Origin of the sequence: Micromonospora endolithica, from assembly GCF_003626595.1 — a bacterium.
Classification (GTDB): domain Bacteria; phylum Actinomycetota; class Actinomycetes; order Mycobacteriales; family Micromonosporaceae; genus Micromonospora; species Micromonospora endolithica.
Window position 1 is genome coordinate 170349 of record NZ_RBAK01000010.1, and the last position, 56903, is coordinate 227251.

Annotated in this window: 53 protein-coding genes, 1 tRNA gene and 1 pseudogene (2 of these 55 cut by a window edge); 37 read left to right on the forward strand and 18 right to left on the reverse strand. The window is 72.9% G+C overall.

The genetic code is table 11. The annotated features are described in order from the left end of the window. On the forward strand, positions 1-443 hold the 3' end of the coding sequence (murC, locus tag D7223_RS23390; protein WP_120730580.1) for a UDP-N-acetylmuramate--L-alanine ligase. Its footprint begins 1003 nt before the window's first position; 443 of the gene's 1446 nt are visible here — the last part of the coding sequence; its start codon lies beyond the left edge, outside the window; the stop codon is at positions 441-443. Positions 444-446: 3 nt separating this feature from the next. On the opposite strand, the gene D7223_RS23395 is transcribed toward murC, so the two are convergent. Next, entirely contained in the window at positions 447-1844 is a 1398-nt protein-coding gene (locus tag D7223_RS23395) for a UDP-N-acetylmuramoyl-tripeptide--D-alanyl-D-alanine ligase (RefSeq protein ID WP_120730581.1), read from the reverse strand. Between the two features lie 307 nt (positions 1845-2151). Between D7223_RS23395 and D7223_RS32860 the strand changes: the two genes are divergently transcribed. Further along, positions 2152-2733, forward strand: a complete 582-nt coding sequence (locus tag D7223_RS32860; RefSeq protein WP_120730582.1) for a hypothetical protein — start codon at positions 2152-2154, stop codon at positions 2731-2733. 55 nt (positions 2734-2788) lie between these two features. Here the strand turns inward: D7223_RS32860 and D7223_RS23405 are convergent, their stop codons facing one another. Next, positions 2789-3844 (reverse strand): hypothetical protein, encoded by a 1056-nt coding sequence (locus D7223_RS23405; RefSeq protein ID WP_147252697.1) that lies wholly within the window; start codon positions 3842-3844, stop codon positions 2789-2791. A gap of 1420 nt (positions 3845-5264) precedes the next feature. Between D7223_RS23405 and D7223_RS23410 the strand changes: the two genes are divergently transcribed. The 4 genes from D7223_RS23410 to D7223_RS23425 all read left to right on the forward strand — a co-directional run bounded on the left by D7223_RS23410 (position 5265) and on the right by D7223_RS23425 (position 9007). Beyond that, entirely contained in the window at positions 5265-5720 is a 456-nt protein-coding gene (locus D7223_RS23410) for a hypothetical protein (RefSeq protein WP_186832355.1), read from the forward strand. Between the two features lie 62 nt (positions 5721-5782). Further along, a complete protein-coding gene (locus tag D7223_RS23415) occupies positions 5783-7219 on the forward strand; it encodes an FtsK/SpoIIIE domain-containing protein (protein WP_120730584.1) in 1437 nt (478 codons plus the stop codon). 148 nt (positions 7220-7367) lie between these two features. Further along, positions 7368-8786 carry a replication initiator gene (locus D7223_RS23420; protein WP_186832356.1) on the forward strand — a complete coding sequence of 473 codons (1419 nt, stop codon included), beginning with the start codon at positions 7368-7370 and terminating at the stop codon, positions 8784-8786. Beyond that, positions 8783-9007, forward strand: a complete 225-nt coding sequence (locus D7223_RS23425) for a helix-turn-helix transcriptional regulator (protein ID WP_073836639.1) — start codon at positions 8783-8785, stop codon at positions 9005-9007. Before D7223_RS23420 ends, D7223_RS23425 begins: the two co-directional genes overlap by 4 nt. Here the strand turns inward: D7223_RS23425 and D7223_RS33090 are convergent. Further along, positions 8981-9217: a hypothetical protein gene (locus D7223_RS33090; protein WP_192902350.1), complete on the reverse strand. Its 237-nt coding sequence runs from the start codon at positions 9215-9217 to the stop codon at positions 8981-8983. The genes D7223_RS23425 and D7223_RS33090 overlap by 27 nt on opposite strands. 74 nt (positions 9218-9291) lie before the next feature. On the opposite strand from D7223_RS33090, the gene D7223_RS23435 reads away from it, so the two are divergent. Continuing rightward, on the forward strand, positions 9292-10884 hold the full coding sequence (locus D7223_RS23435; protein WP_120730586.1) for a tyrosine-type recombinase/integrase: 1593 nt from the start codon (positions 9292-9294) through the stop codon (positions 10882-10884). A 3-nt stretch (positions 10885-10887) separates the two neighbouring features. Here the strand turns inward: D7223_RS23435 and D7223_RS23440 are convergent. After that, a tRNA-Arg gene (locus D7223_RS23440) sits at positions 10888-10960 on the reverse strand. A 149-nt stretch (positions 10961-11109) separates the two neighbouring features. On the opposite strand from D7223_RS23440, the gene D7223_RS23445 reads away from it, so the two are divergent. Beyond that, complete coding sequence (locus D7223_RS23445; protein WP_120730587.1) at positions 11110-11778, forward strand: hypothetical protein; 669 nt, start codon at positions 11110-11112, stop codon at positions 11776-11778. Positions 11779-11794: 16 nt separating this feature from the next. Here D7223_RS23445 and D7223_RS23450 read toward each other — a convergent pair whose 3' ends face one another. Then, complete coding sequence (locus tag D7223_RS23450; RefSeq protein ID WP_120730588.1) at positions 11795-12799, reverse strand: alpha/beta hydrolase; 1005 nt, start codon at positions 12797-12799, stop codon at positions 11795-11797. Positions 12800-12959: 160 nt separating this feature from the next. Next, the gene (locus tag D7223_RS23455) at positions 12960-13376 is read right to left on the reverse strand and encodes an HPF/RaiA family ribosome-associated protein (RefSeq protein ID WP_120730589.1); all 417 of its coding nucleotides are present in this window, start codon (positions 13374-13376) and stop codon (positions 12960-12962) included. A 304-nt stretch (positions 13377-13680) separates the two neighbouring features. Between D7223_RS23455 and ssb the strand changes: the two genes are divergently transcribed. The 4 genes from ssb to D7223_RS23475 all read left to right on the forward strand — a co-directional run bounded on the left by ssb (position 13681) and on the right by D7223_RS23475 (position 18339). After that, a complete protein-coding gene (gene ssb, locus D7223_RS23460; protein ID WP_120730590.1) occupies positions 13681-14559 on the forward strand; it encodes a single-stranded DNA-binding protein in 879 nt (292 codons plus the stop codon). A 496-nt stretch (positions 14560-15055) separates the two neighbouring features. Further along, positions 15056-16084, forward strand: coding sequence for a cobalamin biosynthesis protein (locus D7223_RS23465; protein ID WP_120730591.1), 1029 nt, complete (start codon positions 15056-15058; stop codon positions 16082-16084). Continuing rightward, a complete protein-coding gene (locus D7223_RS23470) occupies positions 16081-17628 on the forward strand; it encodes a cobyric acid synthase (RefSeq protein WP_120730592.1) in 1548 nt (515 codons plus the stop codon). The genes D7223_RS23465 and D7223_RS23470 overlap by 4 nt, the downstream gene beginning before the upstream one ends. 111 nt (positions 17629-17739) lie before the next feature. Then, the gene (locus D7223_RS23475) at positions 17740-18339 is read left to right on the forward strand and encodes a hypothetical protein (RefSeq protein WP_147252426.1); all 600 of its coding nucleotides are present in this window, start codon (positions 17740-17742) and stop codon (positions 18337-18339) included. 8 nt (positions 18340-18347) lie between these two features. On the opposite strand, the gene D7223_RS23480 is transcribed toward D7223_RS23475, so the two are convergent. After that, a complete protein-coding gene (locus D7223_RS23480) occupies positions 18348-18749 on the reverse strand; it encodes a rhodanese-like domain-containing protein (RefSeq protein ID WP_120730657.1) in 402 nt (133 codons plus the stop codon). Between the two features lie 24 nt (positions 18750-18773). Here D7223_RS23480 and D7223_RS23485 point away from each other — a divergent pair. The 4 genes and pseudogenes from D7223_RS23485 to D7223_RS23500 all read left to right on the forward strand — a co-directional run. Beyond that, positions 18774-19573, forward strand: a pseudogene (locus D7223_RS23485) (uridine kinase family protein); the annotation flags it as partial. Next, positions 19566-20918 carry a dipeptidase gene (locus D7223_RS23490; RefSeq protein WP_186832357.1) on the forward strand — a complete coding sequence of 451 codons (1353 nt, stop codon included), beginning with the start codon at positions 19566-19568 and terminating at the stop codon, positions 20916-20918. The pseudogene D7223_RS23485 and the gene D7223_RS23490, both read left to right, overlap by 8 nt. Positions 20919-20995: 77 nt before the next feature. Then, complete coding sequence (locus D7223_RS23495) at positions 20996-21202, forward strand: hypothetical protein (RefSeq protein ID WP_120730594.1); 207 nt, start codon at positions 20996-20998, stop codon at positions 21200-21202. Between the two features lie 277 nt (positions 21203-21479). Beyond that, positions 21480-23063, forward strand: coding sequence for an ATP-dependent DNA ligase (locus tag D7223_RS23500; RefSeq protein WP_120730595.1), 1584 nt, complete (start codon positions 21480-21482; stop codon positions 23061-23063). A 13-nt stretch (positions 23064-23076) separates the two neighbouring features. Here D7223_RS23500 and D7223_RS23505 read toward each other — a convergent pair whose 3' ends face one another. Beyond that, the gene (locus tag D7223_RS23505; RefSeq protein ID WP_238162180.1) at positions 23077-23898 is read right to left on the reverse strand and encodes an SURF1 family cytochrome oxidase biogenesis protein; all 822 of its coding nucleotides are present in this window, start codon (positions 23896-23898) and stop codon (positions 23077-23079) included. Between the two features lie 200 nt (positions 23899-24098). Here D7223_RS23505 and D7223_RS23510 point away from each other — a divergent pair, with 200 nt between their 5' ends. Both D7223_RS23510 and D7223_RS23515 read left to right on the forward strand, forming a co-directional pair. Further along, on the forward strand, positions 24099-25508 hold the full coding sequence (locus D7223_RS23510) for a cobyrinic acid a,c-diamide synthase CobB (RefSeq protein WP_120730596.1): 1410 nt from the start codon (positions 24099-24101) through the stop codon (positions 25506-25508). After that, entirely contained in the window at positions 25505-26074 is a 570-nt protein-coding gene (locus D7223_RS23515; RefSeq protein ID WP_120730597.1) for a GNAT family N-acetyltransferase, read from the forward strand. The genes D7223_RS23510 and D7223_RS23515 overlap by 4 nt, the downstream gene beginning before the upstream one ends. Before the next feature lie 6 nt (positions 26075-26080). Here the strand turns inward: D7223_RS23515 and D7223_RS23520 are convergent, their stop codons facing one another. Continuing rightward, positions 26081-28216, reverse strand: a complete 2136-nt coding sequence (locus D7223_RS23520; RefSeq protein ID WP_120730598.1) for a transglycosylase domain-containing protein — start codon at positions 28214-28216, stop codon at positions 26081-26083. A gap of 122 nt (positions 28217-28338) precedes the next feature. On the opposite strand from D7223_RS23520, the gene cobC reads away from it, so the two are divergent. From cobC to cobA, 3 genes are read left to right on the forward strand one after another with little or no spacing between them, the layout of a single operon-like run. Beyond that, positions 28339-29406: an Rv2231c family histidinol phosphate aminotransferase CobC gene (cobC, locus tag D7223_RS23525; protein WP_120730599.1), complete on the forward strand. Its 1068-nt coding sequence runs from the start codon at positions 28339-28341 to the stop codon at positions 29404-29406. Then, positions 29406-30488: a nicotinate-nucleotide--dimethylbenzimidazole phosphoribosyltransferase gene (gene cobT / locus D7223_RS23530; RefSeq protein WP_120730600.1), complete on the forward strand. Its 1083-nt coding sequence runs from the start codon at positions 29406-29408 to the stop codon at positions 30486-30488. Before cobC ends, cobT begins: the two co-directional genes overlap by 1 nt. Beyond that, the gene (gene cobA, locus D7223_RS23535) at positions 30485-31723 is read left to right on the forward strand and encodes a uroporphyrinogen-III C-methyltransferase (RefSeq protein WP_120730601.1); all 1239 of its coding nucleotides are present in this window, start codon (positions 30485-30487) and stop codon (positions 31721-31723) included. The genes cobT and cobA overlap by 4 nt, the downstream gene beginning before the upstream one ends. Positions 31724-31813: 90 nt before the next feature. On the opposite strand, the gene otsB is transcribed toward cobA, so the two are convergent. Both otsB and D7223_RS23545 read right to left on the reverse strand, forming a co-directional pair. Beyond that, positions 31814-34375, reverse strand: a complete 2562-nt coding sequence (gene otsB / locus D7223_RS23540) for a trehalose-phosphatase (protein WP_420330343.1) — start codon at positions 34373-34375, stop codon at positions 31814-31816. Positions 34376-34413: 38 nt separating this feature from the next. Continuing rightward, complete coding sequence (locus D7223_RS23545) at positions 34414-35814, reverse strand: alpha,alpha-trehalose-phosphate synthase (UDP-forming) (RefSeq protein ID WP_120730603.1); 1401 nt, start codon at positions 35812-35814, stop codon at positions 34414-34416. A 317-nt stretch (positions 35815-36131) separates the two neighbouring features. On the opposite strand from D7223_RS23545, the gene ettA reads away from it, so the two are divergent. From ettA to D7223_RS23565, 4 genes are all read left to right on the forward strand, one after another. Further along, positions 36132-37808 carry an energy-dependent translational throttle protein EttA gene (gene ettA / locus D7223_RS23550; RefSeq protein WP_120730604.1) on the forward strand — a complete coding sequence of 559 codons (1677 nt, stop codon included), beginning with the start codon at positions 36132-36134 and terminating at the stop codon, positions 37806-37808. A 13-nt stretch (positions 37809-37821) separates the two neighbouring features. Further along, complete coding sequence (locus D7223_RS23555; RefSeq protein ID WP_120730605.1) at positions 37822-38268, forward strand: acyl-CoA thioesterase; 447 nt, start codon at positions 37822-37824, stop codon at positions 38266-38268. Then, positions 38265-38948 (forward strand): DUF8185 domain-containing protein, encoded by a 684-nt coding sequence (locus tag D7223_RS23560; RefSeq protein WP_120730606.1) that lies wholly within the window; start codon positions 38265-38267, stop codon positions 38946-38948. Before D7223_RS23555 ends, D7223_RS23560 begins: the two co-directional genes overlap by 4 nt. Positions 38949-39079: 131 nt before the next feature. After that, entirely contained in the window at positions 39080-39667 is a 588-nt protein-coding gene (locus tag D7223_RS23565; RefSeq protein WP_120730607.1) for a type III secretion system chaperone family protein, read from the forward strand. A 75-nt stretch (positions 39668-39742) separates the two neighbouring features. Here D7223_RS23565 and D7223_RS23570 read toward each other — a convergent pair whose 3' ends face one another. From D7223_RS23570 to D7223_RS23580, 3 genes are all read right to left on the reverse strand, one after another. Continuing rightward, entirely contained in the window at positions 39743-40171 is a 429-nt protein-coding gene (locus D7223_RS23570; protein WP_120730608.1) for a globin, read from the reverse strand. A gap of 51 nt (positions 40172-40222) precedes the next feature. Beyond that, complete coding sequence (locus tag D7223_RS23575) at positions 40223-41644, reverse strand: MFS transporter (protein WP_120730609.1); 1422 nt, start codon at positions 41642-41644, stop codon at positions 40223-40225. A gap of 219 nt (positions 41645-41863) precedes the next feature. After that, positions 41864-42958, reverse strand: coding sequence for a mechanosensitive ion channel family protein (locus D7223_RS23580; protein ID WP_120730659.1), 1095 nt, complete (start codon positions 42956-42958; stop codon positions 41864-41866). Positions 42959-43241: 283 nt separating this feature from the next. Between D7223_RS23580 and D7223_RS23585 the strand changes: the two genes are divergently transcribed. Further along, complete coding sequence (locus D7223_RS23585) at positions 43242-43775, forward strand: HNH endonuclease (protein WP_120730610.1); 534 nt, start codon at positions 43242-43244, stop codon at positions 43773-43775. Between the two features lie 18 nt (positions 43776-43793). Here the strand turns inward: D7223_RS23585 and D7223_RS23590 are convergent, their stop codons facing one another. From D7223_RS23590 to D7223_RS23600, 3 genes are all read right to left on the reverse strand, one after another. Then, positions 43794-44633, reverse strand: a complete 840-nt coding sequence (locus D7223_RS23590) for a class F sortase (RefSeq protein ID WP_120730611.1) — start codon at positions 44631-44633, stop codon at positions 43794-43796. Positions 44634-44645: 12 nt separating this feature from the next. After that, complete coding sequence (locus D7223_RS23595; protein ID WP_238162181.1) at positions 44646-45230, reverse strand: hypothetical protein; 585 nt, start codon at positions 45228-45230, stop codon at positions 44646-44648. Positions 45231-45324: 94 nt separating this feature from the next. After that, positions 45325-45810 (reverse strand): Lrp/AsnC family transcriptional regulator, encoded by a 486-nt coding sequence (locus D7223_RS23600; protein WP_120730612.1) that lies wholly within the window; start codon positions 45808-45810, stop codon positions 45325-45327. 167 nt (positions 45811-45977) lie between these two features. On the opposite strand from D7223_RS23600, the gene D7223_RS23605 reads away from it, so the two are divergent. The 11 genes from D7223_RS23605 to D7223_RS23655 are packed head-to-tail and all read left to right on the forward strand — an operon-like array spanning position 45978 to position 56608. Further along, positions 45978-46877 carry a tryptophan 2,3-dioxygenase gene (locus D7223_RS23605; protein ID WP_120730661.1) on the forward strand — a complete coding sequence of 300 codons (900 nt, stop codon included), beginning with the start codon at positions 45978-45980 and terminating at the stop codon, positions 46875-46877. 14 nt (positions 46878-46891) lie between these two features. Then, a complete protein-coding gene (kynU, locus tag D7223_RS23610; protein ID WP_120730662.1) occupies positions 46892-48172 on the forward strand; it encodes a kynureninase in 1281 nt (426 codons plus the stop codon). Beyond that, positions 48169-49527 (forward strand): FAD-dependent oxidoreductase, encoded by a 1359-nt coding sequence (locus D7223_RS23615; protein ID WP_120730613.1) that lies wholly within the window; start codon positions 48169-48171, stop codon positions 49525-49527. The genes kynU and D7223_RS23615 overlap by 4 nt, the downstream gene beginning before the upstream one ends. Before the next feature lie 20 nt (positions 49528-49547). Then, the gene (locus D7223_RS23620) at positions 49548-51029 is read left to right on the forward strand and encodes a 2-hydroxymuconic semialdehyde dehydrogenase (protein ID WP_120730663.1); all 1482 of its coding nucleotides are present in this window, start codon (positions 49548-49550) and stop codon (positions 51027-51029) included. Continuing rightward, positions 51026-51820: a 2-keto-4-pentenoate hydratase gene (locus tag D7223_RS23625; RefSeq protein WP_120730614.1), complete on the forward strand. Its 795-nt coding sequence runs from the start codon at positions 51026-51028 to the stop codon at positions 51818-51820. Before D7223_RS23620 ends, D7223_RS23625 begins: the two co-directional genes overlap by 4 nt. After that, positions 51817-52749 (forward strand): acetaldehyde dehydrogenase (acetylating), encoded by a 933-nt coding sequence (locus D7223_RS23630; protein ID WP_120730615.1) that lies wholly within the window; start codon positions 51817-51819, stop codon positions 52747-52749. Before D7223_RS23625 ends, D7223_RS23630 begins: the two co-directional genes overlap by 4 nt. Continuing rightward, a complete protein-coding gene (gene dmpG / locus D7223_RS23635; RefSeq protein ID WP_120730616.1) occupies positions 52746-53807 on the forward strand; it encodes a 4-hydroxy-2-oxovalerate aldolase in 1062 nt (353 codons plus the stop codon). The genes D7223_RS23630 and dmpG overlap by 4 nt, the downstream gene beginning before the upstream one ends. After that, complete coding sequence (locus D7223_RS23640) at positions 53804-54577, forward strand: 2-keto-4-pentenoate hydratase (protein WP_120730617.1); 774 nt, start codon at positions 53804-53806, stop codon at positions 54575-54577. Before dmpG ends, D7223_RS23640 begins: the two co-directional genes overlap by 4 nt. After that, positions 54574-55005: a RidA family protein gene (locus tag D7223_RS23645; RefSeq protein WP_120730618.1), complete on the forward strand. Its 432-nt coding sequence runs from the start codon at positions 54574-54576 to the stop codon at positions 55003-55005. Before D7223_RS23640 ends, D7223_RS23645 begins: the two co-directional genes overlap by 4 nt. After that, positions 55002-55526 carry a 3-hydroxyanthranilate 3,4-dioxygenase gene (locus D7223_RS23650; protein ID WP_120730619.1) on the forward strand — a complete coding sequence of 175 codons (525 nt, stop codon included), beginning with the start codon at positions 55002-55004 and terminating at the stop codon, positions 55524-55526. The genes D7223_RS23645 and D7223_RS23650 overlap by 4 nt, the downstream gene beginning before the upstream one ends. Then, complete coding sequence (locus tag D7223_RS23655; protein WP_120730620.1) at positions 55526-56608, forward strand: amidohydrolase family protein; 1083 nt, start codon at positions 55526-55528, stop codon at positions 56606-56608. Before D7223_RS23650 ends, D7223_RS23655 begins: the two co-directional genes overlap by 1 nt. A gap of 80 nt (positions 56609-56688) precedes the next feature. On the opposite strand, the gene bdeA is transcribed toward D7223_RS23655, so the two are convergent. Next, a protein-coding gene (gene bdeA / locus D7223_RS23660) for a bis(hydroxyethyl) terephthalate hydrolase (protein WP_120730621.1) crosses the window boundary here: on the reverse strand, positions 56689-56903 show its end. 709 nt of this gene lie beyond the right edge of the window; 215 of the gene's 924 nt are visible here — the last part of the coding sequence; the start codon falls outside the window, past its right edge; it ends in the stop codon at positions 56689-56691.

The following is a 56903-nucleotide window of genomic DNA, read 5'->3' on the forward strand; positions in this document are numbered from 1 at the left end:
TCGACACCCGAGCCGGGGTGACGGTGATCGACTCTTACGCCGACCACCCGAACGAGATCGCCGCCGACCTGGACGCCGCGCGCACCGTGGCGCGGGGGCGGGTGTTCGTGGTGTTCCAGCCGTCTGGACACGCCCGTGTCCTGGCCTTCGGCGGACGAATCGGTGGGGTCTTGGCGGACAAGGCCGATCACGTCCTGCTCCTGGACGTGCACGGCACGGTGCCGGCCGGTCGGCCCCATGCGGACGCCACCGCGATCATGACCCGGCTGCGCGACGGTGACTACTGCCTGCCGCTCGGACCCGACCACGCCGCGCGGGTCATCGCGCGGATGGCCGGCCGTGGTGACGTGGTGGTGACGATGGGCACCGGTGATGTCGCTGGCTACGGTGCGGCGATCCTGGACGCCCTGAGCAGCCGAAGCGAGGTCGCGCTGTCCGCGTGACCCTTACGCCTGGGCGGTGACAGCGCCGGGTTCCTCGATCAGCTTGTCCGCGAGCGCGAGGAGCCCGGCGCTGTTGGCCGCCTTGACCAACACCACGTCGCCCGGCCGCAACCCGTCGCGCAGCAACTCCCACGCCTCGGCCACGTTGCTTGCCCGGTCCACCGTCGTGCCGGTGCCGGCGGCCCCGGTGGCGTACTGCTCGGCGTCGGCTCCGCCGATCGCCACCAACCACCCGGCCCCGATCTCGGCCACCTGCTGCCCGATCTCCCGGTGCACCTGTGCGGCGTGCTCGCCCAGCTCGGCCATCTCCCCGAGCACCGCGACCGCCCGCCGCCCGCCGCCCGCCATCGCGTGCAAGGCGCGCAGCGCGGCCCGCATCGCGTCGGGCGCAGCGTTGTACGCGTCGTTGATGACGGTCACCCCGTCGGCGCGGGTGCTGACCTGCATCCGGCCCGGCGACACCGCCTCGGCTTGCGACACCGCCTCGGCTACCGCCTCGATCGGGTGCCCCAGACCGAGGGCGACCGTGGCGGCGGCCAGCGCGTTGGACGCCTGGTGCAGCCCGTAGAGACGCAACCGCACCTCGGCGGCCTGGCCGTCGTGCACGAGCCGGAATCCGGCGCGGCCCAGCTCGTCCACGGTCACGCTCTCGGCGCGCACGTCGGCCAAGTTGTCGATGCCGTAAGTCAACACTCGGGCACCGGTCCGGCTCGCCATAGCGGCCACCAACGCATCGTCGCCGTTGAGCACGGCCAACCCGCCGTCGCCCGCGTCTGGCAGGGCTTCCACGATCTCACCCTTGGCCTGGGCGATGTTCTCCACCGACCCGAACTCGCCAAGGTGCGCGTGCCCGACGCGGGTCACGACGCTGACGGTGGGCGGGGCGATCCGGGTCAGGTAGGCCACGTGCCCGATGCCGCGCGCGCCCATCTCCAACACGAGATAGCGCGTGTCGACGGTGGCGCGGGTGACCGTGTACGGCAACCCAAGCTCGTTGTTGTTCGACGCTCTGTTAGCCACCGTCGCACCCCACGCGGGCAGCACCTGGGCGAGGATGTCCTTGGTTGACGTCTTGCCCACCGAGCCGGTTATCCCGATCACTGTGGTCTGCGGCAGCCGGTCCACCACGGCACGGGCGAGCTGGCCGTAGGCGGCGGGTACGTCGTCGACGACCACCGCCGGCACCCCGACCGGCCGTGACGCCAGGACCGCCGCTGCGCCGGCCTCGATCGCCTGGGCGGCGTAGTCGTGCCCGTCGACGCGCTCACCGGGCAGCGCCACGTACATCCCGCCGGCCTCGACTCGCCGGCTGTCGAACACCACCGGGGCGGTCACGGTGACGTCCTGGGCAGCGTCGTGCACGGCTCCGCCGACAACGGCCGTGATCTCTTGCAAGGTCATCGGAAGCACGTGATGAACCTACCGTGTGCGGTGGGCGGGGCGGGCGGCTCACTGAGGGCTGTAGCCGGATCGTGGGTGCTTGCGCGCTGGTAGCTACTGGCAAAAGCCCAACTGGCACGAGGCCAACTGTCGCTAGCGCTACTGACACTATGCCAAGCTGTATTTTATGTACCGCAATTCGCCTGTCCGCCGCCGGACCGTGTGGGCTCGGCTGGCAGCGCATCGGCGTATGCGTTCGGTGCGGTGGGCGCTGCCAAAGCCACGTACACGGGCGGCGTGGGCGACGTGGGCTGATGATCTGTACAACATGCAGGCGGATGCCATCTATGAGCAGGTGTGGCACGCACAGGCGGCCGGTGAGGACACGTCGATGGTGATGCTGCCGGTGGATGACCCGAGGATCCCGGCGGCGGTGCCGATGCTGGAGCCGCAGGAGTTGTCGGAGGCGGCGCACGAGCGGCGAGCGTTGGCGGATCGGCTGTTTGACGGCCTGGTGAACCCGGAGCCGGGTGTGTGGTACGGCAACGAGAACGTGGTGTTGTCGGCGGCGTGGCCGTCGAGCGTGGATGAGGCACCAGGGGCGCGGGAGGCGTTCACCGAGGCGGCCGGGGTGGTGCAGCGCGACGGGCGGGCGGCGCTGCGGGTGGGTTCCGGCCGCGGAGGTGTGGTGCTGCGGGTGCATGGCCCGGCCTGGTCGCTGGTGTTCCGGGTGTCTCCGGTGGTGCGGCCGATCCTCGTTTGCGTGGACGGGCTCGCGGATCACTGCTTCTGGATTCAGGAGACGGTGCAGGAACGTGACCTGGTGCGCGGGTCGGTGGCGCAAGTCGTGGAGGAAGCGTCCCGCTACGGCTGGGGCGGCGACAAGCACGTAGAGCCGGCGTCAATGTAGTCGTCTGGCCGCCCGTGGCGCGGTTCGTTCCACGGGCGGCCAGGCTCCGGGGCGCTCAGGTGTCGCGGCGGGACTGCTGGGTTAGCGTGAGGCGGGTGCGCCCGCGTAGCAGTCGGGTGATCTGCCGGACGGCGGTGCTGCGCCGTTGGGAGGCGTTGTGCGGGGACATGTCGAGGTCGGCGGCGACGTCCTTGAGTCGCTCCCGGCGGATGTAGGTGCGGCGGACGAGTTCGGCATTGGTGGGGTCGATGCGTCCGCTGGCGGGTCCGTCGGCGGAGCGTCGCACGAGAGCGGTCAACACTGCCTCGGCGGCCTGGACGTGATCGGCGTCGGGCTGGCGGGGTTGCGGGCCGGCCGTGCCGTGCTGATCGGCGGCCACCGCCGTCATCGTCTGCTCGTCTCCGATGAGGACGAGTTGGGCTAGCCGCTTGTCGTCTTCCTCGTCCAGCCGGGCGAGGCGGGCTTGGTACTCGGTCAGGGTTTCGTCGTCGCGGCGGCGGCGTTGGCGTCTGCGCCGTTCGGTGCGTCCGCTCACACGGTCGTAGGCGGTGCCGGTGAGGCGGTGGTAGATGTTGGGCCGGCTGGCGTCGAAGCGCCACGACAGGATGCCGTCGCGGGCGTGCGTCTCCCGCATTCGTGTCAGGAATTCGATCATGAGGTCGATCTGCACACCGTCGCGCCGCCATTTGCGGCTGCCTTTCGGGGTGAGGCGGCGGGCGCGGTCGTAGAGGCCACCGAAACCGACGCCGAGGGCGTAGAGGCTCCACTGTTTGCGCATCGGGCCGGCGTGGTCGCGGTAGGAGGCCACGATGTACCGCCACACCTGATCCTTGGTCTGAACGGGGACGGTGGTGAGGGCGATGCGGTGCATCACGTAGCGGGGGGTTGCCGGTCGGGGGTCGTTGGTGCCGTCGACCCAACCGCGCGGCACGCCGATGGTGCATTTGGCGGCGGCGTAGCTGACCAAGCCGAGGGGCATCTTGGCTAGCGGGATCAAGTCGAGTTCGTGCGGGGTGTCGCGGGCGGGGCGCGGGTCCTCTGGTAACCACCGGTCGGGTTCGTCGAAGACCAGCGGGCCGGCGAGGATGCCGCGCGTGTGCCTTGTGGGCACCTGTTCATCGGGCACGGGTTCGTGTCCTCCCCACGTCGCTCGGGCTGGGTGGGACACGCCGGGCCGCCTGTCGGCGGTGATGAGCCGGGATCGACGGTGACCCCTTGTGTAGCCCCCGGCGTGCTGCGGACACCGCCGGGAGTCGCACAAGGGTACGAGAGATCGCGTGGGGATGCCACGGTGTTGTGCGGCCCCCGCTGCGAGCGCTCGTTGTCGCTCGGCTCCACAACCGACAGCCGGACCGGATGCCCCCGCTGCCGGCCTGGCCTTGATCCCCAGCGTAACCGCGTGGCGAAAGAATCTTCGCACCAAGTTGTGGATCTTGTGAGGTTCCGGCGGGCGCGTTCCCTTCTCTGTAGGTAGAGGCACTATCGCCCGGCGGCATCCCTACGGCCCGACCATCACGGAAGGAAGTTCGGCTCGGGGTGGCACGGCCCGCCACGTATCCGGCTTCCCGCCTGCTCGCTCCTGCGAGTGTTCGCGCTGCTCAGCCTCGGTATTCGAGGGCAAGCCGGCTTGCCGGCGCGGCAGCACCTCAAAGCGCGGCCGTGGATCGACCGGCGGGTGTCGTCGGCGCTTTCGGTGCTGTGGCCTGCGGTTTCGGCCGGTGTTGGCCGCATCGGTGAGGATGGGTCACGGTTCGGGCGTGTCGGCTGGCGTCCTGGCGGCGATCGTGGTCCGGGTCTGCGGCCAGCTCGCCGCCGGAGTGCGGTCGCGGTCTGCTCGTGCCGTCGTGGACTGCGGTCGGTGTCGGGGTGGCGTGCCCGTGGCCGGGGTCCGGCGTGAGGGTCTGACGCCTGGTTGTTGGCTGCTGGTCGTCCCCGGTGTCGCGTGCGCTCTGTTTCTCTCTGGGGCGGGGCGGGGGACCGGCCGCCAGGCCGCAGCCCCCGACCCCGCCCACCGCTCCTCTCCCCTCTCCCTCCTCGTCTGTCGCGGGATCGGCCATGCCCGATCCCGCTTCTTGACCAAGTAGGGAAACTCGTACGCACCCCCGCCCCTCCGGGGTGTTGACCGCGCTCGCCTCACCCTCTGGCGTCCTGGCCGTGATCGCCGGTCGCCCGGTGCGCGGGGGTCTGCGCCGGTCCTCGTGCTGCCGTACGTTCGTGGCCGTCCGGCTGCGAGTCGTTGCGGCGTCCGCTCGCCCGGAGCGCGTCGCGCTGGGTCTGTCTGCCCGGCCTCCGGCTCACCGAACCTGGTTCGGCCCGGCCCGGCCCGGCCCGGTCCCGTCCTGCTCGTCGTCCTGATTCTGGGCGGCGCTGTCGCCGTCGTCTGTCCTATATGGAGGCTTGTCTTGCCCTGTAGCACCTGCCGCCCCGTCGTGAAGCCCATCCGGTCGTACCTCGTGCCGGTGGTACGGAGTCGCGGTCCGCCTCTGGCTGCCCGGCTGCGTGCTGTCCCTGTCCCGACTACCGCACCAACTGTGAGCACCACTTGTACGGCACCACCTGTAGAGCACTACCTCATCCAACCTTTGGAGTTTGTTGTGAACAGCATTCCTGTTGATCTTTCTCGTCTGTCCGGCCTGCTGTGTGTAGCTGCGCCGGAGCCCAAGACCGATCTCGACGGCGAGCAGCGCAAGGACCGTGACGGTAACCACCTGTGGGTGACCGGAATCGCGGTGCGGCGCGCGGGCACGCGGAAGGCGTCGGTGATCGACGTGCAGACCTCCGCCGAACCGGAAGGCGTGACGGAGGGCGGTCCGGTCGGTGTGACCGAGCTGGACGTGTCGCTGTGGGAGATCGAGGGCCGGCACGGCCTGTCCTACAAGGCGGCGTCGATCTACCCGAAGCGGCCCGCCAACGGCGGCGGGTCCTCCTCGGCCCCGGTGCCCGGTCCCGCCGGTCGGGAGCGCGGCGGTAAGGCCACCGGCTCATGATCGCCACTGTAGTGATGCCGCCGGCATCGGCCCCACCGCCGACGCCTACGCCGTCACCGTCGATGACCCCCGGGTTCCCCGGCTTCGCGCCGGAGTTCCCGGGGGTCACCCTCGACCGGCTACAGGCGTGGCTACCCACCATCGGCCGCGCTGCCGTAGTCCTGGTGGCCGTCGTCGTGGCCCTGGTCGCGGTGTCGCGGTTGCTGCGCTGGAAGGCACCGCGCGTGCACTGGTATGTGTTCGGGTTCCCGCTGCTGCGCCTGCGGATGCGCCGCTCCTGGCGGCACTTGTGTCTCAACGCGCAGTTGACCGGCACCGACCGGCCGACCACGGGGCAGCTCGGGCCGCTGCTGGTGAAGGGTCAGCCGATCATGCCGGTCCTGCCGCTGCTGCGGCGTATCCGCCCCCGCTCCTTCGGGGCAACGGCGGTGATCCTGCTGCACCCCGGGCAGGTACCGGAGCCGTTCGTCAACGCGGCGGAGGCGATGGCGCACGCCTGGGGTGTACACGCGGTGCGGGTCGACGCGCGGCTACGCGGCCGGGTCCGGTTGACCATCCTCACCGCCGATCCTCTGATCAGCGAGGAGACGGAACCGGCGACCTGGCAGACCGGGCCATCGCCGGAACCGGCTGCGGTGACCTCGCATCCCTTGGACGCCATCGAAGCCACAACCCCATCGGCGGTGCCGATGGATCTCGCGGCCAAGGTGGGGCAGCGCGAGGACGGGCAGCGGTGGGTGATCGACCTGGTGACCTTCCCGCACTGGCTGATCGCCGGGGCCACGCAGTCGGGCAAGTCCACGCTCATCAACGCCGCAGTCGCCCAGTGGGCCACGCGGCCGGTCGCCCTGGTCGGGATCGACTGCAAGGGCGGCATGGAGCTGGCCCCGCACGCGCCCCGGCTGTCCGCTCTGGCCACCGACCGGGCGGAGGCGGCGGACATCCTGGCCGCGCTCGTCGCGGAGACGCAGCGGCGGATGGGGCTGTGCCGCCAGCACGGAGCGCGCAACATCTGGCAGCTCCCGCCCCTGGTGCGGCCGGTGCCGGTGGTCGTGATCGTCGATGAGTTGGCCGAGTTGTACTTGGTCGCCTCGCGTGCCGATAAGGACGAAGCGCTCCGGGCCACGACGAACCTGTTGCGGCTGGCGCAGCTCGGCGCGGCCCTGGGTGTGCACGTGATCGTGGCCGGGCAACGGGTCGGCTCGGACTTCGGCCCCGGCGTGACCGCGCTGCGTGCCCAGCTCGCCGGGCGGATCTGCCTGCGGGTCAACGACGAGGAAACCGTGAAGATGACCCTCGGTGACCTCTACCCGGATGCGGTGGACGCCGCCCAGCAGATCGACCCGGCGGTGAAGGGCATCGCGGTCACCACCGCCGACGAAGCGGGCTGGATCCGCGCCCGTTCGGTCTACCTGTCGCCGGAGGAGTCGGCGGCCGTCATCGCGGCCACGGCACACCTGGCGCCGGTCCTGCCCGGCCTCACCCCACCCACCGCCTGATCCCTGCGGCCACCCCTCGACACGAACCGAGGCAACCGATGCGACCACGACCAACCCGCTCCGCCGTCGCAGCGACCGGTGACGGCGGACCACCACCGGACCGGCACACCAGCGCCGGGCACCCCTACGCGAGGAGCAGAGGACCACCATGCCCACCCCCGCCCCTGGCGGGCCTGACGAGGGCCTGTCGTTCACCGACCGCGAGATCCTGACCACCGCCACCCATCCCGACTTCCGGGCGTGGTTGGCACGTGTGCGGCACATCGGCGGCTGCCAACACCCCGTGCACCTGATCGGCCACACCCTGACCGTGGACGCCGCCACCGGCCGCCTGGTGCACGCCTTCACCTCGGCGGAGCAGCCGCACGGGCGGCTCACCATCGCCTGCGGCAACCGCCGCCAGTCCCGGTGTGAGCCGTGCGCTCGGCTGCACCAGGGCGACACCTATCAACTCGTCGTGTCCGGGCTCGCCGGCGGCAAGGGCGTCCCCGACACCGTGCGAGCCCATCCGCGTGTCTTCGTGACGTTCACCGCGCCGAGCTTCGGCCCGGTTCACCGGCACACCACCGACGAGCCCTGCCGCCCGTCACGCGGTCGTCGAGGCCTCGTCTGCGGCCACGGCCGGCCCCTGTGGTGCCTCGACCGCCACCCGCCCGGCGACCCGCTCACCGGCTCTCCGCTGTGCCCGGAGTGCTACGACTACCCGGCCGCGGTGCTGTGGAACGCCCACACCCGCGACCTGTGGCAACGGCTGCACCGCAACCTGTATGAAGCCATCGCCACCGCCCGGGGCATCTCCCGCACCGCCGCCCGCCAATCGGTCCGCGTGGCGTACGCGAAGGTGGCGGAGTACCAGCGGCGCGGGTCGGTGCACTTCCACGCCGTCATGCGCTTCGACGGCCCCACCTCCGACACCCCACCCCCGGCCTGGGCGACCCTGCCGCTCCTGGTGCAGACGATCCGCACCGCCGCCCGCCGGGTGCACCTGGCCGTGCCCGGCCTCGACACCATCTTGCGGTTCGGGGCGCAGCTCGATATCCGGCCCATCCTGCCCGGCCACGGCGACGACGACCTCACCGAGCGGGCCGTCGCCTCCTACATCGCCAAGTACGTCACGAAACCTGATGTCGCCGGCATCACCGTCGACCGGCCCATCCGCGACGCCATCACCATCTCGGTCCTTCCCGTCACCGACCACGCCCGCACCCTCATCCGTACCTGCTGGACCCTCGGCAGCCGATCCGAGTACAAGGCGCTGAACCTGCGCCGGTGGGCACACCAACTCGGCTACCGAGGCCACATCGCCAGCAAGAGCCGCGCCTACTCCACCACCTACAGCGCACTACGCGCCGCCCGCGAACAACACCGACGCGACCACAACCCGGAGGACACCCACGACGACACCGCCTACGCCCTCACCGACAAGCACTGGGCCTACGCCGGAACCGGCCACACCGCCGGACAAGCCATGTTCGCCGACGCCATCGCAGACGACCTCCAAACCGCCCGCGACGCCGCCCACGACGCTCGGTCGAGCGTTGATACCCCTGAGGGAGACATGCAATGAGCACCACGACTGACAACCCTTGGACCATCGATGCCGTTCGCGCTCTTGGCGTGACAACGGATGTAGAGACTGCCGGAGCGATTCTCGGCATCGGCCGGAGCAAGGCGTACGCCCTCGCCAAGCGTGGGCAATTCCCCGTGCGGGTGCTCCGTGTCGGGCGAAGCTACGTCGTGCCGGTGCCGGAGATCCTGGAGCTACTCGGCGTTCGAGCCGTCACATGACCCTACGGTCCATTCAGGGACCGTCCGACCGGACAGCACGTCATCGACAAGGAGCGCGACGATGCCGGCGGCGGTGAGGTCCGGTCGGAGACCCACCAGCTTTTCTACCTCGCTGGCAGTGAGCCGGATCTTGACCTGTTGGTCGCGCTTCTCCTCGCCGGGTAGCGCCGGCAAACCCTGAGCGGCCTCGACCACCCGGCGTCGTCGCATAACTCACCTTCCATTAATCGATCGGGGAAGTGGTACCATTATAGGTACCACTTCCCCTCTCCCAAGGAGGAATCTTGAGAGGATCAGTGTTCCGTCGCTGCGCTTGCCGCGATCCCGAGACTGGCAAGCAGTACGGGCAATCCTGCCCGAGGCTCAACCAGCGCCGTCACGGCACCTGGGGCGTCCGTCAGGAGCTTCCGCCGGATGCCGGGGGCGAACGTCGCACCTTCCGCCGGTCGGGCTACACGTCGGCCACCGAAGCTCAAGCCGACCTGGATGCGGTTCGGGCGCTCTTGGCCCTGCCCGAGGTTGACGACGAAGACGGCCGGCAACGCATGGGCGATCTCCTGGAGCGCGTGGCGGCCAACCGAGAGCCGCTGCCCGACCTGGAGGAGACGCGGCGGAAGTTTCGTAGCGGTCAGTCCTTGACGGCGCGGATCACGGTCGGGGAATTCCTCGACACCTGGCTCGCTGGTCGGAAGATCCGCGCGAGCACGATCAACCGCTACGGGCGAGACATCCGCCTTCACCTCAAGCCGCGTATCGGGGAAGTCCGCCTGGACCGGCTTCGCGTGTCACACCTGTCGGAGATGTTCAACGCGATCGTTGAACGGAACATCGAGATTGAGGAAGCCAACGCGCTCCGGCATGCCACGGTCGAAGAACTCAAGACGCTTCGGGGTCGTGAGCGTCGCCGCGCCGCGCGTGCCGCGCTCGCTGGAATGCCGCCCTTCCGTCGCCCGGTTGGACCGACGACGCGGCGGCACATCAGAGCGACGCTCCGCGCTGCTCTGAACGATGCGATCACGCAAGAGCTGATCACCTTCAATCCGGCGGCCCACGTCGAACTTGACCCGGTGAATCGGCCCAAGGGGCTCGTGTGGACTGACGAACGAGTCGCGCAATGGCGGGCTACGGGCGAAAGGCCGTCGCCGGTCATGGTGTGGACGACCGAACAGACGGCCGCCTTCCTCGACGGCATCGCGGATGACGAGCTGTACGCGCTCTTTCACCTCGTTGCCCTTCGGGGCCTGCGGCGGGGCGAGGCGTGCGGACTGCGGCCGGCGGACGTGGACCTCAAAGGCCAAGCGTTGACCGTCGCCACGCAGCTCGTGGACATCAATGGCGAGATCGAGGAGAATGCGCCCAAGAGCGATGCGGGTAACCGGATGGTGGCGCTCGACCGAGGCACCGTGAAGGTGATCAAGCGCCACGACAAGCGGCAGCGCACGGTGCGCGAAGAAGCCGGGGCGGCCTGGGTGGAGAGCGGCCGTCTCTTCACTCGGTCCAATGGCGAGTGGATAGAGCCGACGTGGCTGTCGGACTACTTCGACCGCCTCGTGAAGCGCTCGGACCTTCCGCCGATCCGCCTGCACGACCTCCGCCACGGCGCGGCCACGATAGCGCTCAAGGCCGGAGCCGAGATGAAGGTCGTACAGGAGATGCTCGGACACTCCTCGTACGCGCTCACGGCGGACACGTACACGGCTGTCCTGCCCGAGCTGGCCATGGAGGCAGCCGAAGCTACTGCCCGCCTGATCTCTGGTCGGGGCACCAAGCGCACTACCGGGCTCACCTCGGGCTCACACGGGGGCAAGGCATCGAAGGGTGCCGCTAAGAAAGATCGCAAGAATGGCAAGAAACAGCAGGCCAAGCCTGCTGCGTGAGAGTGCGCCCGGCAGGATTCGAACCTGCGGCCTTGGGATTAGAAGTCCCCTGCTCTATCCGCTGAGCTACGGGCGCGTGCCGTGGTTGTCGCGCCACGAGGGTACCGCCGCCCGCCGGCCCGGCGGACGAACGGGTCGCCGCGTCCACGTCGTCGATCAGGGTCGCACGGAAGGGCGGCGGCGGTCACCCCGGTTCGGCGGGCCGCACGTCGTACCCTCGGCGTCGTGCTGCTTGATCCGGAGACCGAGAGCGACGTCGCGTACGAGCTGTGTCAGCTTCTCGGGCGTGCCATCCTGCCGATCGGCGCGGGGGAGGGCGACGTCGGTACGGCGTTCTTCCTCGGCGGGCCGGGAGGCGACGGGTACCTGCTCACCGCCGCCGCGCTCACCCACTCGCCCACGGCGGCGCTCGGGCTGCGGCCCAGCGTGACCGAGCCGGCCGGCGTCGCGGGTGACTCCTTCGACCTGACGGGCGCGGCGTGGGTACGCCCGGTGGATCTCGGGGTGGCGTTCCTGCCGACCGGCGGCCTGCACGACCGGGCGGCGGGGCAGGGCTGGCGCTGGCGTACGCAACAGGTGCCGGACGCGGTCGCGGCCGACGCGGACGCGATCGCCGGGATCGGCGCGGAGCCCGGGTCGGCGATCGTCCTCGCCCTCGGAGTCGGCGCGGACGGCACCCGGCCGCTGGAGGTGGCGATCGAGCGCGTCGTCCGGGACGGCGACGGGGTCCGGGTCATCGCGGAGCTGCCGGCGGGGTACGTCGGCGCGCCGGTCTTCGGCGTGCGGGACGACGGCGGCGAGGTCGGCCTGTCCTGCCTCGGCCTGGTGCTGCCCGGACGCGACGGCGGGCACCCGGTGGCGACCTTCGACCGCATCCGCGCCGCCCTCGGCTGAGTGGCCGGCGGGCGGGTCAGGACTGCGGGGTGGGCTGCCTGGCCGCCGGCGGGCCGCCGGCCCGGACCGTGGGCCCGGCGCCGAGGAACGCGTCGGCCCAGCGTCCGACCTCCGTGAAGACCTTCTCGCGTACGGCGGGACCGGAGAGCGTGAGATCGTGCAGGCCCCCGTCGAAGCGGGCCAGGGTGACGTGCCGGCCGAGCCGGGGCGCCCAGCGGACCATGTGCTCGACGTCCAGTACGGCGTCGGCGAGGGCGGCGGAATCGTGCCACTGGTTGCCCTTGAAGCTCCGGGTCGAGCAGGCCAGCAGGACCGGCACCTGGATGTCCAGGCCGCCCCGGAGCTGCTGCTGCCCCTGCCGGATCGCGGCCAGCCAGCCGGCCCGCACCGGGAACCCGGCCAGCGGCTTCCAGGCCAGGTCGAACGCCCACTCGCCACGGTGCTCGGCGTGGATGCTCTGCCCGTACACCGAGCCGAGGCCGGGACGGATCACCCGCTTGGGCGCGCTGCGGGCCAGGCGCGCGACGGCGGCCGCGCCGGGCCGGCGCAGCACCCAGGGAAGGTTGAGGTCGAAGAACGGGCTGTTGAGGAACAGCCCGTCGACGACGGCGGTCTCGCGGCGGGCGTGCGCCCACAGCGAGACGATCAGGCCGCCGGTGGAGTGGCCCATGCCGAGCAGGATGTCGTGGCCGTCGTCCTCCCGGATGATCTTCGCGGCGGCGTCCAGCTCCGGGAAGTACTCGGCGAGGTCGGTGCAGAAGTTCGGCGTCTGGTGCGGCCGCAGGCTGCGGCCGTACTTGCGCAGGTCCAGCGCGTAGAAGTCCCAGCCCCGCTCGGCGAAGAAGTCGGCCAGGTGGGTCTGGAAGAAGTAGTCCACGAAGCCGTGCACGTAGAGCACGGCACGCCCGGTCGGGCGGTCGGCCCGACGGCGGACCAGGGTGGCGACCACCGGTCCCTCGTCGTCGGTGCCCAGGTCGATCGTCTGCCGCTCGTAGGGCGGGCCCAGCACGTCCGGTTCCACGAACGCGACGGTACGCCCGGAAGCTACCGAGCGGTAGCCCCGGCGTCCGCCGGTGCTACCGCTTCCTGCGTCCGCAGTTCCTGGTGCTCGGCGTGCCGCGCCCCCGTCCGGCCGCACCGACGGACGGGGGCGTGCGGCGTACGCCTCGGTGGTCCGCGTCTCAGGCGGTCTCGGCGTCCGCGCGGGCCGGGTCGGTGTCATCCTCGGCCGCGACGACCGGCGGCGGGACCTCCCGCAGGTGCTTGTTGTTCCGCGGCTCCTGCCGGGTCTTCGCGTCGTTGAGCCGCCGCCGCAGGTCGTCGCGCACGTCGTTCAGTGCGGCGTGCAGGTCCTCCTCGGCGGAGGTGGTGACGATCTTCTGCCGGCCGGCGACCCAGCACTCCAGGGTGACCTTCTGCCCCTTGGCCTCGCGGTCCTTGACCGACACCTCCAGCTCGGTGGCGTCGGCGTGGAAGCCGGCGAGCCGGGAGTCCAGCGTGGCGAACTGCTCGGCGATCCAGTTCCGGTCACCCTGCGAGAACCCCGCGCCGACCCGCAGGCACTCCGCCACGGTGGCCGGGTTGGTCACGGCGCTCATCGCTGCACCCGACCGGTGCCGGTGATGGTCATAGTCATGATCGCTGACCCTTCGTTCGTGGTGCTGTCGCGGTTCGGTTGATCAAAGACATACCCAGCCCGGTCCGATCCGGAACGTGACGATCGCGCGACCGTTCGGGCATCCCCCGGCCTGTAGCACACCAGCGCCTTGATCAGGGCTTTGTCCACAGGCGGTCTGGTTGTCCACAGATCGATCACCGGGGCTCGCGTCGGCCCCGCCGGGTGTTCAGGCTCGGTGGCGAGTCGACTCGCGATGGCAGGCCCGATCTCCCCCTGGAGGGACGATGTTCGACACGTACGTCACGATCGTGGGCAACGTGCTCACCGCGCCCGAGTGGCGCCGCACCACCCAGAGCAACACCCTGGTGGCCAACTTCAAGGTCGCCTCCACCGCCCGCCGGCTCGACCGCGACAGCGGTCGCTGGGTCGACGGCAACAGCCTGCGCGTGCGGGTCAACTGCTGGCGGAAGCTCGCCGAGGGGGTGGCCGCCTCGGTGATGGTCGGCGACCCGGTGGTGGTGTGCGGCCGCCTCTACACCCGCGACTGGACCGATGACGCGGGCAACCACCGCACCCTCTACGAGCTGGAAGCGGTCGCGGTGGGCCACGACCTGTCCCGCGGGCGGGGTCGCTTCCTGCGTAACCGGCCGACCATGTCGACCAGCACCGTGCAGGACGCCGAGGCCGAGCAGCGGGTGCACGGTGAGCCGACCGAGTCGGTACCGCAGGGCGAGGCTCCGGCCGTGCTCGACGACCGGCCGCTCGACGACGACTTCGAGCTGTCCGGGCTCGGCTTCGGCGGGTCCCGCTTTCCCGGGGTCGGCGAGCCGTTCGGCGACGAGGCGGACGACCTGGACGACGAGGAGTCGGGCGAGTTGGACGGCCCCCGCGAGGACGTCCTGACCGATCTCGCGGAGAGTGTCCTGGCCGTCCCGGTCGGCCCGGGCTCGCTGTCCGGCCCGGGCTCGCTGTCCGGCACCGGCTCGTTGTCCGGCACCGGCTCGTTGTCCGGCGCGGGCTCCTCGTCCGGCCCGTCGGGCGCTGACTCGGCGGACCCGACGGGTGCTGACGGGGAACTGGAGCCGGTGCCGGACAGTGGGCCCGCCGGTCCGCCGACCGGACGGGGCCGGCGGAGCCGGGGACGGGCGCCGCAGCCGGCGTGACCGGAGGGTCCGGGTGCGGCTGCCGGCGTGACCGGAGGGTCCGCTGGCCGGCCGTCGGACCAGATCTCGCGTGCAGGTGGTGGAACGGGGGCGGGGTGGCGGCGGCAGTGTCGCCGCCACCCCGGCGTTCGCCGCACCTTCACCCGGTCGCGCCCCATACCCCTCGACCCGGAAGGACGGGGAGGGGCGGACGGCCAAGATCGACACGAGTTCACTGGAACCGTGGTGTTCCAGGCGGTCGGATGCCGCGACATCGGGGAAGTTGAGGGAAGGAGCACCTCTGCTGGCGGGATGTGGACGGATGCTCCCGGCAGGTGGACCCACGGGTTGGCCTTCGGAGCGGGGACGCGCGGTCGGGTGGGGGAGCGGGGACGCGCGGTCGGGTGGGGGAGCGGGGGCGGGCCGCGGTGGGGAGCGCGTGCCGCTGGTCGGACCGGGCCGGCCGGGCGGCTCGGATAGGCTGGCCGGCCGGAGGTGATGGCCGGTGCGGCAGGGGATGCCAATGGCGACGACGGTGGGGCTGCTCGCCGGTTACGCGCTGGACGCGCTGCTCGGCGACCCGCGTCGCGGGCACCCGGTGGCCGGTTTCGGCCGGGCCGCCTCCGCCCTGGAACGGCGGGTCTACCGGCCGGACCGGGTTGCTGGCGCGGCCTACACCGGATTGGCCGTCGGCGGCCCGGTGCTGCTCGGCGTGGCCGCCACGATCGCCACCCGCAACCGACCGGTGGTCCGGGCGGCGCTGGTCGCCACCGCCACGTGGACCGTGCTCGGCGGTCGTACGCTGCGGCGCGAGGCCACCGTGATGGGCCGCAAGCTGCGCAAGGGCGACCTGCCCGCCGCGCGGCAGCGGCTCGGCAACCTCTGCGGCCGGGACCCGTCGGCGCTGGACGAGGCCGAACTGGCCCGCGCCACCGTCGAGTCGGTCGCCGAGAACACCTCCGACGCGGTCGTCGCCCCGCTGTTCTGGGGTGCGGTCGCCGGTCTGCCGGGTCTGCTGGGATATCGGGCGGCGAACACGCTCGACGCGATGGTGGGGCACCGGTCACCGCGCTACGCGCGGTTCGGCACCCCGGCGGCGCGCCTCGACGACCTGCTCAACCTGCTGCCCGCCCGGCTCACCGGTCTGCTCACGATCGCGGTCGCACCGGTCGCCGACGGGGACCGTGAGCGCGCCTGGCAGGTGTGGCGGCGGGACCGGGACGACCATCCCAGCCCGAACGCCGGCCAGTGCGAGGCGGCGATGGCCGGGGCGCTGGGCGTGCGGCTCGGCGGGCGCAACGTCTACTTCGGTCGGTCCGAGGTGCGCCCGTACCTCGGTGACGGCCCCCGCCCCGAGGCCCGGCACCTCCGTCGGGCGGCCCGGATCTCCGGGGCGGTCGGGCTGGCCGCGCTGGCGGTGGCCGCGACGTATCCACTGACGGTCGGCCGGCTGCTCGACGCCGCCGGCCGCCACGCCCGGGCCGCCGTGGTCCGGCGTATCGCGGGGGCAGCGGGCCCGACGCCCGACCGGGTGGGCGCACGGTGAGCGGCGGGCTACTCGTCGCCGGCACCACCTCCGACGCCGGCAAGAGCGTGCTGACCGCCGGGATCTGCCGGTGGCTGCACCGGCGGGGCGTGAAGGTGGCGCCGTTCAAGGCGCAGAACATGTCCAACAACTCGGCCGTCGTGGTCGGGCCGGACGGGCGCGGCGGGGAGATCGGCCGGGCCCAGGCGATGCAGGCGGCGGCGTGCGGGCTCGCGCCGGACCTGCGGTTCAACCCGGTGCTGCTCAAGCCGGGCAGTGACCTGTCCAGCCAGGTGGTGCTGCTCGGCGAGGCCGTCGACACGATCACCGCGGACAGCTTCCGCACGCTGCGGCCCCGGCTGGCGGAGACCGCGTACGCGGCCCTGGCCGAACTGCGGGCCGCGTACGACGTGGTGGTCTGCGAGGGGGCGGGCAGCCCGGCGGAGATCAACCTGCGGGCCGGCGACTACGTGAACATGGGACTGGCCCGGCACGCCGGCCTGCCCACCATCGTGGTCGGCGACATCGACCGGGGCGGCGTGTTCGCCTCGATGTTCGGCACCCTGGCGCTGCTGGACCCGGCCGACCAGGCGCTCGTCGCCGGCTTCGTGATCAACAAGTTCCGGGGCGACCTCGGGCTGCTCCAGCCGGGCCTGGACATGCTGGGGCAGATCACCGGCCGCCCCACGTACGGGGTGCTGCCCTGGTCGCTCGACCTGTGGCTGGACGCGGAGGACTCGCTGGCGTACGGGCGGGTGCTGGGCCGGCCGGCGGCACCACGCGGCACCGACTGGCTGGACGTGGCGGTGGTCCGGCTGCCCCGGATCAGCAACGCCACCGACGTGGAGGCGCTCGCCACCGAACCCGGCGTACGGGTCCGGCTCACCGTCGAGCCGGCCGAACTCGCCGCCGCCGACCTGGTGGTGCTGCCCGGCTCGAAGTCGACGGTGGCGGACCTGGCCTGGCTGCGGGAGAGCGGGCTGGCCGACGCCGTGCTGGCGCACGCCGCCGCCGGCAAGCCGCTGCTCGGCATCTGCGGCGGGTTCCAGATGCTGGGACGGGCGATCCACGACCCGGTGGAGAGCCGGCGGGGGAGCGTGCCGGGGCTGGGCCTGCTGCCCGTCGAGATCACCTTCGATCCGCGCAAGACGGTCCGCCAGTCGGCCGGCACGGCGGCCGGTGACGTGCCGGTACGCGGCTACGAGATCCGCCACGGGTACGTCTCGTCCGCCGCGGAGGACCTCACCCCGTTGCTGACCCGGGCCGACGGCACCGGCGAGGGCGCGGTGGTCGGGGCGGTACACGGCACCCACTGGCACGGCGCCTTCGAGTCCGACGAGTTCCGCCGGAGGTTCCTCACCGAGGCGGCCCGGCTGGCCGGGCGTACCGGGTTCCGGGTGGCCCCGGACACCGAGTTCGCCGCCGCCCGGGAGCGGTCCCTGGACCTGCTCGGCGACCTCGTCGAGGAACACCTGGACACCGACGCGCTGTGGCGTCTGGTCGAGTCCGGTCCGCCCGCCGGCCTGCCGTTCGTCCCGCCCGGCGCGCCGAGTCCGACCGGCTAGGCCCGGTCCATCCGGCCGGCCGGAGAAACGGGCCGGCCCCACGGCCAGGGAGAAGCCCGGCCGGGACAAACGGGTCGGTGCGGGGCGCCGGGGCTGTGCGACCATTCGCCGGTGATCAATCCCGCTGCCCGACGTCGGGCCGCCGTGCTTCTGCTCTCCTTCACCCTGGTCGGCTGCGCCGACCGGGCCGCGCCCGCGCAGCCGGACCCCCCGTCGGTCGCCTACCGCCAGGTGGACGATCTCTGCGCGAAGCTTGACCACGGTTGGTTGACCGAGCGCGTCGGGCAGCCGGTCCGGATCAGGTACTTCCCGGAGTACCAGCGGAACGGCACGAACCGGAAGTGCGTCGTCGCCGCGGGCGTGCCGGACAACATCCGGCTCTACTCGGTGGACGTCCACACGTCGGTGGACCGGCCCACCGACCAGCCGTCGGAGCCCGCTCCCACCGGGAGCGCGGCGCGCCGCTGGCGCGACGTGCCGGAGTTGGGAGAGGGTGCGAGCATCCTGCTCGGCTCCCCGTTTCGCCGGGACGGCGCACCGGACGAGGGATTACCGGCCGAGTCCCGACTCGACACGCTCACGGTCGACCGGGGCACCGCCACCGTCGGCCTCATGCTCAAGTCCTTCGACGAGTCGGTGCCGGACGACGAGGCGGTCCGGTCGGTCCTGGTGGCGTACGCGACCGAGGTCCTGCAGCTGATGCAGGGCTGACCCGGGCCTCAGGGGCGGACGTCGGCGGGGCGGTCGGACATCGGTAGGCCGGCCGCCCGCCACGCCTCCACGCCGCCGATGACGTCGGTGGCCCGGTGCAGGCCCAGCGCGCGGAGACTGGCCACCGCCAGGCTGGAGCTGTAGCCCTGGCGGCACACCACGACGACCTCCATGTCGTACCCGGTCGCCTCCGGGATCCGCCACGCGCTCGCCGGGTCCAGCCGCCACTCCAGGACCGTCCGGTCCACGACGATCGCGCCGGGCAGGTCGCCCTGCTCGCGACGCTGCGCGTCGGTGCGGGTGTCGATCAGCAACGCACCGGCACGGACCGCCTCGACGGTCTGCTCCGGAGTCAGCCGGCGAACCCCGGCTCGGGCCTGCTCCAACAGGGCGTCGACGCCCGGACTCATCACGCTGTGGGACACGCTTGAGATCCTGCCCGGCCCGGCACTCGCCGCGCGACGGGAACGCCCGCTCCCGCCCGAACGGGCGACGCCGCGCCGTCGAGGGACGGGCCCGCCGGTTACCGTCGGCGGCGTGACGGTCGCGGTCCTCCAGGCGTACGCCCAGCTCGCGCGCCGGGTGTGCGCCCGGCCCGCGCGGTTGGGGCGGACCCGGCTGGTGGCGGTGGACGGGCCGAGCGGCGCGGGCAAGAGCGTGTTCGCGGCGCGGCTCGCGGACGCCGTCGCGGCGCTGCCCAACGGTGCGCCACCGGCGGTGGTGCACACCGACGACCTGCTCGACGGGTGGGACGACCAGCTCACCTTCTGGGCGCGACTGGAGGAGCAGGTGCTCGGACCGCTGCGGGCCGGGCGGCCGGGGTCCTACCACCGGTACAGCTGGGTGCGGCACCACTTCCTGCCCCGACCGGTCCCGGTGCCGGTGACGCCGGTGCTGATCGTGGAGGGGGTGAGCGCGGCACGGGCGGCGGCGGGCCCGGACCTGAGCCTGGCGGTCTTCGTCACCGCGCCGGCCGCGCTGCGACTCGACCGGGCGGTCCGGCGGGACGGCCCCGGGATCCTGCCGGACCTGCGGCGCTGGCACGACGGCGAGCGGGCCCACTTCGCGGCGGACGGCACCGAGGCGCGGGCGGACCTGGTGGTGGACGGGGCGCCGACGCTGCCGCACGACGCCGCCCGCTACCACGTGTGCCTGCGGGGGACAGCACAGCGAGCGGACGGTGCCGGTAAGGCCGTCATACGATGCCGGTCATGACCACACCGATCATGTCCGAGTCCGACCTGCGGGCCGCCGTCGAGCGGGAGATGCCCGGCGTCCGTGCCGACCTGGAACGCCTCGTCCGCATCCCCGGCATCGCGTTCGACGGCTTCGACCACTCGCACGTGGAGCGCTCCGCCGAGGCGGTCGCCGAGTTGCTGCGCGGCTGCGGCCTCGACGTCGAGATCGTGCGCTCCGGCGGCCAGCCGGCGGTGATCGGGAAGAAGGCCGCGCCGGCGGGCGCGCCGACCGTGCTGCTCTACGCCCACCACGACGTCCAGCCGGTCGGCGACCGGGCGCTGTGGGAGTCGGACCCGTTCGAACCGGTCGAGCGGGACGGCCGGCTCTACGCCCGGGGTGCCGCCGACGACAAGGCCGGCATCATGGCGCACGTGGCCGCGCTGCGGGCGTTCGGTGACGCGCTCCCGGTCGGCGTGGTGCTGTTCATCGAGGGGGAGGAGGAGTTCGGCTCCGACTCCCTGGAGCGGCTTCTCGACGAGCACCGGGACGAGATCGCCTCGGACGTCATCGTGATCGCCGACTCCGGCAACTGGGACATCGGCGTACCGGCGCTGACCACCTCGCTGCGCGGCATCGTCAACTGCTTCGTCGAGATCCGTACCCTCGACCACGCCGTGCACAGCGGCATGTTCGGCGGCGCGGTGCCGGACGCGCTCACCGCCCTGGTGCGGCTGCTCGCCACCCTGCACGACGACGCGGGTGACGTGGCGGTGGACGGCCTGGTCGCCAAGGAGGGCGCGAGCGTCGACTACCCGGAGGACCGGATCCGGGTCGAGGCCGGGCTGGCCGAGGGCGTGGGTTTCATCGGCACCGGCCGGATCACCGACCGGATCTGGACGAAGCCGGCGGTCGCCGTTCTCGGCATCGACGCCCCGGCCACCGGCGAGGCGCCGAACGCCCTGGTCCCGACCGCGAAGGCGAAGCTGAGCGTACGGCTCGCGCCGGGCGACGACCCCAAGCGGGCGTACGCGGCGGTGCGGGACCACCTGGCGAAGCACGCGCCGTGGGGCGCGCAGGTGACGGTGACCCTGGAGCACGACGGCGACCCGTGCGTCATCGACGCGTCCGGCCCGATGTTCGACGCCGCCCGCTCGGCCTTCCGCGCGGCCTGGGACGGCACCGAGCCGGTGGACGTCGGCATCGGCGGCTCGATCCCGTTCATCGCCACCTTCCAGGAGATGTTCCCGCAGGCCGCGATCCTGGTGACCGGGGTGGAGGACCCGCACGCGCGGGCGCACGGCCCGAACGAGAGCCTGCACCTGGGCGAGTTCGCCCGGGTGTGCCTCGCCGAGGCGTTGTTGCTGGCCAACGTGGCCCGGACGGGTACGAACCGGCGGTAGGTGTCGGAACCATAACTTCCCGGTTCATCTGGGAGTTTGCGGTGTGTCGGGCGAGGGGCTGTTATAGCCTTTCGAACATGAGTACGAACGAGGTCATCGCCCGGCTGGAAGCCGCCGTCAGCGCTCTGGGAGACGTCGACGTCTCCGCGTGGCCCGAGGACACGCTGAAGGAACAGCTCGGTGAGCTGTCCGCGGCCCTGGTCGCGCTGGACACTCTGCTGTCCCGGGTCGCCGACGAGGTCCGCGCCCGGGGCCTGCGCATCGAGGAACCCGTACCGGTCTGACCGGCCCCGGCCCACGCCGGGGCCGGTCGTCGTTTGCCGGTGCCACCGCCGGCCCAGGTGCGCGGCGCGACCGCACGCCCGGTTGTGTGCGTGGCAGTGCAGGCACAGGACGTGATCGGTGCCCGTGCGGGCCGGTCGGACGAGCGCGGAGCGGCCGGGCCCGCACCGCGCCGGTGACCGGCCGACCGGGCGGACGAGCCGGTCCGCCGCGCGGCGAGGGGCGACCCGGGCACGGCAATGCCCGGGTGGTGTCGGGGGTGGCTGGCAGGATGGGCCCGTGCGGTTCCTGGACCTGTCAGCCACCTCCGCCGCCGTCGGCGCCACCAGCGGCCGGCGCGCCAAGGTGGAGCTGCTCGCCGACGCCCTGCGCCGGCTGGCGCCGGACGAGGTCGCGCCCGGCTCGGGCTACCTCGCCGGTGAGCTGCGCCAGCGGCAGACTGGGGTGGGCTGGGCGAGCCTGCGCGACCTGCCCCCGCCGGCCGACACGCCCACGCTGACCGTGGCCGCGGTGGACGCGGCGATCGAGGAGATCGCCGGTGTGCGGGGTGCCGGCTCGCAGGCCCGACGGCGGGCGCTGCTGCACGCGCTCTACGGCGCGGCGACCGCCGAGGAGCAGCGGCTGCTGACCGCGCTGTTCAGCGGGGAGCTGCGGCAGGGGGCCCAGGCGGGGCTGCTCGCCGACGCCGTGGCGCGGGCCGCCGAGGTGCCGGCTGCCGTCGTACGCCGGGCGCTCCTGCTCGCCGGCGACCTGCGGGCGGTCGCGGTGGCCGCGCTCGACGGCGGCGCGGCGGCGCTGGCCGCGTTCGGCCTCCAGGTGGGTCGGCCGTTGGCGCCGATGCTGGCGCAGAGCGCGCCCTCGGTGGACGAGGCGCTGGCCGCCACCGGCACGCCGGCCGTGGTCGACGTGAAACTCGACGGCATCCGGATCCAGGTGCACCGCTCCGGCGCGGACATCGCCGTGTTCACCCGCAGCCTGGACGACATCACCGCCCGGGTGCCCGAGGTGGTGGCCGCGGTGCGGGCCCTGCCGGCCCGTGAACTTGTGCTCGACGGGGAGGCGATCGGGCTGGACGCGACCGGTCGGCCGCTGCCCTTCCAGCAGACGTCCAGCCGGGCCGCCCGGCGCACCACGCCCAGCACCACCGGCGGCGCCACGGTCGCCCCGGCGGTGCGGGCCGCCGCCGAGACGACCGGCGCGACGGTGCTCACGCCGTACTTCTTCGACCTGCTGCACCTCGACGGCGACGACCTGATCGACCGGCCCGGCCGCGAGCGGTGGGCGGCGCTGGGCGGCGCGGTCGACGCGTCGATGCTGGTCGGCCGGATCGAGGTGGACGACCCGGAGCGGGCCGGCGCGGCCTTCGCGGCGGCGATCGACGCCGGGCAGGAGGGTGTGGTGGTGAAGGCACCCGACGCGCCCTACGACGCGGGCCGGCGCGGTGCCGCGTGGGTGAAGGTCAAGCCCCGGCACACCCTCGACCTGGTGGTGCTCGCCGTGGAGTGGGGCAGCGGGCGCCGGCAGGGCTGGCTCTCCAACCTGCACCTGGGGGCCCGCGACCCGCGCACCGGTGACTTCGTCATGCTCGGCAAGACGTTCAAGGGGCTCACCGACGAGCTGCTGCGCTGGCAGACCGAGCGGTTCCTCGGCCTCGCCGTCGAGCGCGGCGACTGGGTGGTCCGGGTCCGCCCGGAGCAGGTGGTCGAGATCGCCTTCGACGGGGTGCAGACCAGCTCCCGTTACCCGGGCGGGATGGCGCTGCGCTTCGCCCGGGTGGTGCGCTACCGCGACGACAAGTCCGCCGCCGAGGCCGACACGATCGACGCCGTCCGCGCCATCCACGCCGGCCGGCCCACCGGCTGAGTGACCGCGCCGGTCAGGCCGGGCCGGGGGTGGCCGGCTCGGCTGCCCGGTCGGCGGATGCTTCCCCGAGCGCGCCGGAGCGGCGGCGGGCCTCCCGGCGGGCGGCCCAGCCGTAGCCGAACAGCGACATCACCGCGAAGATCCACCACTGCACGACGTAGCCGAGGTTCTGCCAGTTGTTGGCGTGCCCGACCGGCACGGCGACGAACGCCGGGTCCGCCGTCGGGGTCTGCTCGTCCAGGAGCAGGTAACCGCCGTGCACCGGGTAGGGCAGCTCCCGCGCCAGCCGGGGCAGGTCGATGCGGCGGCTCTCCAGCCGGCCGTCGCGCCGGGTCACCGCGCCCGCGCCCTCCTCGCCGGTGCGCACCCGACCGGCCACCGTCACCTCGCCGGAGGGGGTGGCCGGCACCGCCGGCTGGGCGGTGGCGTCGCCGCCCGGCGCCGGCGGGATCCAGCCCCGGTTCACCAGGACGGCCGTGCCGTCGGCGAGCACCAGCGGGGTGAGCACCTCGAAGCCGACCCGGCGTTCCACCGAACGGCCCCGGACCAGGATCACGTTGGAGGCGTCGTAGCGGCCGGTGGCGGTGGCCTTGGTCCAGGTCTTCTCCTCGGCCGGCGCCGGCCCGAGGCTGCCCGGTCCGCCGGGTGGCGTTGCCAGCGCGTCGCGCAGCGGCACCGGGGCCATCCGCTGGCCCGCGTCGATCCGCTCGTTGATCTCCGTACGACCGTGGTAGCGGTCCAGCTGCCAGTTGCCGAGCAGCACCATCACCACCGCGGCGACCAGGGTCAGCGCGAGAATTCCCAGCCAGCGCGGGGTCAGCAGGAACCGGTACACGACGACGAGGTTACCCCGACGACCCGGGCCGCCTTCCGGGACGACCCCGGTCCGGTACGCCCCGGTCGGACGGGTGTCGTCCCCGCATCGACGATCTTCCTGTCCGGCGCCCTCCGCCGTCGGGCCGGTCCGCTATCGTCACGCGGGCGGACCGTCCCAGGTCCGCCCGCCTAGCTACCACCGCCTGCGAGGAGTCGAGGATGACCGTCGTGCCCCGCCTGGTGCTCAGCGCGCCGTCCTCCGGGCACGGCACGAACGCGTTGGCGATCGGGCTGCTCGCCGCCGTCGCCGACCGGGGGCTCGACGTCGCCGGCTTCAAGGTCGGTCCGGACCAGGTCGACGCCGGCTACCTCGGGCTGGCCGCCGGCCGCCCCGGTCGCACGATCGACCCGCGGCTGACCGGCGCCGACCGGGTCGTCCCGCTGTTCGCCCACGGTGCCGAGGGCGTGGGGCTCGCCGTGGTCCAGGGAAGCATGGGGCTCTACGACTCGCTCGCCGGCCGCCCGGAGACCGAGTCCACGGCCGCGGTCGCCACCGCGCTGCGCAGCCCCGTCGTGATGGTGGTCGACGTCGGTGCCATGGGGCAGTCGGTGGCCGCCCTGGTGCACGGGTTCCGCGCCTACGACGAGCAGCTCTGGCTCGGTGGGGTGATCCTCAACCGGGTGGCGTCCACCCGGCACGAGGCGTTGCTGCGCGAGGCGCTCGACGACATCGGCATCCCGGTCTACGGCGCGTTGCGCCGCCAGGACCTGCCGCCGGTGCTGCCGGCCCGCCGGCACGGGCTGGTGCCGGTACTCGGCGGCACCGGCGAGGCGGGCCGGGCGGTCCGCCGGCTCGGCGAGGCGGTGGCCGCGACGGTGGACCTGGAGCGGCTGCTCGGGCTGGCCCGTTCCGCGCCGCCGCTGCCCGCGTCCGGGTGGTCGCCGGAGGCCGAGGTGACCGCCGCCGGGGGTCCGTTCGCCGGTGACCGGCCGCTGGTGGCGATCGCCGGCGGCGCGGGCGGCAACTACAGCCACGTGGAGACGACCGAGCTGCTGCGCGCCGCCGGGGCCGAGGTCGTCACCGTCGACCCGCTGCACGACGAGGCGCTGCCCGCCGGGACACGGGCGCTGGTGGTCGGCGGCGGCCTGCCCGAGTCCTACGCGGAGCAGCTCTCCGCCAACCGCCGGCTCTGCATCGCGGTCGCCGAGCTGGCCCGCACCGGCCGGCCGGTGATCGCCGAGGGCGCCGGCCTGCTCTGGCTGGCCCGGGATCTGGACGGGCTGCCCATGTGCGGTGTGCTGGACGCGGTCGGCGCCAGCCGGGACGGCCTGGTCGTCGGCTACCGCACCGCCACCGCCCAGACCGACAGCGTGGTCGCGGCGACCGGCGCGGTGGTCACCGGGCACAAGGAGCACCGGGCGGTGCTGTCACCGCGCGCCGGGCAGCGGGCGGCGTGGAGCTGGGACGGCGGCACGCCGGAGGGCTTCGTGTGGCGGGGCGTGCACGCCTCGCAGCTGGTGCCGCACTGGGCCGCCCACCCCGGGGTGGCCGTGCGGCTGGTCGAGGCGGCGGCGCGGGCGATGGTCGAACCGGTGGCGGCGCCGCGGCCCGGCGGGGTTCCGGCGTGATCGGTCAGGTGGCGGTCCGCCGGTTTCCGGCGCTGACCGTCTCGACACCGCGTACCGAGGTCCGGCCGCTGGTGGCGGCGGACGCGAAGGCGGCCGACGAGATCTTCGCCGACCGGCAGACGCAACGGTGGCTCCCGGTGGCCGACGAGAGTGGCCAGATCGACGGTCTCGCCTGGTGCACCGACCTGGCCCGGCAGCGCCGCGACAGCGGCGACGGCGACCACTACGCGGTGCTGCGCCGGGAGGACGACCGGGTGGTCGGCTGCCTGTGGACCCGGCGCACCGACTGGGGCGCCCGGTGCACCGAGGTGTCGTACGCGATGGCGCCGCACGCCCGGGGCTTCGGCCTGGCCGCCGAGGCGGTCGACGCGCTGGCCATCGCGCTGATCCTGGAGCACGGGTTGCAGCGCGTCGAGCTGCGGGTGGCCCCTGGCAACGTGGCTTCCCGGCGGGTGGCCGAGAAGGCCGGCTTCAGCTACGAGGGGCTGCTGCGCAACGCCGGTTACGTCCGTGGTGCCCGGGTGGACCTGGAACTGTGGTCCCTGGTCGCCGCCGACCTGCGCTGAGCCCGGTCAGCCCCCGACCATGGCGTCCGAGGGCGGGGTGAACTGGCGGGTGGGCTGTCCCTTCAGGGCGTCGCGCAGGGTCTGCGAGACGGCCTTGATCGGGATCTGGGACTGGCCGTCGCCGACGGCGTTGAACGGGTTGTCCGGGTCGGAGATGAAGCTGGCCGCCGCCAGTTCCGGGGTGTAGCCGACGAACCAGGCCGACCGGGTGCTGTCCGTGGTGCCGGTCTTGCCGGCGACCGGCCGGCCCACCGTTCCGCGTACGCTGTCCGCCGTCGACCAGCCGCCGCAGCTTCCCCGGGCCGGGGTGTCCCCGGTCGGGCAGCGGGCGGCGTCGGTGGCCGCCCGGGCGGCGTCGGCGTTGACGACCTGCCGGCAGCGGGGCTTGGCGACCTCGCGTTCGATGCCGGAGGCGGTCCGGTACATGGCCGGCGTGCCGTCCCGGTTGTAGATCCCCTGCACCGGGATGGCCTCGCAGTACCGGCCGTCGGCGGCGATGGCGGCGTACGCGTTGGCCATCTCCAGCGGGGTGGCGTCGGAGACGCCCAGGGTGAACGCGCCCCACTTCTTGGCCTTCGCCGGCGACGCCTGGTCCTTGTCCACGTCGGTGCGCCAGCGCAGCCCGAGCTGCTCGGCGAGGTGGACCCCCTTGTCCGCGCCGATCTGTTCCTCCAGCCACACCCAGTACGTGTTGACCGACTTGCCGAACGCGGACCACATGGTCTGCCGGCCGGTCATCGCCCCGCTGGCGTTGGACGGCGCCCAGCCGTCGAAGACGTCGGACTTGTAGCGGTACGGGGCGTTGAACTCGGTGGACAGCGGCATGCCGGCGTCGAGCGCGGCCAGCATGGGGAACATCTTGAAGGTCGACCCGGCCTGGTAGCCGGGCAGCGTGCCGCCGCCGAGCAGCGGTGCCACCGTGTTCGGGTAGTTGGCCTTGATCTTCGGTCCGGCCTCCGGGTTGGAACTCGGTCCGTTCTCGCTGAGGTCCAGGGAGTAGGTCCGGTTCACCGCCATCGCCTTGACCCGCCCGGTGCCCGGCTCGGAGACCACGATGCCGTTGGCGAACGGGCTGCCCGTGTTCTCCTTGGTGCCGACGTTCTTCTCGGCGGCCTCCTGGACCTTCGGGTCCAGGCTCAGCACGATCCGGTAGCCGCCCCGGCGCAGCTTGTCCAACCGCTCCAGCCGGTTCTCCCCGAAAGCCGGCTGGGCGCTCCACCAGTTCTTGACGTAGTCACAGACGAAGCCCCAGCTGTTCCACTTCTCCGGCACCGAGGCGCAGTCGTTGGACGGGTAGCTGAGCTTGAGCCGGATCGGTTGGCCCTTCGCCGCCGCGGTCGCGTCGGGGGAGAGGTAGCCGAGCCGGGTCATGTTGTCCAGCACGTAGTTGCGCCGGGCGGTGGCGTCCTTCTGGTCGGAGCTCGCCGGGTCGTACTCGGAGGGGGACTTGACCAGCCCGGCCAGGGTGGCCGCCTCGACCGGGGTGAGGTCCTTGGGCGTCTTGGAGAAGAAGATCTCGCTGGCCGCGTAGATGCCGTACGCGCGGTGCCCGAAGTACGCGGAGTTGAGGTAGCGCTCCAGGATCTGCTCCTTGCTCAACTCCTTCTCCAGGTCGAGCGCCATCCGCATCTCCCGGACCTTGCGCACGCTGGTCTGCTGGGTGGCCTCCTGCACCTCCTTCGGCGTCGTGGCGCTGTCCCGCAGGGCCATCCGGACGTACTGCATGGTGAGCGTGGACGCGCCCTGGGAGACCCCGCTGGAGCGGGCGTTGGCGACGAAGGCCCGGGCGACACCCTTCGGGTCGACGCCCCGGTGCTGGTAGAAGCGGTTGTCCTCGGCGGCCACGATCGCCTGCTGGATGTTCGGCGACATGTCCGACAGCTTCGTGTACTGCCGGTACTCCTCGTAGAACATGGTCAGCACCGTCCGCCCGTCCGGCGCGTACAGGTATGACGTCTCGGCGGGCAGGGCGGTGGCCAGGATCTTGGTTTTGTGTTCCAGCGCGTGCGCGGTGAACTTGGCGCCGAGGCCGGTGGCGGCGGCCACCGGGTACGCCACGGCGGCTACCACGATGCCGGCGATCAGCCCGGCGCGGAGGAGGGGAACGAGACGACCAGCGGACGCGAGGGATCGATTACTCACCCCGTCAAGTTATGACATTTCCGATTCATACCAGAGAAATATTCATGAACACCGAGGGCGGTGACGTGCCCCACGCCGGGATCCGCTGTCCCGCGCGCCGCCTTCCCGGCAGGATCGCGGGCATGCGTGGTCAGACAGCCGCCGTCGAACCGGATCTCACCCATCACGGTGACGCCGAAGTGGGTGACGGGCTGGTCGACCTCGCGGTCAACGTCCGCCGCGCCCCGATGCCGGACTGGCTCGCCGACCCGGTCACCGCCGCGCTGGGTGACCTGGCCGGGTACCCCGACCCGCGCCCGGCGCGGGCCGCCGTCGCCGGCCGGCACCGCCGCCCACCGGCCGAGGTGCTACTCACCGCCGGTGCGGCCGAGGCTTTCGTGCTCGTCGCCCAGGCGCTGCGCGGCGTCCGCCGGCCGGTCGTGGTGCATCCGCAGTTCACCGAGCCGGAGGCGGCCCTGCGGGCGGCCGGACATCAGGTCGAGCGGGTGCTGCTGAACCCCGTCGACGGGTTCCGGCTCGACCCGGGCCAGGTGCCCGAGGACGCCGACCTGGTCATGGTCGGCAATCCCACCAACCCCACCTCGGTGCTGCACCCCGCGCGGACCCTGGCCGCCCTGGCCCGCCCCGGCCGGGTCCTCGTGGTCGACGAGGCGTTCGCCGACACCACGATCGCCCCCGGCGTACCCGGCGAGCCCGAGTCGCTGGCCTCCCGGCGGGACCTGCCCGGACTGCTGGTGGTCCGCAGCCTCACCAAGACCTGGGGGCTGGCCGGGCTGCGCGTCGGCTACCTGCTCGGCGAGCCCGCGCTGCTGGAGCGGCTGGCCGCCGTCCAGCCGCTCTGGGCGGTGTCCACGCCGGCCCTGGCGGCCGCCGCCGCCTGCGCCGCGTCCGTGGCGGTCGAGGCCGAGCGCGCCATCGCCGCCCGCCTCGCCGCCGACCGGGACCACCTGGTCGCGCGCCTGTCGGCCCTTCCCGGCGTACGCGTCGCCGGGGAGCCGGCCAGCGCGTTCGTGCTGATCCACCGGCCGGGCGCCGACCGGGTACGCGTCGCCCTGCGCGAGCGCGGCTGGGCGGTGCGCCGGGGGGACACCTTCCCCGGGCTGGGGCCGGACTGGCTGCGGATCGCGGTACGCGACCCGGCCACCACCGACGCGTTCACCGACATACTGGCGGAGATCCTGGAGGCATGATGCTGGAGCGCACGATCGCGGCGATCGGGCCACTCGACGTCGCGGCGATGACCGCCGCCGGTGACCTGCACCGCCGGTTGACCAAACCCGCCGGGTCGCTCGGTGCCCTGGAGGACCTCTCGGTACGCCTCGCCGGCCTGGCCGGGACCTGCCCGCCGCCGCTGCCGGAGCCGGCGGCGGTGGCGATCTTCGCCGGCGACCACGGGGTGCACGCCCAGGCGGTGACCCCGTGGCCGCAGGAGGTCACCGCCCAGATGATCGCCAACTTCCTGGCCGGTGGGGCGGTCGTCAACGCGTTCGCCCGGCAGGCCGGCGCGTCGGTCACCGTGGTCGACGTCGGCGTCGGCACGCCGCTGCCGACGACCCCGGGCGAGCCCGGCCCGGCGACCCTCGGCGCGCCCCGGCTGGTCACCGCGAACGTCCGGCCCGGCACCCGGGACCTGGCGGTGACCGCCGCGCTGACCCGCGACGAGACCCGCGCGGCGGTGGAGACCGGCATCCGGATCGCCGACGAGCTGATCGACGGTGGGGCGGGCATCCTGCTCACCGGCGACATGGGCATCGGCAACACCACTCCGGCCGCCGCGCTGATCGCCGCGTTCACCGGCGCCGATCCGGCGGAGACGACCGGCCGGGGCACCGGGGTGGACGACGCCACGTACGCCCGGAAGGTGGCCGTGGTGCGCGACGCCCTGCGCCGGCACGCGCCCGACCCGGCCGACCCCCTCGGGGTGCTCGCCGCGGTCGGCGGCCTGGAGCACGCGGCGCTGGCCGGCCTCATCCTCGGCGCGGCCGCCCGGCGCGTCCCGGTGCTGTTGGACGGGGTGATCGCGGTGTCCGCCGCGCTGGCCGCCGCCGCCCTCGCGCCGGACGCCACCGGCGCGATGGTCGCCGGACACCGCTCGGCGGAGCCCGGCGCGACGGTCGCGCTGCACCGGCTGGGCCTGGAACCCCTGATCGATCTCGGGCTGCGCCTCGGCGAGGGCACCGGCGCCCTGCTCGCCCTGCCGGTCGTCACCGGCGCGGTCCGGGTGCTGCACGAGGTCGCCACCTTCGACTCGGCCGGGGTCAGCGAGAAGTGAGCGCCAACCCGTACCCCCTGGGACTGCGGCTGGCCGGCCGGCGGGTGGTCGTGGTGGGCGGGGGAGCGGTCGCCACCCGGCGGGTGCCGGCACTGCTCGACGCCGGCGCGGACGTCTTCCTGGTCGCTCCGGAGCTGACCCCGGCGCTGCGGGCGCACGTCGACGCGGGCCGCCTGCACTGGGCGGAACGCCGCTTCGCCCCCGACGACCTGGACGGCGCCTGGCTGGTCCAGGTCGCCGTGGACGACCCGGTCGCCGCCGCGTCGGTCAGCGCGGTCGCCGCCGAGCGGCGGATCTTCTGTGTGCGTGCCGACGACCGCGCCGCCGCGACCGCCTGGACGCCCGCGGTGACCCGCCACGGTCCGGTCACCGTGGCGGTCCTCGGCGGCGGCGACCCGCACCGTGCGATGGCCGTCCGCGACGCGATCCGCGGTCTCCTGCGTGCCCGGAAGGACCCGGTGTCGACCGTGGCGGGGAGCGCCGGTGGCCGGGTCGCCCTCGTGGGGGCGGGGCCCGGCGACCCGGAGCTGATCACCGTGCGGGGGTGGCGGCTGCTCACCGAGGCGGACGTGGTGGTCGCCGACCGGCTCGTGCCCGGGCTGCTCCTGGACGAGCTGCGGCCCGGCGTCGAGCTGGTCGACGCCTCCAAGATCCCCTATGGCCCGTCCCGGGCGCAGGAGGAGATCAACCGGATCATCGTCGACCGGGCGGCGGCGGGCCGGGTGGTGGTCCGGCTCAAGGGCGGGGACCCGTACGTCTTCGGCCGGGGTGGCGAGGAACTGCTGGCCTGCGCGGAGGCCGGCGTGCCGGTGACCGTGGTCCCGGGTGTGACAAGTTCGATCGCGGCCCCGGCGGCGGCCGGGATCCCGGTCACCCACCGGGCGGTGGCGCACGAGTTCACCGTGGTGTCCGGGCATCTCGCGCCGGACGCGCCGGCCTCGCTGGTTCGCTGGGACGCGCTGGCCGCCCTGCGCGGCACCCTGGTGGTCCTGATGGGCCTGAAGAACCTGGCCGCCATCGCGGCGACGCTGATCGCGCACGGCCGGCCGGCCGACACGCCCGCGGCCGTCGTGCAGGAGGCGACGACCGACGGGCAGCAGGTGCTCCGGTCCACGCTGGGGGCGGTGGCCGACGACGTCGTGGCGTCCGGGTTGCGCCCGCCGGCCGTCGTGGTGGTCGGCGACGTGGTCCACGCGCTCGACATCAGTGAAGTCCGGCCATCCCACCCCGTGTGACACCCCGACTTCTCTGAAGGCGAGTCGATCGAGGACCCGACGACGACGGCCCGGGACAACGGTCCCGGGCCGTCGCGCGTACCGCTCAGGTCACTGCTTGAGCATGTTGTCCAGCAACAGGGCGCAGCGGATCAGACCGAGATGGCTGTACGCCTGCGGGTGGTTGCCCAGGCCGCGCTCGGCGAGCGGGTCGTACTGCTCGGGGAGCAGGCCGGTCGGTCCCGCGGTGAGGATCATCTGCGCGAACAGTTCCTCGGCGTCGGTGCGGCGGCCGGTGCGCAGGTACGCCTCGATCAGCCACGCCGTGCAGATGTGGAAGCCGCCCTCACGACCGGGCAGGCCGTCGTCCCAGTGGTAGCGGTAGACGACCGGGCCGCTGCGCAGGTCCGCCTCGATCTTGAGGACGGTGGACAGGAAGCGCGGGTCGTCACCCGGGAGCAGCCCGGACAGGCCGATCCAGAGCGACGAGGCGTCCATCTCCTCGTCGCCGTACGCGACGCTGTACGCCTCGGCGTGCTCGTGCCAGCCGTACTCCAGCACGTTCGCGCCGATCCGGTCGCGCAGCTCCACCCACTCCGGCCGGTCCTCGCCGCCGTGCTGGCGGACGACGTGCAGCGCCCGGTCCACGGTCATCCAACACATGACCTTGGAGAAGATGTGGTGCCGCGGGGGGAGGCGCGCCTCCCAGATGCCGTGGTCGGGCTCGTGCCAGCGGCGGCGTACCGCCTCGACCATGTTGTCCAGGACCCGCCACTCGTCGTCGCGGACCGAGCCCCGCGCGTCGGCGACGGCGGCGATCAGGTCGGCGATCGGACCGAAGACGTCGAGCTGGAGCTGGTGGTTGGCGAGGTTGCCGACCCGCACCGGGCGGGAGCCGGCGTAGCCGGGCAGCGTGTCGATGACCGCCTCGGCGCCCAGCTCGAACCCGTCGACGGTGTAGAGCGGGTGCAGCCGCTCGGGGTGGCCGCCGGTGCGCTCCACGCAGCCGTCCACCCAGCGCAGGAACGCCTCGGCCTCCTCGGTGGACCCGAGGTCCACCAGCGCCCGCGCGGTCATCGCCGCGTCGCGAAGCCAGCAGTATCGGTAGTCCCAGTTGCGGACGCCACCCAGTTCCTCCGGCAACGAGGTGGTCGCCGCGGCGAGGATCGAGCCGGTCGCCTCGTGGCACAGCCCGCGCAGGGTCAGCGCGCTGCGGGCGACCAGGTCGCGGGCGGTGCCGGGCAGCCGAAGCGAGGCCACCCAGTCCTTCCACGGCTGCTCGGCCGCGGCCTGCCGTTCGTGGATCGGCAGCCGGTGGTGTTCCAGACTGTGGGTGCCGAAGCGCAGTTCCAGGACGACCTGTCCGCCGGCGGCGGACAGGTCGACGACCGCCTTGGCGGTCTCGTAGCCGCCGTCGTTGCCGACCTCCCACTCGACGCCGGGGGAGTAGAGCGCGACCGGTTCGTTCGAGCCGAGCACCAGCAGGCCGTCGCCGATCGGCTGGAGCTGCACCGCCACCTGTCCGAACTCGGGTCGGGGCGCGAACTCCACCCGGGCCCGGCCGGAACCGGTGAGCACCCGGACCAGGGTCGAGTCCCCGGTGATCACGGCCGGGCCGTCCGGGGTGGTCTCCCGGGCCGGCTTGTCCAGCCAGTCGGTCACGGTGAGACCGGACCAGCGGGTCTCCACGGTCATCGTGCCGGAACGGTAACGCTGGCCGAGCGGGATGCCGCCGCGCTCGGGGGAGACGCTGAAGTGCCCGGCGGGGCTGCCACCGACCAGGTCGGCGAAGATCGCCGCCGAGTCCGGCTTGGGGTGGCAGAGCCAGGTCACCTTGGCCTCGGGCGTGAGCAGCGCCATCGTCCGGCCGTTGGCGATCATCGAGTGCCGCTCGATGGGCACCGCGCGCTCGCCGAAGAGCCAGTGCCGGCGGGTCTCCAGCAGCAGGCCGAGGGCGCGGGCGGCCTCGATCGGCTCGGCGACCCGGTAGCCGGCCTTCGTGTCGCCCGGTCCGATCTTGATGCCGACGTCCGGGCCGTGCAGGTTGCCGAAGGCGTTCTCGTCGGTGACGTCGTCGCCGATGAACAGCACCCCGCTGGCCGACAGCTGGGTGCGGAGCTGGTCGACCGCGGTGCCCTTGTGGGTGGCCACCACGGACAGCTCGATGACCTCCTTGCCCTGGGTGACGGTAACGTCGTCCCAGGTGGCGGGGCCGCTGCGGACCGCCTCGATGGCGGCGGCGGCGACCTGCGGGTCGACTCCGCGGGTGTGCACCGCGACGCTGGCCGGCTTGCGCTCCAGGCGTACGCCGGGGTGCGCGGCGGCGATCTCCCGCAGCGCGTCGCGCAGCCGGGTGCGTACCGCGATCAGCTCGGGGCTGAGCCGCTCGACGAAGCCGATGTCGAACTCGGAGCCGTGGCTGCCGACGAGGTGGACCTCGCTGGGCAGCCGGGAGAGTGCGGCCAGGTCGCGCAGCGCCCGCCCGGAGACCACCGCCACGGTGGTCTGCGGCAGCGCGGCCAGGGCGCGCACCGCGGCCACCGACTCGGGCAGCGGTACGGCCTTGCTCGGGTCCTCCACGATCGGCGCGAGCGTGCCGTCGTAGTCACAGGCGATCAGGAGCTGTGGCACCCGGGCGATGCGGCCGATGGCGGAGCGCAGCTCCGGGTCCATCGTGCCGGCGGCCGGTACGACGATGTCGGTGGGGGCGTTCACTCGTCCTCCGCGTCGGGCACACCCAGCTCGGTGAGGAAGGACTTCGCCCAGTGACCCACATCGTGGGTGCGAAGATGGCGTTGCATTGTCCGCATGCGGCGGCGGGCCTCCGGCTTCTCCACGTGCACGGCCCTCAGCAGGGCGTCCTTGACCGCGTCAGGGTCGTGCGGGTTGCACAGGAACGCCTGGCGCAGCTCGGTCGCGGCGCCGGCGAACTCACTGAGCACGAGTGCACCACCCTGGTCGGCGCGGGATGCGACGTACTCCTTGGCCACGAGGTTCATGCCGTCTCGCAGCGGGGTCACCATCATCACGTCGGCAGCGGCGTACATCGCGGCCAGCTCAGTGCGACTGTACGACTGATGCAGATAATGCACCGCCGGCACGCCGACCCTGCCGAATTCACCATTAATCCGACCAACCTCGCGCTCCACCTTGACCCGTAGTGCCTGGTAGTGCTCGACCCGCTCGCGGCTCGGGGTGGCCACCTGCACCATAACCGCATCCGGAACTGTCAACTTTCCGTCAGCCAGCAACTCGCGGAACGCCTTGAGCCGCAACTCGATGCCCTTGGTGTAATCCAGCCGGTCGACGCCCAGGATGATCGTCTTCGGGTTGCCCAGCTCCTCGCGGATCTCCTTGGCGCGGGCCTGGATCGCCGGGTCGGCGGCCAGCCGTTCCATCTCCTGGGTGTCGATGGAGATCGGGAACGCGCCCGCCTTCACCTGCCGGCCGTCGACCTGGATCATCTGGCCCTCGTACCGCAGGCCGAGCAGGTGCCGGGCCAGCCGGACGAAGTTCTGCGCGGCCAACCGCTGCTGGAACCCGACCAGGTCGGAGCCGAGCAGGCCGCGGAGGATCTCGGTGCGGAACGGCATCTGCATGAACAGCTCGATCGGCGGGAACGGGATGTGCAGGAAGAACCCGATCCGCAGGTCCGGTCGCAGCTCCCGCAGCATCGCCGGGACGAGCTGGAGCTGGTAGTCCTGCACCCAGACCGTGGCCCCCTCGGCGGCGACCTCCGCCGCGGCCTCCGCGAAGCGGGCGTTCACCAGCCGGTACGCCTCCCGCCAGCGACGCTTGTAGGCCGGTGTCTCGACCGCGTCGTGGTAGAGCGGCCAGATCGTGGCGTTGGACTGGCCCTCGTAGTAGCGCTCCAGTTCCTCGGCGCTCAGCGGCACCGGGTGCAGTCGGATGCCCTCCAGGTCGAACGGCTCGGGGGCCGCGCCGGTGCCACCGGCCCAGCCGACCCAGGTGCCCTTGTGTTCGGCGAGGACGGGGTGCAGTGCGGTCACCAGCCCACCCGGGCTGCGTCGCCACTGCCGTCCCTCGGGTGTGCTCACCTCGTCGACCGGCAGTCGGTTCGCCACTACGACAAAGGAGCTGCGGACGGTCACGTTCGGCCACCTCCAGGTGCTGACGGGTCAACCGCGATGAGCGTACTGAGCGTAGCTGCGGCGTCTGGGGCCCCGTGCCGGAGTTACCTACCCGTCCCGAGCCGGCCGAATCCGGGACGTGATCTTCTCGACAGACGGACCCCACCGGCGCGCCGCCGTACTGCCCGGGCGGGGTGATGTGGGCGCGGCGGAGCGTACCTGTCAGGATTGACGACGGCGTGCGCGTAGCCGGCCCCCGGCCGGCGGCGGCGGGCGGACCTCGCAGCCCGCGCCCGCGCGCCGACCCGCGATCGCAACCTACGGAGGTAGCCCGCACCGTGGCCCAGTACATCTACGTCCTGGAAAAGGCGCGCAAGGCGCACGGCGACAAGGTCGTGCTCGACAACGTGACGCTGAGCTTCCTGCCGGGGGCCAAGATCGGTGTGGTCGGCCCGAACGGCGCCGGTAAGTCCAGCCTCCTCAAGATCATGGCAGGGCTGGACCGGCCGAGCAACGGCGAGGCCCGGCTGATGCCCGGCTACAGCGTGGGCATGCTCGCGCAGGAGCCCCCGCTCAACGACGCCAAGACCGTCCTCGGCAACGTCGAGGAGGCGGTGGCCGAGACGAAGGCGAAGCTGGAGCGGTTCAACAAGATCGCCGAGCAGATGGCGACGGACTACTCCGACGAGCTGATGGAGGAGATGGGCCGGCTCCAGGAGGAGCTGGACCACGCCGACGCGTGGGACATCGACTCCAAGCTCGAACTGGCCATGGACGCGCTGCGCTGCCCGCCGCCCGACGCCGACGTCACCCAGCTCTCCGGTGGCGAACGGCGCCGGGTCGCGCTGTGCAAGCTGCTGCTGGAGGCCCCCGACCTGCTGTTGCTCGACGAGCCCACCAACCACCTGGACGCGGAGAGCGTGCAGTGGCTGGAGCAGCACCTGGCCAAGTACGCCGGCACCGTCATCGCCATCACCCACGACCGGTACTTCCTGGACAACGTGGCCGGCTGGATCCTGGAACTGGACCGGGGCCGGGCCGTCGGGTACGAGGGCAACTACTCCACCTATCTGGAGAAGAAGGCCGCCCGACTGGCCGTCGAGGGTCGCCGCGACGCCAAGATGAAGAAGCGCCTCTCCGAGGAACTGGAGTGGGTCCGCTCCAACGCCAAGGCCCGGCAGACCAAGTCCAAGGCCCGCCTCGACCGGTACGACGAGATGGCCACCGAGGCGGAGAAGACCCGGAAGCTCGACTTCGAGGAGATCCAGATCCCGCCGGGCCCGCGTCTGGGCAGCACGGTGATCGAGGCGCAGGGGCTCAGCAAGGGCTTCGGCGACCGGCTGCTGATCGACAACCTGTCGTTCTCGCTGCCGCGCAACGGCATCGTCGGCATCATCGGCCCGAACGGCGTCGGCAAGACCACCCTGTTCAAGACCATCGTCGGGCTGGAGGAGCCGACCGGCGGCGAGGTCCGGGTCGGCCCGACCGTCTCCCTGTCGTACGTCGACCAGAACCGCCAGGGACTCGACGGCGACAAGACGGTCTGGGAGGTCGTCTCCGACGGCCTCGACTACCTGATGGTGGGCAAGGTCGAGATGCCGTCCCGGGCGTACATCGCCGCGTTCGGCTTCAAGGGGCCGGACCAGCAGAAGCCGACCAAGGTCCTCTCCGGCGGCGAGCGCAACCGGCTCAACCTGGCGCTGACGCTGAAGATCGGCGGCAACGTGATCCTGCTCGACGAGCCGACCAACGACCTGGACGTGGAGACGCTGTCCAGCCTGGAGAACGCGCTGCTGGAGTTCCCCGGCTGCGCCGTGGTCATCTCCCACGACCGGATGTTCCTCGACCGGGTCGCCACGCACATCCTGGCCTGGGAGGGCGACGACCAGGACCCGGCGAAGTGGTTCTGGTTCGAGGGCAACTTCGAGGCGTACGAGAAGAACAAGGTCGACCGGCTGGGCGCCGACGCGGCCCGCCCGCACCGGGTGACCTACCGCAAGCTGACCCGTGACTGACCGGTGCTGACCCTTGTCTGACCGTTTCGTCTACCACTGCACGCTGCGCTGGTCCGACCTCGACGCGTACGGCCACATCAACAACTCGCGCTTCCTCACCCTGTACGAGGAGGCGCGGGTGGCGTTGATGTTCGCCGGCGGCCGGGCGTGGGGAGTCGGCTCGTTCGCCGACGGGGTGGTCATCGCCCGGCACGAGGTCGACTACCTGCGCCCGGTCGACTACGCCCTCGGCCGGGCGACCGCCGAGGCCGCCCCGACGGTGCGGATCGAGCTGTGGGTGGAGGAGATCCGGGCGGCCTCGTTCACCGTCGCCTACGAGTTGTACGACGGTGACACCCTGGCCAGCCGGGCCCGCTCGGTGCTGGTGCCGTTCGACCTGACCCGGCAGCGGCCCCGGCGGATCTCCCCGGAGGAGCGCAGGTTCCTGCTCTCGTACGCCCCGGGCGGGACCGTGACATGACCGGGCACGGCCTCGTCGACGTCGCCGACGCCGGCGCGTTCCTGGCTCGCCTGGTGCGACTGGACCCGGCCGCCGTGGTACGGCTGCGGCCCGGCGCGGCTCCGGCGCGTACGGCCCTCTGGGCCCGTCTGCCGTGGGGCGTGCTGGTGGTCCGCACGGTGGCCGGAGACGGCCCGGGTGACGTGACCGTGGCGGCCGGCGAGCTGCTCGCCGAGCTGGCGGCGGGTGGCCCCGCGCTGCCGGCGCGCCGCGACGCGCAGTGGCGTTGGCCGCTGCCGCCCGGCACCAGCCGGCGGGTGGAGAACCTGCCCGCGGTGCAGCTGCGGCGGATCGCCGAGGCGGCGGCGGGCGCGCTGCGCGACGCGACCGCGCACGGGGTGGCCGGGCGGGCGGTGGGCCAGCGGGCGGTACGCGACGCGCTGCTCGACCACGTGCCCGTGGTGGTGACCCCGGACGACCCGTCCGGCGCGCCGGTGGAGGTGTCGCAGCGACTGGTGCAGGGCGTGGTCCGGATGGGCTTCCTCGGGCCGGACGGTGCGGGTGCGCCCGGCGGGGTCGGCGACGTTCAGGTGCGTGCGGCCGGCCGTTGGGTCGGACTGGTGGGGCCGTACGGAGCGGCATGGTCGCAGAAGGCGACGGATCTTGTTGTCCGACCCGTCCCAACTCATACCTTCGGATGACCCCGATTCATTCTTCTGGCCTGGTGCTGCCGTTGGGGGGGTGCTTCAACCCGGCTGTCCGGGTACCGTCCATCCTCGGATCCAACGCACCGTAGGCGGCTGGATCCGCTGGGGAGTGAGGTGCGCGAGCGATGCCGTGGTGGTCATGGCGCCCCGGTCCCGCCAATGACGGCGGTGAGCCGGAAGGTCGGAGCGGGATCACAGTGGACAGCACCGTCCGGGTCGGACCACCGGCCCCGCGTCAGCCGGGTGACAACTGCCCGACCGTGGACCGGCCGGTGATCGCCGCCATGCCGGCCACCGTCGCGCCGGTCACCCTGAGCCGGGTCTGCGACGCGCTGGACCTGCTCGACGTGCGTTACCTGGCCGACGGCGACGGCAACCTGCTGGCCATGTGGGAGCGGCACGCGGTGCTGGTCACCCTCGAGGGCCCGGAGGACGAGATCCTGGTGATGCGGGCCCGTCCACACGCGACGGTCCCGCCGGACTGGGAGGACCGGGCCTACCGGGTGGTCAACGAGTGGAACCACACCCGGCGCTTCTGCAAGGCCTACATCGGCGACCCGACCGAGCGCGGGCAGCTGCCCATCTACGCCGAACTCCAGGTGCCGTTCGGCGCGGGGGCGCACGACGCCCTGCTGGTCGAGATGCTCGACTGCGGCGCGGCGGTGGCGACCAGTTTCGTCGACTGGTTGCACGACGAGGGCGCCCTGCTCTGACCGCCGGCCGGCGCCGGCCCGCACCGGCCGGTCCGCGGGGCCGAGGCCCCGCGGCCGCCGCCCGCGGTGCGGCCGTCAGGCCGGACCGGCCGGGTCCTCCATCATGTTGACCATGAAGTACGCGGCCCGCTCCAGATAGTCCCAGAGCGCGGCGGCCAGCTGCGGCGGCAGGTCGAGCCGATCCACCGCGTGGCGCATGTGCAGCAGCCAGGCGTCCCGCTCCGCCGCGCCGATCCGGAAGGGCGCGTGCCGCATCCGCAGGCGGGGGTGGCCGCGCTGGCTGGAGTAGGTGTTCGGACCGCCCCAGTACTGCATCAGGAACAGGGTGAGCCGGTCGGCGGCCGGGCCCAGGTCCTCCTCCGGGTACATCGGGCGAAGCAGCGGATCGGTGGCGACGCCGGCATAGAACTCGTCGACCAGCTTGCGGAAGGTGGGCTCGCCGCCGATCGCCTCGAAGAGGGTCGTCGACGCACCGGGACGGTCCGATTCACCTGCGGCAGTCACCGTTCCATCCTGCCAGGCGACCGGCGTGCCGTCCGGGGTGCCCGTTGTGCGTCAGGTCACCGCGTGCCGGTGCCGTCCCGGATCGCCCGGCCGGGCGGCCGGATCCGTCCTGGCCTGGTCGGCGCCGGCCGGGTCGGTGCCGACTCGCGGGGAGACCGGGTGACCGGCCGTCGGCCCGTCCGCCCGGGTCGTGTCGTCGGTGCCGGCGACGGCCCGTCCGGCGGTGGCGCCGCTCGTCACGAGGCGCGGCCAGGACAGCGCGATGGCGGACATGAGCACCACTCCGGCCGCGCTCCACACCCCGACCACCAGCGGAATCGAGAACCGCTCGGCCAGCAGCCCGGTGATCAGCACCGCCGCGCCCTGGATCACCTGGAGCCCGGTGGCCATCACGCCGAACGCGCGGGCCCGGAACCCGTCCGGCAGCGCGCGGACGAACAGCCCGTTGGCCACCGGTAGCAGGCCGGCCACGGCGAACCCGGAAACCGCCGCGAGCAGTGCCACCACGAGCGGCGGCGGGTCCAGCAGGGCGGGCACGAGCGTCAGTGGGGCGAGCACCGCCAGTGGACGGATCAGGGCCACCCGGCGGGCCGGCGCGACCGCCCGGCCGATGAGCAGACCACCGACGATGAACCCGACCGGGCCCGCGGCCATGATGACGGCCTGGGCGACGCCCGGGTTCATGCCGGCGGAATGCTCGGCGGCCCACGCCGCCGCGAGCCCCTCGGGCACGATCGAGAAGAGCATCGCGCTGAACACCAGTACGGCGATGGCGCGCAGTACCGGCGTGCCGAAGACCATCCGGAAGCCGTCGGCGGTCTCCCGCAGCAGGTGGCTGCGGTGCGCGTCGGTCATCGCCGCGGGCCGGTCCGCGACGCCGAAACGGACCAGCGCGGCGGACAGGCCGAACGTCGCCGCGTTGGTCAGCAGCGCGGCGGCCGGACTGAACGCGGCGATGCCGGCGCCGGCCGTGTAGCCGATCACCTGTGCGGCCTGCCCGACGCTGGCGTTGACCGACAGTCCGACCACCAGGCGGTCACCGTTGAGCAGCAGCGGCATCAGGGCGGACCGGGCCGCCTGGCTCGGCGGGCTGGCCAGGGTGGTGACGAACAGCAGAGCCAGGGTGAGCGGGACCGGTGCCTCGGGGATGGCGATGAGGAGCATCAGCACCATCCGGATGAGGTCGCAGGCGACCATGACGCTGCGGTAGCGGTGCCGTTCGGCGAGGGTGGCGAGCAGCGGGCCGCCGATCAGCCACGGCAGGTAGCTCACCGCGAACGCGGCGGCGGACAGCGCGACCGACTCGGTCTGCTGGTAGACCAGCAGCGTCACCGCGGCCTTCGCGATGTAGTCACCGATCCAGGACAGGGTGCTGGCGGTGAGGACGAACCGGTATTCGCGTTGGTCGAAGACCTCTCGGAAGGTGGCCGGGCCTTCCGGGGAAGGTCGCTCGTCGGGCACCGTCGCCTCCATCGTCCCGATGGGCCGGCCACTCGTGATGGTGGGCCCGGGAACCGTCGTCAGATCTACGGATCAGCGAGGACGTGATCACGCTCCGGCGGGAACGCGTGCACCGGATTCTGCCCGATCGTCCGACAACTGGCTAGGGAGGACGGGTTGAACGTCGCATCACCGACTGAACGAACGGACGATACCCGAGGGGCTGCCCGACCCGCGACCCCCGCTGTTAGGTCAGACCGTTCCGCCCGGCGTGGCCGATCCCGGCGTCGTGGTGCCGCCCGGCGTGGCCCCGGGCAGAAGGCCGGACGTCGCCGGCGGCAGACCCGGGTAGAGCCGGGCGGCCGCGATCCGCGCGGTGATGCCGGAGTTCTCCAGCGCCTCGGCCAGCCGCCGGCGCAGCTCCCGACCGACCGCGAACTGCCCGTCCGCGGTCGTCTTCACCACCGTCCGGATCACCGCACCGTCGACGGTCATCTGCTCCACGCCCAGCACCTCGGGCGCCTCCACGATCTCCGGGGCCAGCTCGGGGTCCAGGGCGAGGGAGGCGGCGGCGGTACGCAGCACCGCGTTCGCCTCCTCCGTACCGGCGAAGCCGATCGGCAGGTCGACCACGACCAGCGCCCAGCCCTGACTCTTGTTGCCCACTCGGACGATCTCGCCGTTGCGGATGTACCAGAGCACGCCCCGGCCGTCCCGTACGGTGGTCACCCGCAGCCCCACCGACTCCACCACCCCGGTGGCCTCGCCCAGATCCACCGTGTCGCCGACGCCGTACTGGTCCTCGATCAGCATGAACAGGCCGGCGATCAGGTCCTTCACCAGGCTCTGCGCGCCGAACCCGAGGGCCACACCGGCGATCCCCGCGCTGGCCAGCAGCGGGGCCAGGTCGAAGCTGAACTCCTTGAGCACCATCAGCAGCGCGATGCCCATGATGAAGGCGGTGGTGAGGCTGCGCAGCACCGACCCGATCGCCTCGGCCCGCTGCCGCCGCCGCTCCGGCACGAACTCGCCCGGCTCGACGGCCGCGCTGGGGATCCGCTCGCGCAGCGGCCGCAGCATCGTCGGCACGCCCGCGTCGGTGGTGGTGCGGACCAGCCGGCTGATCGTCCGGTGCACCAGCCAGCGCGCGGCCAGCGCCAGCAGCAGGATCAGGGCGACCCGCAGCGGCTTGAGCAGGATCCAGTAGCTGCCCTCGGCGAACCACACCGAACCGGTCAGGTCGTAGGCCCCCTTGCAGAGGAGATCGTCCAGGCAGGCGGGCGACGGATCGGTGGCCGGCGCCTCGACGGAGGGCAGGGCGGGCGGCAGCAGGCTGGCAAGGGTCACCGTGTTTTCGTACCGCACCCGCCACCGCCCCGCCGCACCGCCCCTCCGTACCCCGGCGGTGCGTACCGGCGGGCGTACGGGGGCGAAGCGGTCATCGGGCCCCGGCGGTGCGACCGCTTCGGTGGGGGACCCCGGATTAGTGCGTGCAATCCGGGGTCTTATCAGGGACGATGGGCGCACGGACGTCGGTGATCCGGCCGGCGTCGGCCGTGGTGGGTGGCTGCGCCCTTCTCCCGGTCGACGGTGGCACGCAAGGGGCCGCTGAACCGGGAGGGTGAGCGCGATGCCTGACATACGACCCACGGTGGGCTCCGGCGCGCTGGTTCTCAACGCCACCTACGAGCCGCTGTGTGTCGTGTCGGTGCGTCGAGCCGCGATCCTCGTGCTCTCCGCCAAGGCGATCTGCGTCGCCGACGGGGACGGGATGCTGCACAGCGCGCGGAACGAGCTGCCGGTGCCGTCGGTCGTCCGGTTGACGCGTTTCGTACGGGTGCCCTACCGGACCCACGTGGGTCTGTCCCGCCGGGCGATCTTCGCCCGGGACGGCTGGCGGTGCGCATACTGCCGCGGTCCGGCCGAGACCATCGACCACGTCTTCCCGCGCAGCCGGGGCGGCCGGCACGCCTGGGAGAACGTGGTGGCGGCCTGCGCCCGGTGCAACCACACCAAGGGCGACAAGACCCCCGCCGAGTTGGGCTGGCGACTGCACGCGCTGCCGGCCGCGCCGAAGGGCACCGCCTGGCGGGTGCTCGGCCACCGGGCGCCGGACCCGCGCTGGGCCGACTGGTTGGACCTGCGCGAACCCGAGGCCGCCTGAGCCGGCCCGGCCGGCTGCTCAGGCCCCACGAGCCTGCACCAGGGACGCGAACACCACCACGTTGTCCGCGTAACCGGTCTCGCCCCCCACCCAGCGCCCGCCGCAGGTGACCAGGCGAAGGTTGGGGCGACTGAAGTCGCCGAAGACCTCGTCGGCGGGGAAGCGCTCCTTGTCGAACCGCTCCACCGAGTTCACCTCGAACACCGCCACCGACCCGTCGGTGCGGGTCACCTCGACGCGGTCGCCCTCGTCCAACTCCCGCAGCTCGTGGAAGACCGCCGGCCCGGTGCTGGTGTCCACGTGACCGACGATCACCGCCGGGCCGTTCTGCCCGGGGGTGGGTCCCTGGTCGTACCAGCCGGCCTCCTGCGCGCGGGCGGCCTCGGGCGCGGCGATGGCGCCGTCCGGGGCGAGCCCGACGGTGTGCACCGGCGCCCGCAGGTCGAGGGTGTCGATCTCGATGCCGACCGGTGGGCTCGCGGGCAGCACCGGGAACTTCTTCGGCGGTGGGCGCAGCCCGGCGATGAACTGGTCCGGCAGCACCCGGTATCCGGTGACCCGCTCCACACCGAGCATCGCGACGATCAGCACCATCAACGTCCCGATCACCAGCACGCCGAAGCCGGGGTGCCGGCCCGGGACGAACCGCCGTCCGCCGGCCCAGCGCTGTCGGGGTCGCGCCGGCAGCGGCCCGGCCGCCGGGTCGGTGGTCGGCACGCTCGCCACGACCGCCTCCCCGGCCACCCGGCGTAGTCGTCGGGTGGCCGCCGCGGCGACCCGACCGGACGCCCGCAGCGCCCGCCGGGTGGTCGCGCGAACCCGCCCAGGCCCGCTGGTACGCCTGTGTGCGCCGGTCATGGCGACGGCGGGTCAGGAACCGGCCCCGGTCCGACGCCGGCCTCCGAAGAAGCCGAACCCGACCGCGAGCGCGACGGCGGCGAAGCCCCCGATGAGCAACAGTGATCCCGGTCCGGCGGCACCGGCCGTACCACCGCCACCGGTGGCCGGGCCCTTGCTGGGCTGCGCCATGTTCAGCACGGTGAACGTGGTCGTGGCCGTGTTCCCGTTGTTGTTGCCGTTGTTGTTCCCATTGCCGCTGTTTCCGGTGTTGTTGTCGCAGCGCAGCTCGACCTGGTAGTCACCGGGTTCCTTGCTGCCCGGGACGGTGACCTGCCCGGTGAGGAATCCGTTGTCCGGTCGCACCACGACCCGACCGAAGGCGTCGGAGTGCACGGTCTCCTGCCGGTTGTTGGCGTTGTCGCAACTGGCCCGGATGCTCACCCGGGTGCCGGCCTGCGCGGGATTGGGCGTGACCTCCACGAAGGTGTTCTCACCCGCTCGGGCGGGCGCGGCGCCGACCAGGGTCAGGGCCCCGATCAGTACGAGCGCCCCGAGCAGTCGGACGATGGTTGTCCCGGCGTCGAACACGCCTGGGTACGGTCGCAGACCCCGCATGATCCTCCCTCCCGGCACCGGTGCACCGGTCCTGCTGGGGCGACCCGCGGTGCTTTCCCCCTACTCGGCCGGGCACACGGACGGCGGTCAGGTGTTAGGAAGGGACCCTTCCTCTACCGGAGGCGTTAACGGGGGGCCCTTCCTTACCGGGTGGGGTCACCGGGTGCCAGTCCAGCGGGGTGGAGAGGACCATGGTGCTGGACGGCTGGCCGTACGGGGCGAGCCGGTCGATGACCCCCTCGAACTCGCCGATCGAGCCGGCGGCGACCTTGAGCACGCTGCACGCGTCGCCGGTGATCCGGTGGATCTCCATGATCTCCGGCCAACCCGCCACCTCGGGGTCGTTGAGGATGCAGCGGGAGCCGTAACAGGACATCCGGATCAGCGCCACCACCGTGCGGCCGGCCCGGGTCAGGTCGACGTGCGCGTGGTAGCCGGTGATCACCCCCGACTCCTCCAGCCGGCGCACCCGCTCGGCGACGGCCGGCGGGGAGAGGTGCACCCGGCGGGACAGCTCGCTGAAGGACAGCCGTGCGTCGGCCTGAAGCTCGCGCAGCAGCGCCCAGTCCATCTCGTCCACGCTGCGACCTTACGTTCCGCAACCCGATACCGCCTATCGCCTTTCGGTCGGCAGGCCGTACGCGCGGAGTGCCGTTGTTTCGGCATTCCGTTGCCCGATCTCGCCGCGGGATCATGTGGTTCACCGGCGTGTCGCCGGCGGAATCGCACGAGTGGGGGGAGCGGAACGTGGAACGGACGGACCTGCGGGCGGCCGACCGGGCAGCGGTACGGCCGGTCACCCCGCGTCAGCGCGCCGCCCGGGCGGCCCGCAACGGTGGCGAGCCCACCCTGGAGTTCGACGACCGGGTGCCCTACGACGCGTACGTGCAGGCCAGCACGCTGCACGGGTTGCAGACGACGCTCAGCGACGACCCCGGCGAGATGTCCTTCCTGATGGTCAGCCAGATCATGGAGCTGTATTTCGGGTTGACCTGCCACGAGCTGCGCGAGACGTCCCGGCTGCTGCGGTCCGACCGGGTCTGGGACGCGCTGGCGCCACTGCGCCGCGCCGCGCTGCACCTGGAGGGGCTCAACGCGGCGTGGAAGGGGCTGCGGTGGATGACCCCGGCCGACTTCAACCGCTTCCGCAACCTGCTCGGTGAGGGCTCCGGCTTCCAGTCCGCGATGTACCGCCACCTGGAGTTCCTGCTCGGGCTGCGGGACCCGGCGCTGATCCGGCCGTTCCGCCGGCAGGCCGACGTGCACGCCGACCTGACCGCCGCCCTCGGCACGCCGAGTGTGTGGGACGAGGTGGTCGCCCTGCTCGCCCGGCACGGTCACGACCTCCCCGCCGAGCTGCGGGAACGGGACGTCGCGGTGGAGCACGAGCCGCACCCGGCGGTCGAGGCGGCCTGGGTGCGGATCTACGCCGACGGCAGTCCGGACAACCACCTGCGCCTGCTCGGCGAGGCGCTGACCGAGGTGGCCGAGCAGTTCGGCGACTGGCGGTGGAACCACGTCAAGGCGGTGCAGCGCGCGATGGGCGCCAAGGTCGGCAGTGGCGGCTCGGCCGGCCTGGCGTGGCTGCAGCGGAGCATGTCCCGGGTGGTCTTCCCGGAGCTGTGGTCGGCCCGGACCGCGATGTGACCGGAGGACACGAGATGCGTACCCCCGAACACCAGGCCCATGACCGGGACGCGGCCGACCCCGGCCACCGGCACCTGTTCCACGTGCCGCCGGCCGACGGCGGCCGTTATCCCGAGGTCGCCTACCTGGCCGGGAACTCGCTCGGCCTGCAACCCCGGGCCACCCGGGGGGAACTCCTCGCCGACCTGGACGCCTGGGCGCGGCTGGGCGTGGAGGGCCACCTGGACGCGGCGCGGCCGTGGCTGCCGTACCACGAACTGCTCACCGGACCGGCCGCGCGACTGGTCGGTGCCCGGCCGGCCGAGGTGGTGGTGATGAACTCGCTCACCGTCGACCTGCACCTGCTGATGGTCAGCTTCTACCGGCCGGCGGGCCGGCGTACCCGGATCGTCATCGAGGACACCGCCTTCCCGTCGGACAGCTACGCGGTGCGCAGCCAGGCCCGCTTCCACGGCCTGGACCCGGACGCCACGGTGGTCCGGTTGACGCCGCGCCCCGGCGAGGACACCCTGCGCACCGCCGACGTGTGCGACTTCCTGGCCGCCGAGGGCGACACGGTGGCGCTGGTGCTGCTGGGCGGGGTCAACTACCTCACCGGCGAGCTGCTGGACATCCCGGCGATCACCGCGGCCGGCCGGGCGGCCGGCGCGGTCGTCGGCTGGGACCTGGCGCACGCCGCCGGAAACGTCCCGCTGGCCCTGCACGACTGGGACGTCGACTTCGCCGCCTGGTGCTCCTACAAGTACCTGAACGCCGGACCCGGCGCGCTGGCCGGCGTGTTCGTCCACGAACGCCACCTGGGCGATCCGCACCTGCCCCGCTTCGAGGGCTGGTGGAGCACCGAGGCGGCGACCCGCTTCGAGATGACCCCGGTGTCCCGCCCGCCGGCCACCGTGGAGGCCTGGCAGATATCCAACCCGCCGATCCTCGCGATGGGCCCGGTCCGCACCTCGCTGGAGATCTTCGACGCGGTCGGCATGCCGGTGTTGCGGGAGCGCAGCCTGCGCCTCACCGGCTGGCTGGAACACCTGCTCGACGAGGTGACCGCCGACCGGCCGCTGACCGTGGTCACCCCGCGCGACCCCGCCCGGCGGGGCTGCCAGCTCTCCGTGCGGATCGCCGGGGCCAGCGCCGCCGAGCTGGCCAAACGGCTGCGGTACGAGCACGGCGTGATCGCCGACGCCCGGGAGCCGGACGTCGTCCGGTTCGCCCCGGTGCCCCTGTACTCGACGTACCACGACTGCTGGCGGGTCGCCGACGCGCTGGCCGCGACGGTGGAGGGAGCCACCTCATGACCGCGGAACGGGACGAGATCGCGGTGGTCGGCGCCGGGCTGGCCGGCAGCCTGCTGGCGTGCTTCCTGGCCCGCCGGGGCTATCCGGTGGCGATCTACGAGCGGCGGCCGGACCCGCGGACCGGCACGGTCGAGCGGGGCCGTTCGATCAACCTGGCGCTGTCCGAGCGGGGTCTCGACGCGCTGCGCCGGATCGGGCTGGACCAGCAGGTGATGGCCGACGCGCTGCCGATGCGCGGCCGGATGATCCACCCGGTCGCCGGCGGGCCGCGGTTCCAGTCGTACAGCGTCTCCGGCGACCGGGCGATCAACTCGATCAGCCGGGGTGCGCTGAACAACGCGCTGCTGGACGCCGCCACCGCGCTGCCCGGCGTGCGGGTCGCCTTCGACCACCGGCTGGTCGACCTGGACCCGGCCACCGGTGAGATGACCTTCGAGACACCGCAGGGCAAGGTCACCGCCGTCGCGCCGGTCGTCCTCGGCGCCGACGGGGCCGGCTCCGCCGTACGCGGGCAGCTGCTCGGGCACGGGCTGCTGACCGAGAGCGTGGACTTCCTCGACTACGGCTACAAGGAGCTGACCATCCCGCCGCTGGGCGGGGACTTCGCGCTGGACCCGGAGGCCCTGCACATCTGGCCGCGCGGCACCTCGATGATGATCGCGCTGCCCAATCCGGACCGCTCGTTCACCTGCACGCTGTTCTGGCCCACCCACGGCACCGCCAGCTTCGCCTCGCTGGGCAGCCCGGCGGCGATCGAGCGGCACTTCGCCACCCACTACCCGGACCTGCCGCCGCTGGCGCCGAACCTGGTCGACGACTACCAGCACAACCCGGTCGGCGTGCTCGGCACGGTCCGCTGCGACCCGTGGCAGGTCGGCGGGAAGGTCGGCCTGCTCGGCGACGCCGCCCACGCCATCGTGCCGTTCTACGGCCAGGGCGCGAACGCGGCGTTCGAGGACGTGGTGGAGCTGGACCGCTGCCTGGACGAGTGCGCCGACGAGTGGTCCGCCGCGCTACCGCTGTTCCAGCGCCGGCGGCAGGCCGACGCCGAGGCCATCGCCCGGATGGCGCTCACCAACTTCGTGGAGATGGCGGACAAGGTCGCCTCGCCGCTGTTCCAGCTCGGCCGCCGGGTGGAACACGCGCTGGAACGCGCCCTGCCCGACCGCTACGTCTCCCAGTACGAGCTGGTGTCCTTCTCGACCACCCCGTACGCCCAGGTGCGCCGCCGGGTCCGCCGCCAGCACCGGGTGCTCGGCGCGGTCGTGGCCGGCGCGGCGCTGGTGCTGGCCGGCGCGGTCGGCACGGCGGTCGCGCGGACATCCGCCGGATCGGGGCGGGGGAGACGCCGATGAGCCTCTGGGATCCCCGGCTGATGGCCGGGCGGGCGCCCGACGGGCCGGGCCTGCTACGCCACTTCGTGGCCGGCGAGTTCGTCGCGGCGGGACGCCGGTTCACCAAGCGCAGCCCGGTCACCGGCGAGCCGGTCTTCGAGGTCGTCGAGGCCGACCGCGCCACCGTGGACGACGCGGTCGGCGCCGCCCGCGCGGCACTGCGCGGCCGGTGGGGCCGGATGGGGGAGCGGGAACGGGCGGAGGTGCTGCGGCGGGTCGCCGACGAGCTGGAACGCCGCTTCGACGACCTGGTCACCGCCGAGGTCGCGGACACCGGCAAGGCCATCTCGCAGGCCCGGACGCTGGACATCCCCCGGGGCGCGGCGAACTTCCGCGCGTTCGCCGAGATCGTCGCGACCGCGCCCACCGAGTCGTTCACCACGGTCACCCCGACCGGGGGCCGGGCACTCAACTACGCGGTCCGCAAGCCGGTCGGCGTGGTCGCCGTGATCGTGCCGTGGAACCTGCCGCTGCTGCTGCTCACCTGGAAGGTCGCCCCCGCGCTGGCCTGCGGCAACGCGGTGGTGGTCAAACCCAGCGAGGAGACCCCGGCGTCGGCGACGCTGCTCGCCGAGGTGATGGCCGCGGCCGGGGTGCCCGAGGGCGTGTTCAACCTGGTGCACGGGTTCGGGCCCGACTCGGCCGGCGAGTTCCTCACCCGGCACCCGGGGGTGGACGCGATCACCTTCACCGGCGAGTCGGCCACCGGCGGCGCGATCATGCGCGCGGCGGCGGACGGGGTGAAGGCGGTCAGCTTCGAGTTGGGCGGCAAGAACGCCGGGCTGGTGTTCGCCGACGCCGACCTGGACGCGGCGGTCGCCGGCTCGGTCCGGTCCAGCTTCACCAACGGCGGGCAGGTCTGCCTCTGCACCGAGCGGATCTACGTGCAGCGCCCGGTCTTCGAGGAGTTCACCGCGCGGCTGGCGAAGCGGGCCGCCGAACTGCCGTACGGGTGGCCGGCCGACGAGGCGACGGTGAACATGCCGCTGATCTCCCGCACCCACCGGGAGAAGGTGCTCGGCCACTACGACCTGGCCCGCGCCGAGGGCGCCGAGGTGCTCGCCGGGGGCGGGACGCCGCGCTTCGGCGACGCCCGCGACGGCGGGGCGTACGTCCAGCCCACCGTCCTCGCCGGCCTCGGCCCGGACGCCCGGACCAACACCGAGGAGATCTTCGGCCCGGTCGTGCACGTCGCGCCCTTCGACCACGAGGAAGAGGCGTACGCGCTGGCCAACGGCACCGAGTACGGCCTGGCGGCGGCGGTCTGGACGCGGGACGTGGGCCGGGCGCACCGGGCCGGGGCGCGGCTGGACGCCGGCATCGTCTGGGTCAACACGTGGTTCCTGCGGGACCTGCGCACCCCGTTCGGCGGGGTGAAGGCGTCCGGCATCGGCCGCGAGGGCGGCGTGCACTCACTGGGCTTCTACTCCGAACTCACCAACGTCTGCGTGGACCTGACATGACCCCTGACCTGGAAGCCGCCGCCCGGGAGCTGACCGCCGCCCGGGAGAGCGGCAAGCCCTGCCCGCCGCTGCGCGGCCGGTTGCTGCCCGACGGCGACGTCGACGCGGCGTACCGGGTCCAGCAGGCGCAGGTCGGCGAGTGGCTGCGGCGCGGACACCGGCGGGTCGGCGCGAAGATCGGGCTGACCAACCCGGCCGTGCAGCAGAGCTTCGGGGTCTACCAGCCGGACTTCGGCGTGCTCACCGACGCGATGGGGGTGCCGGACGGCGCCGAGGTGGACATCGCGCGTCTGCTGCAACCCCGGGTCGAGGCCGAGGTCGCCTTCGTGCTCGGCGCCGACCTGCCGGACGGGCGGGTCACCACCGCCGACCTGCTGCGCGCGGTCGACCACGTGCTGCCGGCCATCGAGATCGTCGACTCGCGGATCGCCGGCTGGGACATCTCGATCGTGGACACGGTCGCCGACAACGCCTCCAGCGGCCTGTTCGTGCTCGGCACCACCCCGCGCCGGCTCGCCGAGGTGGACCTGCGGCTGTGCGGGATGGTCCTGGAGCACGCCGGGGAGCCGGTGTCGGTCGGTGCCGGCGCGGCCTGCCTGGGCAACCCGCTGCACGCGTTGGAGTGGCTGGCCGGCACGATGGCCCGCGCCGGCGACCCGCTGCGGGCCGGCGACGTGGTGCTCTCCGGTGCGCTGGGCCCGATGGTGCCGGTGACCCCCGGCGCGGCGTACGAGGCCCGGATCTCCGGGCTCGGTTCGGTGCGGACCCTCTTCTCCCGGGAGACCTCATGAGTGTCGGTGTGGCGGTGATCGGGTCCGGCAACATCGGGACCGATCTGATGATCAAGGTGCTGCGGCTCAGTGAGAGCCTGCGGATGGTGGCGATGGCCGGCATCGACCCGGACTCCGACGGGTTGGCGCGGGCCCGGCAGCTCGGCGTGGCCACCACCGCCGGGGGCGTCGAGGGCCTCGTCGCGCTGCCCGGGTTCGCCGATGTGGAACTGGTCTTCGACGCCACGTCCGCCGGCGCGCACCGGCAGAACGACGCGGTGCTGCGCGCCCACGGCCGGACGGTGGTCGACCTGACCCCGGCGGCCATCGGCCCGTACGTGGTGCCACCGGTCAACCTCGACGAGCACCTGCGCGAGAGCAACGTCAACATGGTGACCTGCGGCGGTCAGGCGACGGTGCCGATCGTGCACGCCGTCGGCCGGGTCACCCCGGTCGCGTACGGGGAGATCGTCGCCTCGATCGCGTCGCGGTCGGCGGGGCCGGGCACCCGGGCCAACATCGACGAGTTCACCGAGACCACCGCGCGGGCGATCGAGGTGGTCGGTGGCGCCGAGCGGGGCAAGGCCATCATCGTGCTGAACCCGGCGGAGCCGCCGCTGCTGATGCGGGACACCGTCTACTGCCTCTGCCCGGACGCCGCCGCCGACCGGTCGGCCATCGCCGCCTCGGTCGCCGACATGGTGGCCACCGTCCAGGAGTACGTCCCGGGTTATCGGCTCAAGCAGGACGTGCAGTTCGACCGGGTGGACACCTACGTGCCGGCGCTGCGGCGGCACCTCGACGGACTCCAGGTCTCGGTCTTCCTGGAGGTGTCCGGTGCCGGCCACCACCTGCCGGCGTACGCCGGGAACCTGGACATCATGACCTCGGCCGCACTACGCACCGCCGAGCGGATGGTCGCCCTGCGGGCGAAGGGAGTCCCGGCATGACGGACCTGTACATCCAGGACGTGACGTTGCGTGACGGCATGCACGCCATCGCCCACCGGTACACCGTCGACCAGGTGCGGACCATCGCCGCCGCGCTGGACGCCGCCGGGGTGGCCGCGATCGAGGTGGCGCACGGCGACGGGCTCGCCGGATCCAGCGTCAACTACGGCCACGGCGCGGCCGGCGACGCCGACTGGATCTCCGCCGCCGCCGAGGTGCTGACCAGCGCGAAGCTGACCACCCTGCTGCTGCCCGGCATCGGCACCATCGCCGACCTGCGGGCGGCCAGGGCGCTCGGCGTGACCAGCGTCCGGATCGCCACGCACTGCACCGAGGCGGACATCTCCGCCCAGCACATCGGGTGGGCCCGGGAGAACGGCATGGACGTCTCCGGGTTCCTGATGATGTCGCACATGGCCGACCCGGCCACCCTGGCCGGCCAGGCGAAGCTGATGGAGTCGTACGGCGCGCACTGCGTCTACGTGACCGACTCCGGCGGCCGGCTGCTGATGTCCGACGTGGCGGCGCGGGTCGACGCGTACCGGCAGGTCCTGGAACCGGAGACGCAGATCGGCATCCACGCGCACCACAACCTGTCCCTCGGGGTGGCCAACAGCGTGCTCGCGGTCGAGCACGGCCGGGTCGTCGGCGCCGGGCCGGCCGGACCGGACGCGCCGCACGGCCGGACGGTCCGGGTGGACGCGTCGCTCGCCGGGATGGGCGCGGGCGCCGGCAACGCGCCGCTGGAGGTGTTCGTCGCGGTCGCCGAGCTGCACGGCTGGAAGCACGGCTGCGACGTGTTCGCGCTGATGGACGCGGCCGACGACGTGGTCCGCCCGTTGCAGGACCGGCCGGTCCAGGTGGACCGGGAGACGCTCTCGCTGGGGTACGCCGGCGTCTACTCCAGCTTCCTCCGGCACGCCGAGCGCGCGTCGGCGAAGTACGGGGTGGACGTCCGCTCGATCCTCGTCGAGCTGGGCCGGCGCCGGATGGTCGGTGGTCAGGAGGACATGATCGTGGACGTGGCGTTGGACCTGGCCGGCAGGGAGAACCCGTGACCGGGCCGGACCTCGTGAAGATCGCCGAGACGCTGGGCGTGGCCGCCGACACGGCGACGGCGATCCCGCAGCTCGCCGCCGCGAACGGCCTGGACGTCGACGCCGCGTACGCGGTGCAGACCGCCCTGGTGCGGCGCCGGCTGGACCGGGGCGAGCGGATGGTCGGGCTGAAGATGGGTCTGACCAGCCGGGCGAAGATGGCCCAGGTCGGGGTGGACGAGGTGATCTGGGGGCGGTTGACCGACGCGATGCGGGTGCCCGACTCCGGCACCGTCGACGTCGGTGACTTCATCCACCCCCGGGTCGAGCCGGAGGTCGCGTTCCTGCTGGACCGCCTCCCGGAGCCGGGCGAGCCGATCGGCGACTTCACCGACGCGGTCCGCGCGGTCGCCCCGGCGGTCGAGCTGATCGACTCCCGGTACGCGAACTTCACCTTCTCGCTGCCCGACGTCGTGGCGGACAACACCTCGGCCGCCGCCTTCGTGATCGGGCCCTGGTGCCCGGTGCCGGACGGGCTGGACAACCTCGGGGTGCTGCTGGAGATCGACGGGCGGGTCGCCCAGGTCGGCTCGACGGCGGCGATCCTCGGTGACCCGCGCCGGGCCCTCGACGAGGGGGTGCGGTTGGCCGGCCGGCACGGCGTACGCCTGCGGGAGGGTTGGGTCTTCCTGGCCGGCGCCGCGACGGCCGCCGTGCCGCTGCGGCCCGGCAGCCACGTCCGGGCCGTCGTCGAGAAGCTGGGCACGGCGTCGTTGAAGGCGTCGGCATGAGCGGCGACGCGCGCGTGGTGGCCGGCAAGGCCGTGCCGCGCGGTGCGTTCCCGCACGTCAAGGTCGCCGGTGGCTTCGTCTTCGTCTCCGGTACGTCGTCCCGGCGGCCGGACAACTCCTTCGCCGGTGTGGAGGTGGACGAGTTCGGCACCACCAACCTGGACGTCCGGGAGCAGACCCGGGCCGTGATCGGCAACATCCGCGACCTGCTGCGCTCGGTCGGCGCCGACCTCGGCGACCTCGTCCAGGTCACCAGCTACCTGGTGAACATGAACGACTTCGGTGGCTACAACGAGGTGTGGGCGGAGTTCTTCGACGCGACCGGCCCGACCCGCACCACCGTCGCGGTGCACCAGCTACCCCATCCGCACCTGCTGATCGAGATGCAGGCCGTCGCCCTGCTCCCCGCCCAAGGAGGTCAGTCGTGAGTGAGATCGCCGAACCGTTCAGCTTCCCCGGCTGGATCGCGGAGAACCAGCACCTGCTCAAGCCGCCGGTGGGCAACAAGGAGATGTTCCCCGGCGGCGACGACTTCATCGTGATGGTGGTCGGTGGCCCCAACCAGCGCACGGACTTCCACGTCGACCCGTACGAGGAGTTCTTCTACCAGGTCAAGGGCAACATGCACATCAACCTGATGCTGCCGGAGGGTCCGCGTACGGTGCACGTGCGCGAGGGGCAGATGTGGATGCTGCCGCGGAACACCCCGCACTCGCCGCAGCGGCCGGAGGCCGGCTCGATCGGCGTGGTCGTGGAGCGGGTCCGCGAGGAGGGCACCCTGGAGTGGTTCCAGTGGTACTGCCCGGAGTGCGGGCACAAGGTGCACGAGGTGCAGTTGCAGGTCCGCGACATCGCCGCCGACCTGCCTCCGGTGTTCCAGGCGTTCTACGCCGACGAGAAGGCCCGCACCTGCGACAACTGCGGCGCGCTGCACCCGGGCAAGGGCTGATGCGGTCACCTGTCGTCGATGTCCACACGCACCTCGTACCGAAGGGGTGGCCGGACCTCGCCGCGGCGTGCGGCGGGTCCGGTTGGCCCTGGCTGCGGGTCGACTCCGAGCGGGCGGCCATGATCATGTTGGCGGAGACGGCGTTCCGGCCGGTCGGGGCCGAGTGCTGGGACGCGCCGACCCGGCTGGGCGACATGGACGCCGACGGCGTCGACGTGCAGGTGGTCTCGCCGACCCCGGTCTTCTTCTCCTACGACCGTCCCGCCGACCAGGCGGTGCGGGTCGCCCGGATCTTCAACGACCTCGCCCTAGAGGTCACCGCCGCCGGTGGCGACCGGCTGGTGCCGTTCTGCCAGGTGCCGTTGCAGGACCCGGACGCGGCCTGCGCCGAGCTGGACCGCTGCCTGGCGTCGGGCCACGTGGGTGTGGAGATCGGCAACCACGTCGGCGACCGTGACCTCGACGACGCGGGGATCGTGCAGTTCCTGACCCACTGCGCCGAGGTCGGCGCGCCGGTCTTCGTGCACCCGTGGGACATGCCCGACGGGCCCCGGCTGGACCGGTGGATGGCCCGCTGGCTGGCCGGGATGCCCGCCGAGACGCACCTGTCGGTGCTGGCGATGATCCTCGGCGGCGTCTTCGACGAGGTGCCCGAGACCCTGCGGATCTGCTTCGCGCACGGCGGCGGCAGCTTCCCGTTCTGGCTGGGCCGCGCCGACAACGCCTGGCACCGCCGGGGTGACCTGGTACGCGGCGCCTCCACGATGCCGCCGAGCCGATACGTCGACCGGTTCAGCGTCGACTCGGTGGTCTTCGCGCCGGCCGCACTGCGCCTGCTGATGGACACCATCGGTGAGGACCGGGTCATGCTCGGCAGCGACTACCCGTACCCGCTGGGTGAGCGGCCGGTCGGTCAGGTCGTGCACCGGTCCGACTTCCTCACCGCCGCGCAGCGCGACAAGCTGCTTTCCGGCAACGCCCTGCGCTTCCTCGGCGGCGACCGGCAGGTCGCCAACCGTGAGCTGCTCCCGATCGACCGCGAGGGGACGGGCCTGCTCGACCCGGGCCGGACGCCGTCCTGATCGACCGTGCGGTCGGAGTCCCGGGCGTCCGGGCGGACGCGCCGCGCTCCCCGGAGGGCGGCGCGTCCATCGCTGGCTGCTCAGGAGTGGGGGCAGGTGTCCCGGTACTCCTGGATCGCCGTGCCGCGTGGCGCCGGGCAGAGGAACTGTTCGTAGCGGGTGTCGTCGTCCACGAACCGCTTCAGCCACGAGATGCTGTACTTGGCGACGGTCACGTTGGATGACGTGGGCGCCGAGTGGCCGGCGGCGTTGAGTTCGAGGTACGCCTTGTCCAACGTGGATGGCAGGCTGGTGT

What these genes read in the sequence shown, in the direction of transcription:
- D7223_RS23395 (WP_120730581.1), bottom strand. Translation starts at nt 1,844, where the DNA reads ATGACCTTGCAAGAGATCACGGCCGTTGTCGGCGGAGCCGTGCACGAC.
- D7223_RS32860 (WP_120730582.1), top strand. Translation starts at nt 2,152, where the DNA reads ATGCAGGCGGATGCCATCTATGAGCAGGTGTGGCACGCACAGGCGGCC.
- D7223_RS23415 (WP_120730584.1), top strand. Translation starts at nt 5,783, where the DNA reads ATGACCCCCGGGTTCCCCGGCTTCGCGCCGGAGTTCCCGGGGGTCACC.
- D7223_RS23420 (WP_186832356.1), top strand. Translation starts at nt 7,368, where the DNA reads ATGCCCACCCCCGCCCCTGGCGGGCCTGACGAGGGCCTGTCGTTCACC.
- D7223_RS23425 (WP_073836639.1), top strand. Translation starts at nt 8,783, where the DNA reads ATGAGCACCACGACTGACAACCCTTGGACCATCGATGCCGTTCGCGCT.
- D7223_RS33090 (WP_192902350.1), bottom strand. Translation starts at nt 9,217, where the DNA reads ATGCGACGACGCCGGGTGGTCGAGGCCGCTCAGGGTTTGCCGGCGCTA.
- D7223_RS23455 (WP_120730589.1), bottom strand. Translation starts at nt 13,376, where the DNA reads ATGAGCGCCGTGACCAACCCGGCCACCGTGGCGGAGTGCCTGCGGGTC.
- ssb (WP_120730590.1), top strand. Translation starts at nt 13,681, where the DNA reads ATGTTCGACACGTACGTCACGATCGTGGGCAACGTGCTCACCGCGCCC.
- D7223_RS23465 (WP_120730591.1), top strand. Translation starts at nt 15,056, where the DNA reads ATGCCAATGGCGACGACGGTGGGGCTGCTCGCCGGTTACGCGCTGGAC.
- D7223_RS23480 (WP_120730657.1), bottom strand. Translation starts at nt 18,749, where the DNA reads ATGAGTCCGGGCGTCGACGCCCTGTTGGAGCAGGCCCGAGCCGGGGTT.
- D7223_RS23490 (WP_186832357.1), top strand. Translation starts at nt 19,566, where the DNA reads ATGTCCGAGTCCGACCTGCGGGCCGCCGTCGAGCGGGAGATGCCCGGC.
- D7223_RS23495 (WP_120730594.1), top strand. Translation starts at nt 20,996, where the DNA reads ATGAGTACGAACGAGGTCATCGCCCGGCTGGAAGCCGCCGTCAGCGCT.
- D7223_RS23510 (WP_120730596.1), top strand. Translation starts at nt 24,099, where the DNA reads ATGACCGTCGTGCCCCGCCTGGTGCTCAGCGCGCCGTCCTCCGGGCAC.
- cobC (WP_120730599.1), top strand. Translation starts at nt 28,339, where the DNA reads ATGCGTGGTCAGACAGCCGCCGTCGAACCGGATCTCACCCATCACGGT.
- cobT (WP_120730600.1), top strand. Translation starts at nt 29,406, where the DNA reads ATGCTGGAGCGCACGATCGCGGCGATCGGGCCACTCGACGTCGCGGCG.
- otsB (WP_420330343.1), bottom strand. Translation starts at nt 34,375, where the DNA reads ATGGACCCGGAGCTGCGCTCCGCCATCGGCCGCATCGCCCGGGTGCCA.
- D7223_RS23560 (WP_120730606.1), top strand. Translation starts at nt 38,265, where the DNA reads ATGACCGGGCACGGCCTCGTCGACGTCGCCGACGCCGGCGCGTTCCTG.
- D7223_RS23565 (WP_120730607.1), top strand. Translation starts at nt 39,080, where the DNA reads ATGCCGTGGTGGTCATGGCGCCCCGGTCCCGCCAATGACGGCGGTGAG.
- D7223_RS23575 (WP_120730609.1), bottom strand. Translation starts at nt 41,644, where the DNA reads ATGGAGGCGACGGTGCCCGACGAGCGACCTTCCCCGGAAGGCCCGGCC.
- D7223_RS23585 (WP_120730610.1), top strand. Translation starts at nt 43,242, where the DNA reads ATGCCTGACATACGACCCACGGTGGGCTCCGGCGCGCTGGTTCTCAAC.
- D7223_RS23590 (WP_120730611.1), bottom strand. Translation starts at nt 44,633, where the DNA reads ATGACCGGCGCACACAGGCGTACCAGCGGGCCTGGGCGGGTTCGCGCG.
- D7223_RS23595 (WP_238162181.1), bottom strand. Translation starts at nt 45,230, where the DNA reads ATGCGGGGTCTGCGACCGTACCCAGGCGTGTTCGACGCCGGGACAACC.
- kynU (WP_120730662.1), top strand. Translation starts at nt 46,892, where the DNA reads ATGCGTACCCCCGAACACCAGGCCCATGACCGGGACGCGGCCGACCCC.
- D7223_RS23615 (WP_120730613.1), top strand. Translation starts at nt 48,169, where the DNA reads ATGACCGCGGAACGGGACGAGATCGCGGTGGTCGGCGCCGGGCTGGCC.
- D7223_RS23620 (WP_120730663.1), top strand. Translation starts at nt 49,548, where the DNA reads ATGGCCGGGCGGGCGCCCGACGGGCCGGGCCTGCTACGCCACTTCGTG.
- D7223_RS23625 (WP_120730614.1), top strand. Translation starts at nt 51,026, where the DNA reads ATGACCCCTGACCTGGAAGCCGCCGCCCGGGAGCTGACCGCCGCCCGG.
- D7223_RS23630 (WP_120730615.1), top strand. Translation starts at nt 51,817, where the DNA reads ATGAGTGTCGGTGTGGCGGTGATCGGGTCCGGCAACATCGGGACCGAT.
- dmpG (WP_120730616.1), top strand. Translation starts at nt 52,746, where the DNA reads ATGACGGACCTGTACATCCAGGACGTGACGTTGCGTGACGGCATGCAC.
- D7223_RS23645 (WP_120730618.1), top strand. Translation starts at nt 54,574, where the DNA reads ATGAGCGGCGACGCGCGCGTGGTGGCCGGCAAGGCCGTGCCGCGCGGT.
- D7223_RS23655 (WP_120730620.1), top strand. Translation starts at nt 55,526, where the DNA reads ATGCGGTCACCTGTCGTCGATGTCCACACGCACCTCGTACCGAAGGGG.